Source organism: Achromobacter sp. MYb9 (assembly GCF_002975275.1).
Taxonomy (GTDB): domain Bacteria; phylum Pseudomonadota; class Gammaproteobacteria; order Burkholderiales; family Burkholderiaceae_B; genus Achromobacter.
This window is the reverse complement of sequence record NZ_PCOQ01000028.1, coordinates 1-56,174: the sequence shown is the minus strand read 5'-3', so window position 1 is coordinate 56,174 and position 56,174 is coordinate 1. Positions and strand designations below refer to the sequence as shown.

General features: G+C 62.1%; 54 protein-coding genes, 1 tRNA gene, 1 other RNA gene and 1 pseudogene (1 of these 57 running past the window's edge). 22 read left to right on the top strand and 35 right to left on the bottom strand.

The genetic code is table 11. From position 1 onward, the window contains the following. Positions 1–274 (bottom strand): annotated as a pseudogene (locus CQ050_RS27005) (LysR substrate-binding domain-containing protein) (its annotated part extends 113 nt beyond the left edge of the window); the annotation flags it as partial. A gap of 1,676 nt (positions 275–1,950) precedes the next feature. On the opposite strand from CQ050_RS27005, the gene CQ050_RS26995 reads away from it, so the two are divergent. After that, positions 1,951–2,205 (top strand): hypothetical protein, encoded by a 255-nt coding sequence (locus tag CQ050_RS26995; protein ID WP_146121069.1) that lies wholly within the window; start codon positions 1,951–1,953, stop codon positions 2,203–2,205. Positions 2,206–2,575: 370 nt separating this feature from the next. Next, positions 2,576–3,679 carry a hypothetical protein gene (locus CQ050_RS30765; protein WP_146121068.1) on the top strand — a complete coding sequence of 368 codons (1,104 nt, stop codon included), beginning with the start codon at positions 2,576–2,578 and terminating at the stop codon, positions 3,677–3,679. 914 nt (positions 3,680–4,593) lie between these two features. Here CQ050_RS30765 and CQ050_RS26990 read toward each other — a convergent pair. From CQ050_RS26990 to CQ050_RS26955, 8 genes are all read right to left on the bottom strand, one after another. Continuing rightward, positions 4,594–5,355 (bottom strand): hypothetical protein, encoded by a 762-nt coding sequence (locus CQ050_RS26990; RefSeq protein WP_146121067.1) that lies wholly within the window; start codon positions 5,353–5,355, stop codon positions 4,594–4,596. A 633-nt stretch (positions 5,356–5,988) separates the two neighbouring features. Then, a complete protein-coding gene (locus CQ050_RS26985) occupies positions 5,989–6,903 on the bottom strand; it encodes a Fic family protein (protein ID WP_105559909.1) in 915 nt (304 codons plus the stop codon). 37 nt (positions 6,904–6,940) lie between these two features. Continuing rightward, positions 6,941–7,150, bottom strand: a complete 210-nt coding sequence (locus CQ050_RS26980) for an antitoxin VbhA family protein (RefSeq protein WP_158266087.1) — start codon at positions 7,148–7,150, stop codon at positions 6,941–6,943. A 166-nt stretch (positions 7,151–7,316) separates the two neighbouring features. Next, the gene (locus CQ050_RS26975) at positions 7,317–7,664 is read right to left on the bottom strand and encodes an H-NS family nucleoid-associated regulatory protein (RefSeq protein ID WP_105559908.1); all 348 of its coding nucleotides are present in this window, start codon (positions 7,662–7,664) and stop codon (positions 7,317–7,319) included. 89 nt (positions 7,665–7,753) lie between these two features. Continuing rightward, entirely contained in the window at positions 7,754–8,062 is a 309-nt protein-coding gene (locus CQ050_RS26970; protein WP_146121066.1) for a hypothetical protein, read from the bottom strand. Positions 8,063–8,181: 119 nt separating this feature from the next. Further along, the gene (locus CQ050_RS26965; RefSeq protein ID WP_105559906.1) at positions 8,182–9,390 is read right to left on the bottom strand and encodes a ParB/RepB/Spo0J family partition protein; all 1,209 of its coding nucleotides are present in this window, start codon (positions 9,388–9,390) and stop codon (positions 8,182–8,184) included. Continuing rightward, positions 9,387–10,136 carry a ParA family protein gene (locus CQ050_RS26960; RefSeq protein ID WP_105559927.1) on the bottom strand — a complete coding sequence of 250 codons (750 nt, stop codon included), beginning with the start codon at positions 10,134–10,136 and terminating at the stop codon, positions 9,387–9,389. The genes CQ050_RS26965 and CQ050_RS26960 overlap by 4 nt, the downstream gene beginning before the upstream one ends. A 98-nt stretch (positions 10,137–10,234) precedes the next feature. Next, complete coding sequence (locus CQ050_RS26955; protein WP_105559905.1) at positions 10,235–10,495, bottom strand: hypothetical protein; 261 nt, start codon at positions 10,493–10,495, stop codon at positions 10,235–10,237. Positions 10,496–10,567: 72 nt separating this feature from the next. Here CQ050_RS26955 and CQ050_RS26950 point away from each other — a divergent pair, with 72 nt between their 5' ends. The 9 genes from CQ050_RS26950 to CQ050_RS31355 all read left to right on the top strand — a co-directional run bounded on the left by CQ050_RS26950 (position 10,568) and on the right by CQ050_RS31355 (position 15,937). Further along, the gene (locus CQ050_RS26950; RefSeq protein ID WP_105559904.1) at positions 10,568–10,993 is read left to right on the top strand and encodes a hypothetical protein; all 426 of its coding nucleotides are present in this window, start codon (positions 10,568–10,570) and stop codon (positions 10,991–10,993) included. Positions 10,994–11,750: 757 nt separating this feature from the next. After that, entirely contained in the window at positions 11,751–12,104 is a 354-nt protein-coding gene (locus tag CQ050_RS26945; protein WP_105559903.1) for a hypothetical protein, read from the top strand. A gap of 21 nt (positions 12,105–12,125) precedes the next feature. Further along, positions 12,126–12,506 (top strand): hypothetical protein, encoded by a 381-nt coding sequence (locus CQ050_RS26940; RefSeq protein WP_105559902.1) that lies wholly within the window; start codon positions 12,126–12,128, stop codon positions 12,504–12,506. Between the two features lie 37 nt (positions 12,507–12,543). Further along, positions 12,544–12,690, top strand: a complete 147-nt coding sequence (locus tag CQ050_RS30915) for a hypothetical protein (protein WP_158266086.1) — start codon at positions 12,544–12,546, stop codon at positions 12,688–12,690. An 86-nt stretch (positions 12,691–12,776) separates the two neighbouring features. Next, entirely contained in the window at positions 12,777–13,274 is a 498-nt protein-coding gene (locus CQ050_RS26935; RefSeq protein ID WP_146121065.1) for a hypothetical protein, read from the top strand. Positions 13,275–13,315: 41 nt separating this feature from the next. After that, on the top strand, positions 13,316–14,566 hold the full coding sequence (locus tag CQ050_RS26930; protein WP_233214320.1) for a DUF1173 family protein: 1,251 nt from the start codon (positions 13,316–13,318) through the stop codon (positions 14,564–14,566). Between the two features lie 692 nt (positions 14,567–15,258). After that, positions 15,259–15,414, top strand: coding sequence for a hypothetical protein (locus CQ050_RS30910; RefSeq protein WP_158266085.1), 156 nt, complete (start codon positions 15,259–15,261; stop codon positions 15,412–15,414). 12 nt (positions 15,415–15,426) lie between these two features. Further along, positions 15,427–15,651, top strand: a complete 225-nt coding sequence (locus CQ050_RS26920) for a hypothetical protein (RefSeq protein WP_105559898.1) — start codon at positions 15,427–15,429, stop codon at positions 15,649–15,651. A 67-nt stretch (positions 15,652–15,718) separates the two neighbouring features. Further along, positions 15,719–15,937 carry an AlpA family transcriptional regulator gene (locus tag CQ050_RS31355; protein ID WP_105559897.1) on the top strand — a complete coding sequence of 73 codons (219 nt, stop codon included), beginning with the start codon at positions 15,719–15,721 and terminating at the stop codon, positions 15,935–15,937. A gap of 120 nt (positions 15,938–16,057) precedes the next feature. Here the strand turns inward: CQ050_RS31355 and CQ050_RS26910 are convergent. The 6 genes from CQ050_RS26910 to ppk1 all read right to left on the bottom strand — a co-directional run bounded on the left by CQ050_RS26910 (position 16,058) and on the right by ppk1 (position 22,570). Next, positions 16,058–16,134, bottom strand: a tRNA-Pro gene (locus tag CQ050_RS26910). Between the two features lie 220 nt (positions 16,135–16,354). Continuing rightward, a complete protein-coding gene (gene pstB, locus CQ050_RS26905) occupies positions 16,355–17,131 on the bottom strand; it encodes a phosphate ABC transporter ATP-binding protein PstB (protein ID WP_105559896.1) in 777 nt (258 codons plus the stop codon). Positions 17,132–17,179: 48 nt separating this feature from the next. Then, positions 17,180–18,034: a phosphate ABC transporter permease PstA gene (gene pstA / locus CQ050_RS26900; RefSeq protein ID WP_105559895.1), complete on the bottom strand. Its 855-nt coding sequence runs from the start codon at positions 18,032–18,034 to the stop codon at positions 17,180–17,182. A 26-nt stretch (positions 18,035–18,060) separates the two neighbouring features. Beyond that, on the bottom strand, positions 18,061–19,077 hold the full coding sequence (pstC, locus tag CQ050_RS26895; protein ID WP_035212374.1) for a phosphate ABC transporter permease subunit PstC: 1,017 nt from the start codon (positions 19,075–19,077) through the stop codon (positions 18,061–18,063). Positions 19,078–19,235: 158 nt separating this feature from the next. Beyond that, positions 19,236–20,276, bottom strand: coding sequence for a phosphate ABC transporter substrate-binding protein PstS (pstS, locus tag CQ050_RS26890; RefSeq protein WP_105559894.1), 1,041 nt, complete (start codon positions 20,274–20,276; stop codon positions 19,236–19,238). A 218-nt stretch (positions 20,277–20,494) separates the two neighbouring features. Next, positions 20,495–22,570, bottom strand: a complete 2,076-nt coding sequence (gene ppk1, locus CQ050_RS26885) for a polyphosphate kinase 1 (RefSeq protein ID WP_105559893.1) — start codon at positions 22,568–22,570, stop codon at positions 20,495–20,497. 219 nt (positions 22,571–22,789) lie between these two features. On the opposite strand from ppk1, the gene ppx reads away from it, so the two are divergent. Next, positions 22,790–24,277, top strand: coding sequence for an exopolyphosphatase (ppx, locus tag CQ050_RS26880; RefSeq protein WP_105559892.1), 1,488 nt, complete (start codon positions 22,790–22,792; stop codon positions 24,275–24,277). A 185-nt stretch (positions 24,278–24,462) separates the two neighbouring features. Here ppx and CQ050_RS26875 read toward each other — a convergent pair whose 3' ends face one another. From CQ050_RS26875 to CQ050_RS26855, 5 genes are all read right to left on the bottom strand, one after another. Then, positions 24,463–25,269: a GNAT family N-acetyltransferase gene (locus CQ050_RS26875; RefSeq protein ID WP_105559891.1), complete on the bottom strand. Its 807-nt coding sequence runs from the start codon at positions 25,267–25,269 to the stop codon at positions 24,463–24,465. A gap of 214 nt (positions 25,270–25,483) precedes the next feature. Continuing rightward, positions 25,484–26,827: a phosphoglucosamine mutase gene (gene glmM / locus CQ050_RS26870; RefSeq protein ID WP_105559890.1), complete on the bottom strand. Its 1,344-nt coding sequence runs from the start codon at positions 26,825–26,827 to the stop codon at positions 25,484–25,486. Then, entirely contained in the window at positions 26,824–27,669 is an 846-nt protein-coding gene (gene folP / locus CQ050_RS26865) for a dihydropteroate synthase (protein WP_105559889.1), read from the bottom strand. The genes glmM and folP overlap by 4 nt, the downstream gene beginning before the upstream one ends. Before the next feature lie 18 nt (positions 27,670–27,687). Continuing rightward, positions 27,688–29,577, bottom strand: coding sequence for an ATP-dependent zinc metalloprotease FtsH (ftsH, locus tag CQ050_RS26860; protein WP_105559888.1), 1,890 nt, complete (start codon positions 29,575–29,577; stop codon positions 27,688–27,690). Positions 29,578–29,796: 219 nt separating this feature from the next. Beyond that, on the bottom strand, positions 29,797–30,429 hold the full coding sequence (locus CQ050_RS26855; protein ID WP_006222881.1) for an RlmE family RNA methyltransferase: 633 nt from the start codon (positions 30,427–30,429) through the stop codon (positions 29,797–29,799). A gap of 18 nt (positions 30,430–30,447) precedes the next feature. Between CQ050_RS26855 and CQ050_RS26850 the strand changes: the two genes are divergently transcribed. Continuing rightward, complete coding sequence (locus tag CQ050_RS26850; RefSeq protein ID WP_105559887.1) at positions 30,448–31,050, top strand: YhbY family RNA-binding protein; 603 nt, start codon at positions 30,448–30,450, stop codon at positions 31,048–31,050. A 129-nt stretch (positions 31,051–31,179) separates the two neighbouring features. Here CQ050_RS26850 and greA read toward each other — a convergent pair whose 3' ends face one another. Both greA and CQ050_RS26840 read right to left on the bottom strand, forming a co-directional pair. Beyond that, positions 31,180–31,656: a transcription elongation factor GreA gene (gene greA, locus CQ050_RS26845; protein ID WP_025139566.1), complete on the bottom strand. Its 477-nt coding sequence runs from the start codon at positions 31,654–31,656 to the stop codon at positions 31,180–31,182. 403 nt (positions 31,657–32,059) lie between these two features. Then, the gene (locus CQ050_RS26840) at positions 32,060–33,385 is read right to left on the bottom strand and encodes a solute carrier family 23 protein (RefSeq protein WP_105559886.1); all 1,326 of its coding nucleotides are present in this window, start codon (positions 33,383–33,385) and stop codon (positions 32,060–32,062) included. A gap of 138 nt (positions 33,386–33,523) precedes the next feature. On the opposite strand from CQ050_RS26840, the gene CQ050_RS26835 reads away from it, so the two are divergent. The 6 genes from CQ050_RS26835 (at position 33,524) to CQ050_RS26810 (ending at position 39,873) form a co-directional block, all read left to right on the top strand. Beyond that, positions 33,524–33,943, top strand: a complete 420-nt coding sequence (locus tag CQ050_RS26835; protein WP_105559885.1) for a FlxA-like family protein — start codon at positions 33,524–33,526, stop codon at positions 33,941–33,943. A gap of 139 nt (positions 33,944–34,082) precedes the next feature. After that, on the top strand, positions 34,083–35,408 hold the full coding sequence (locus CQ050_RS26830; protein ID WP_105559884.1) for an ABC transporter substrate-binding protein: 1,326 nt from the start codon (positions 34,083–34,085) through the stop codon (positions 35,406–35,408). Positions 35,409–35,488: 80 nt separating this feature from the next. Beyond that, a complete protein-coding gene (locus tag CQ050_RS26825) occupies positions 35,489–37,201 on the top strand; it encodes an iron ABC transporter permease (protein ID WP_105559883.1) in 1,713 nt (570 codons plus the stop codon). Next, entirely contained in the window at positions 37,198–38,283 is a 1,086-nt protein-coding gene (locus CQ050_RS26820; RefSeq protein ID WP_105559882.1) for an ABC transporter ATP-binding protein, read from the top strand. Before CQ050_RS26825 ends, CQ050_RS26820 begins: the two co-directional genes overlap by 4 nt. A gap of 10 nt (positions 38,284–38,293) precedes the next feature. Then, on the top strand, positions 38,294–39,202 hold the full coding sequence (locus CQ050_RS26815) for a LysR family transcriptional regulator (protein ID WP_105559881.1): 909 nt from the start codon (positions 38,294–38,296) through the stop codon (positions 39,200–39,202). 26 nt (positions 39,203–39,228) lie between these two features. Beyond that, positions 39,229–39,873, top strand: coding sequence for a histidine phosphatase family protein (locus CQ050_RS26810; protein WP_105559880.1), 645 nt, complete (start codon positions 39,229–39,231; stop codon positions 39,871–39,873). Positions 39,874–39,903: 30 nt separating this feature from the next. Here the strand turns inward: CQ050_RS26810 and CQ050_RS26805 are convergent, their stop codons facing one another. The 3 genes from CQ050_RS26805 to carA form a co-directional block, all read right to left on the bottom strand. After that, the gene (locus tag CQ050_RS26805; RefSeq protein WP_105559879.1) at positions 39,904–40,668 is read right to left on the bottom strand and encodes an SDR family oxidoreductase; all 765 of its coding nucleotides are present in this window, start codon (positions 40,666–40,668) and stop codon (positions 39,904–39,906) included. Positions 40,669–40,794: 126 nt separating this feature from the next. Continuing rightward, positions 40,795–44,037, bottom strand: coding sequence for a carbamoyl-phosphate synthase large subunit (gene carB / locus CQ050_RS26800; RefSeq protein WP_105559878.1), 3,243 nt, complete (start codon positions 44,035–44,037; stop codon positions 40,795–40,797). Positions 44,038–44,047: 10 nt separating this feature from the next. Beyond that, positions 44,048–45,202, bottom strand: coding sequence for a glutamine-hydrolyzing carbamoyl-phosphate synthase small subunit (carA, locus tag CQ050_RS26795; protein ID WP_199196942.1), 1,155 nt, complete (start codon positions 45,200–45,202; stop codon positions 44,048–44,050). Between the two features lie 228 nt (positions 45,203–45,430). Here carA and tal point away from each other — a divergent pair, with 228 nt between their 5' ends. Then, on the top strand, positions 45,431–46,384 hold the full coding sequence (tal, locus tag CQ050_RS26790; RefSeq protein WP_105559877.1) for a transaldolase: 954 nt from the start codon (positions 45,431–45,433) through the stop codon (positions 46,382–46,384). 59 nt (positions 46,385–46,443) lie between these two features. Here tal and CQ050_RS26785 read toward each other — a convergent pair whose 3' ends face one another. Continuing rightward, positions 46,444–46,971, bottom strand: a complete 528-nt coding sequence (locus CQ050_RS26785; RefSeq protein WP_105559876.1) for a carboxymuconolactone decarboxylase family protein — start codon at positions 46,969–46,971, stop codon at positions 46,444–46,446. Between the two features lie 316 nt (positions 46,972–47,287). Here CQ050_RS26785 and CQ050_RS26780 point away from each other — a divergent pair, with 316 nt between their 5' ends. Continuing rightward, positions 47,288–47,644, top strand: a complete 357-nt coding sequence (locus CQ050_RS26780) for a response regulator (RefSeq protein ID WP_233214322.1) — start codon at positions 47,288–47,290, stop codon at positions 47,642–47,644. Positions 47,645–47,658: 14 nt separating this feature from the next. Further along, on the top strand, positions 47,659–48,300 hold the full coding sequence (locus tag CQ050_RS26775; protein WP_105559874.1) for a hypothetical protein: 642 nt from the start codon (positions 47,659–47,661) through the stop codon (positions 48,298–48,300). Positions 48,301–48,346: 46 nt separating this feature from the next. Here CQ050_RS26775 and CQ050_RS26770 read toward each other — a convergent pair whose 3' ends face one another. The 9 genes from CQ050_RS26770 to CQ050_RS31205 form a co-directional block, all read right to left on the bottom strand. Beyond that, positions 48,347–49,141, bottom strand: coding sequence for an ABC transporter permease (locus tag CQ050_RS26770; protein ID WP_105559873.1), 795 nt, complete (start codon positions 49,139–49,141; stop codon positions 48,347–48,349). 3 nt (positions 49,142–49,144) lie between these two features. Next, positions 49,145–49,954 carry an ABC transporter ATP-binding protein gene (locus CQ050_RS26765; RefSeq protein WP_105559872.1) on the bottom strand — a complete coding sequence of 270 codons (810 nt, stop codon included), beginning with the start codon at positions 49,952–49,954 and terminating at the stop codon, positions 49,145–49,147. Next, a complete protein-coding gene (locus CQ050_RS26760) occupies positions 49,947–50,987 on the bottom strand; it encodes an ABC transporter substrate-binding protein (protein ID WP_105559871.1) in 1,041 nt (346 codons plus the stop codon). Before CQ050_RS26760 ends, CQ050_RS26765 begins: the two co-directional genes overlap by 8 nt. An 11-nt stretch (positions 50,988–50,998) precedes the next feature. Beyond that, positions 50,999–52,258, bottom strand: coding sequence for a CaiB/BaiF CoA-transferase family protein (locus tag CQ050_RS26755; protein WP_105559870.1), 1,260 nt, complete (start codon positions 52,256–52,258; stop codon positions 50,999–51,001). Positions 52,259–52,327: 69 nt separating this feature from the next. Continuing rightward, positions 52,328–52,936, bottom strand: coding sequence for a recombination mediator RecR (recR, locus tag CQ050_RS26750; protein WP_105559869.1), 609 nt, complete (start codon positions 52,934–52,936; stop codon positions 52,328–52,330). Between the two features lie 21 nt (positions 52,937–52,957). Beyond that, positions 52,958–53,284 (bottom strand): YbaB/EbfC family nucleoid-associated protein, encoded by a 327-nt coding sequence (locus tag CQ050_RS26745; RefSeq protein ID WP_006221090.1) that lies wholly within the window; start codon positions 53,282–53,284, stop codon positions 52,958–52,960. Between the two features lie 44 nt (positions 53,285–53,328). Beyond that, positions 53,329–55,515, bottom strand: coding sequence for a DNA polymerase III subunit gamma/tau (locus CQ050_RS26740; protein ID WP_105559868.1), 2,187 nt, complete (start codon positions 55,513–55,515; stop codon positions 53,329–53,331). A gap of 151 nt (positions 55,516–55,666) precedes the next feature. Continuing rightward, positions 55,667–55,764: signal recognition particle sRNA small type (ffs, locus tag CQ050_RS26735), an RNA gene on the bottom strand. Positions 55,765–55,979: 215 nt separating this feature from the next. Then, positions 55,980–56,174 (bottom strand): hypothetical protein (locus CQ050_RS31205; RefSeq protein WP_233214319.1); only part of this gene is annotated, 195 nt, incomplete at its 5' end.

Here is a 56,174-nt window from a genome sequence, read left to right as displayed (position 1 = left end):
GTGATCGGGCCGAGTTCAATGCCACCGATATCGATTCGCGCAGCGGGCGAACTACCACGCCCGGCCATCCCGACCCGCCAACCGAAAACTTATCCACGTTAGCGACGCCCGCACCGGCCCGCGCCAGCGCGCAGGCAAGCTCCGCGCGGACGATGTCAACCGACGCGTTCCAAGCAACCCCCGCCCGTTGGAAAGCGGCTGCGACCAGCCGTCCGGACGGGGTGTTCCGGCTGTACAACACCAACCGGCACGCGGCCAGCTCGGCCAGCCCTATGCCCGCCAGGGGCTCACGGTCAAGACGCAAGGTCCAGCGGAATTCGGCGCCTTCCTCTGCACCGAATTTGTGAGTTGGTTCGCGAAAGCCGCGGTGTAAATTCCGCCGGGAGCTCACGTCAAACGGGCAGATACCAGTGTTCACTCAGCCCTTACTGGCCACGCAATCCGGCCACCGCATCAATCCACGTCGCGCGGTCACGCTCGCCTCGGCCGTCAAGCGCACCGCCTTTCAACAATAGTTTTGTTCTGGCGTGCCAGAGCCGCCCGCCGCCGATCACGGCCAGATGAACCTTGCCACTTTCCAGCACTTCGTTCCAGACGCAAAAAAACCCGGAGGATGTGGGCGTGATGTCGACGCGCCTACTCAGTCGGCCATATGGCGGGTTCCCCTGTGCCGAAGCCTCCGTGTACGTCAACCAAGCTGAAACGCTCGAAGCGGGCCTCAATGGCGCCCATGAACGTCAGGTCGACATCGCTGACGATGTCGCTGAAACTCGAATCAACTCTGGCCGCAGGCTGGCCGATTTTTCAACCTTTCCCGTGATCCCAGAGGCCCCATACGTAAGAGCTTGCACTGACCCGCAACTATGCGGGCGACGAGTCCGACTACTTGCTCATCAACCCAGCTGACTGGCAAGCTGCTTTCGGCGAGCACGGCATGGAATATCCCAGTGCCATGCTCAACGCAATCAGAGGGCGGGCAGCCAGTTTCATGGCTCCCTCGCGCAGTCCATGGCCGAGCCAGAATGCCCGGCCTTCTTTCCCAGGACGTTTTTGCCGTGCCTTTCGGCGCCCGGGGTTTGACGGCGGGCATGGGTCTTGAAGGCTCCGAGATCTCCGCCATCACGCCTTAGACATTTTGAGAACAATCCCGGCTACGCCGGTATCAAGTCCACAAGTTTTCAGCCCGTTATGAATGCGGATTGTGCGGGTGGGTGAGATCGACGACCGGCCCCTTATGCCCCACGCGTCTGCGCCAATGTCTCATTTCTTCGCTGGCTTGTCTCACATGAAAGTTCTTTCAGTTCATTCCTGGGCGGCACGGTGCCCAAGCCTGATGGGGCAGACGAAACCGTGGCTATTCTCGCCGCCGGATTCTCTGATGGCACTTTCGTTCCTATCAGGCCCCTAGCCGAAGCGAACGGAAAGAGCTTCAGCCGGCACGCGAAACTTCAGGATTTCGCGGTGCGAGCAATATGGGCAACGTGGTGTCAGCCGGGCCGTCCAGGGCCAAACCGGGATTTCGTCTCGAAAGTGGTCATTCCCTTTACCTTCTCGAGGTCTCCCCGTCCTAAGCCGCATTTACCCGGCACAGTCGAGAACTGACAAAGCGCGGATGAGAGCTAATCTGAACTGGGTAGCTACACGGCGGCACAGTCTCCTCCACGCGCTGACCGCGTGGGGTCGGACGGGGCCGGTTGGAAGGAATATCCGCCTCGGACAAAGTCCGAAGGACAGCCCGGCCGCGCAGGCGATGGGAGTCGCCGCGCTGCATGGAATCGCCCCCACCACCAGAGCAAAGGCCCCTCACGGCGGCACTGTTCAGATATGCCATGGCACCAAACCTGCTGAGCCACCGACTGCAATCCCGTCATCTACTCGTCATGGGATATCTCAACAATGGCGTAAACCCGTCCTCAGAGCGACATGCCGGACCGAACGGAGCAGTACAACATGACCGAAATGAAGACCATCCTGGCCACCGAGTATGTGGATCTACTGAATGAACTGGTGGTAGAAGCCGCTCCAGCTTTGGCGGAATACCGAATCACGGCAGAGATATTCGGGGACAAGGATCAAGCGCGAACTCAGCTCTGCATACCACGCGCAGTATTGGAAGCTGCCGCATCGGCGGTATTCGAACTCCGACAGCGAGGAGTTTTCTGCTTTCCGGTGCTGGCTCCCCTCGATGGTCACTTGCTGACGTAGAGCACACAAAGCAAAGTCCGCCTCGGGCGGGGTGGCCGCTTTGGGTCGGAAGCCGACGTCCGAGATAGTCGGCTCCCGGCCAGTTACGGACGCACGTTCTAGGCTGCTAGATCGTCCACAAGGCGACTGCGGAGGAGGTCGAGATCAGAAATATGGATAAGAAACGAGGATTTTTGCTGGCATTCGGAATTAACCTCAGAATATTTGCGCGGTCTTACGCAAGACGAGCCGAGAAAAAATCGCTACAACGCTCAGCCTTACCCCGGAACAGCTTGATTTCTAAAGCAGGTCATGCAGCGACTAGCTGCCATGCTCCTGTTTATCACGTCACCTCACATTAACCAACGACATCGGTCGCAGAAAATTAAGTATGAATTTTTTCAAGCTGAATGAAATAGCCAAATCAGTTCAGATACTTGGCTCACAAAAGCGAGCCTTGCAAAATGGAGCACATAAGGCGCTGCGTGATTATGCACAAAAACTAACCCTACAAGGCGCAAACCTTAATGTTATTCCTGGCGGCGACAATTATCCATGGTTTATCTGGGAATACCAAAAACAGTTAATCGCGCAAGAATTTAGAAAAGAACTACTCCTTCCTAATCTGCGAGATGAAAACCTCAGTATGGCGATCTATTCCGATTATGGGGGAGAAAGTCACGATAGCAAGTACCTAACATATAGCTTTCTTATTTGCGCGTGGAATCAAACTGGACATTTCCATAAAGCCATGCAGCAAACTCGTGAGAAATTTAAACTCAATGATCCATTTAAAGAAATATCCTTCAAGGACTTTCGCTACGGCCCGATAAGTCGATCACTAGATAATTATCTAGCCAATCTTGGTAATTGCGTCAATGGTCTACTTCTCACTGTCGTAATTGAAAAATCCATTGGTTCGATTTTTGGAGATCAGACAAAAAGTACGCAGCAACTCCTTCAAAAGACACTAGAGGATTCAGGCCTTGGGTCTTGGAAGCCCGAAGTAGCAGAAAAAATAGTACGCATTGTGCACTTCCCAGCTTACTTAGTAGCCCTATTATCACGCCCGGGTCAAAACGTATTTTGGATGACTGATAACGATTCGATCGCACCAACTAAAGCACAGCACCTGAAGGTGCTTGAACTATTCGGAAATTCACTTGGACACTATTGCAAGCATGAGTTAGGGACCATTGGCGGTGGAGTTCCATTTAAAGAAAAAGATCCTCGACATCTTGACCTTCTTAGTGCCACTGACGTTGTCGCTGGTTCTGTGGAACATTACTTTACTCGGCACCATGGAAACGCAAGTGAACCACTAATCCGGGAGGAAGCGAACAAGGTACTCCGATGGCTGACTGGGCAAGGAATTGCCCTAAAAAAACACAATATGATCATCCGAAAGGAAGGCGCAGGAATAGTCAGTGGATCATTGAGTTTCAATCTAAAAGAAAAAGACCCCAAAGCCATATTTGTCCCGATCGTTGTTTAATGGCTTCAAGCTGATCCGCGACAAAGATTCTGGACGAATACAACTAGGCAGGATCGAAGGGCAGCTTCACATGCTGGATCGAATTTAGCCTCGAAGAGTTGGTAGCATTTGGGGCGAATCGTCGTTCAAGTTTGGCGTATTTTCTCGCAAGGACACCGAGGATAAGCTCTAAGACAGGTGCCGCCCCGGAAATCGTTAACTTTTGAAGCTTTAGCGGAGGCGCCAAAACTACTGCGCGGGGATAGCTAGCAGCTTTTTTCACGATGAGCGACCGCTTTCGGAGAAATCGATCGTCCTTCTTGGGTCGACAGGAGTCGGCTAGAAGTGCGGCCTATCGCCCGCCTCACCTGAGACCCGATTTGGCCGCGGACTTATCGGCGGACGGCGGCCGCAGCTTTGGCGACTTACCCGCTTGGCTTGGCTTCCACGGAACGACGAGCCAGTAGTACCTACAGGGCCTGTTTTGGCGGTATTTATCTCAAGGCCGCTTGATGGGGGCCGGTGGGTATGTCGGAGAAGCCTGGGTAGCCGGTGGGCATACCCTGTGGACAAGCGCGTGGTCAGGCGGAGCCTGTCCACCGTTTGTCCATCAGCGGTTGTCCATGGGCCGGGCGAAGCGTGCCGGGTGGTCGCGCAGCGATCATCCACATATCCACGGGTTCGGATAGACGTGTTTTGAGTATGGAGTTTGGCAGTTCAACCGAGCCCGATGTGCCGCCAGCTTGGCGCGTGGCGTGCAATTAGGACGCCATGAACACGTACAGGGATTCTCGTTAAGACGCACGACTCGACAGCGTGCGCCTATGGCGATGAACGGCCCTGACCTCGCGGTCAGGGCCTCCTTATTGACCACGAGTTGCGCCGAGCCACTATCGCAACAATCATGGCCGACATCGTCGTTTATGAGGCCAGCCTTAACTACGCGGCACCACAACAAAGGAGTTTGTTCCCCGGGCGCACAGACCAGCGCAAGCCTCCATTTTGGTTTGCACGACACCCGGGGCGGCTGGCCCGGTGCAGGCGACAAATCCGTCAACTTGGTGCCTGCCTTCGGTGATGTTGCCCTGCCAGAGCCAGTTGCAATTCAGCTGCAGAATCTCGGACTTCACGCTGCCTCTAGTGCCCGCCGGGTAATCGTGAAAGATGGCGTAGGACGCGGGCCAGAACAGCTCGCTCACAGCAATGGTATAGCCGCCGTTCGGAAAAACGCTGATGCTCGGTACCGCGAACATCTGTTGACCAAAGGACGAAGACGGAGATTTGGCCGAATCCTCAGGCTCAGGAGCTGGGTGCTCTTCCGGGATAAGCGAGGGCGCCTTTCTAATGCTGGGATCTGGGGCGATAGCATTGGGCATCTGCTCCCCTTTCTTCGGGATGTAAGCGCCACTAAAGCCGGCCTTTTGATCACCCGAGTACGCGCAGACCACTGCATCTTCAGCACCGGCGCTCAACGTCAGGTCGCCTTCGTTGGTGACATCGACGCCACCGCGTTCTGCGCACCAGCGGGCCCTCCGTTCGTTCGCGTCAGGCAACTGTTGTGATCGGAGAATCGTCCGTGACCCGTCAGAATTCATGATGGCATTTTCTTGTACCTTTTGAGCAAGGGCAGTGGAAGTCACACTCACCATTACGGCGGTTAAAACGAGTTTTATGCCAGATCCCACAGTAGCCTCCATTGACATTTCGATGCTAGAACGATGGATGTACGAAAACAGCGGGCTTTAACTGTTCGATCGGAAGGATATGCTGCTGGGATTACGCTTCAGTTACCAGTAAGGCGTAGTGGTATTGCTCTCTCCCTATTGGACAACAACGATTGGCTAGCCCCTCTGTTTTGAAGTGACTTCTTAAATCTGGGAATTCGTAGGGGCCGGTGGGTATGTGGGAGAAGCGCGGGAAGCCGGTGGGCATACTCTGTGGTCAAGCGCGTGGTCAGGCGGAGCCTGCCCACCGTTTGTCCATCAGCGGTTGTCCACGGGTCGAGCGCAGCGAGCCGGGTGGTCGCGAAGCGATCATCCACATATCCACGGGTTCGGATAAACGTGTTCTGAACTTGGTGTTTAGCGGCTAAACCGAACCGATTGAGCTACGTGCCTCTCACCTGGCGTGCAGCCGGGGGCCATGGCCACGTGCTAGCATTTCTGCTGAGACGCATGTCCCAGACAGCGTGCGCGTTTTTGCGCTGAACCGCCCTGACCTCGCGGTCAGGGCCTCCTTTTTGGTCAACGGAAACGTGCACTGGCCAGGGTGACAGCGGGTGAGTTTGCTGAAACGGACCGTAGAAATTTAGCGGCTAAACAGTTGCTGGCTCAACGACCCAGGTCGCGATCGCGTTGAAGTCGCATCGAGTAGGCTTCCTCGGCCTGTGGTTCAGAGCCCTCGACCAACCCAACACCACCATGTGGATAGCGGATTCCGATTACCTGCCCCGGGGTGGCCAGATCCACGTTGATGAGCGCGCGACGGCGGTGCAGGACCATCTCTCCATCCCGGCCCTTTTGCTCTTGAACCAGGTAGCGCTCAGTTGATCCAATGACCAGTCCCTCATAGCTGTGCCCTGGAGCAGCGAGTACGACATGCGCGCGCTCACCAGCTACCGCCTTCGCCAAGTCCAGAGCGAATTCTCGTTCCAGGTCGCGGAGATTGGCACGTATCAGCGACGCCATGCGTTGCGAGTCCCCTTGATAGGCTTCGATCGACGCCTGCGTCATTTCAACCCGCTCGACACCCTGCCAGTCAATGCCGTAGCCAGCATCATGCGCCAGTTGACCGATGAACTCGCGAATACTTCTGCCGTTGCCTTCCCGGAAGGGATGAAGCACATTCAACTCTCCCAAGTAATGGCCTGCACGCTCACTGAACGAATCGGGCTCGAGGCCTCTTAGCAGCCCTTCTCGAGAAAGTGGTCGGGTGATCTGCGGCGCATAGCCGGCGATCTGCTCGTGGCTGGCGAAACGAGTGGCGCCCTTGGAGATGTCGACCGTGCGAATCCTGCCCGCCCACTCATAGACGTCGCCGAACAACCGTTGATGGATCTGTTGAAGATGCGCCAGGTCAAACTCGCCGCGCACGGGCGATACGGCAAGCTCATAGGACCGTACCGCAGCAAAGGTCGCTTCCACCCGATCCAATTCGGCTTGGTCGCTGATGCCAAAACGGTTGCGTAAAACGCCCGAGTCGGGGTCAACGTAGGGGTCTTTTGCGTTAATTGGATACTTTGCCATGGCCGTAGCGAAATGGCCGCCCGTGAGGCGGCCGCTGCTATTTGGTGGCGGAGGGGGAACGAAATTCCCCGGCAGCTACCCGTGCGTGGAGAGTGTTGATCACTTCCAGAACGCTCAAGGTTCCGTCTGCTGCGCGCTGAAGATCCGCGATAGTCCGCGAATCTGGCTCCAGCCCTTCGAGACGCTGGCTGGCCACCGCATTGACGACTGCGCGATGGCGGTCCTTCAGGTCGTGAGCAGTCAGCATTTGGTGGTCTCCTGGCAAGCCTTCATTTTACCAAGTATCGGCCCTTCACAGTTGGTCTGGTTCATGCTTCGCCATCATCAACAGACCATATCCGGCGATTCAGCACGACAGTCACGAAATTCTGCGGGGCATCCCGGAAAACATAGAGGCCACCGGCCAGCAGGCGTTAGATGAGGAACTGTTCGCGCGATGCTCCATCCTTTTCTGCTGCCGTTAGCCAACGCGGTACACGTCCACGTCCGGTCCAGGTATCACCAGATTCAGGATGACGGTACTTCGGCGCCACTGGGCGACGAGATTGGGTTCGCTCAACGGCCTTCTTTCGCTTGGAGCGGGCTGACTTCGCTGCGCCATATGCAGCCTGGATATCTGCGGGGGAAATCTGAAATTCGTGCATCTGCGCGACGATCTTTTGTACGGCAGACGCTCGACCATTGATGCGAAGGGCTTCGGCGCGTCGCTGCAGAGCTTGAATTTGTGCGGTGAGCTTAGCGAGGGATTTCGTGGATTGCATAGCGACTTCCTTGAACAATTTGGACTGGTTAGGAGAGCAGATGAGGGGCGACTTCGTGCCGCGTAGCGGATCACGACGTTCATGGGTGTTCAGAACGATTCAGAGTCCCTGAATTGGCGTGCGTTGACCAGATCCCCTGGACTCGCCTGGCTCAGCTTCACAAACACGTGCTCCGCCGTCATAGTCTGAAGGCATTCTATAAAACGTCCTTCGTCGCATCCTTGCACCCGCAACGTCATGCACACGGCTTCGATCTCTTTGGCGTCGGAGACCATCCGCTTCGTTGCGATGGAAATCTCATCCTCGGAATGATCCGCTGGCATCTGCATTACGACGACTGTCCGCATCGCTTCCTGGAGCCGCTGCCGCGTTGTTTGGATCTTGAAGGAGTAGTACATCTTCTTCTCTGCATCCCTACTGCAGTCTTGCTCGGTCCGAAGCTCCATTAGCTGCGAGCGACCGCCTTCTTTGTGAGTGCTCATACTGATCGTGGCTGCCTTTCGATGGTGTTTAGCTGCTAAACGACGGGTCTGGATTCGGACAGCTGGGGACGCCAGAGCGCCACCAGAGTCTCGAATTGCCCGCGGATCTCGGTGCCGAGAATGTCGGGATAGGCCCGTGTTTGCCTGATCACAGCGATGACGCTAAGCATGTCGTCGGCGACCTCGGGATCCACGCTCCAAAAGTCTGTCAGGTCGAAACCGCCGCAGTTGGTCGCATTCCACCAAGCGAGCAAAAAGCTAGCCACCCGGCAGCTTTGACCAGTGTCTCTCAATGCGATTTGGATGAGTCGAGCGAGGGCATCAGCACCCTTCTTTCGCAGCGCGGGGTTCGCGGCGTCCTTCCGATCCTGCGCCAGCCGATCCCGATGGCGTTGAAACTCGGCTTTCACCTCGTCGGGGACTTCACGCTGAAAGCGGGTGCCGCTCGAGTCTGCAAGGGAAGCAAGCGCCACGACTTGCTCTTCCGTCCGACCCTCCCGAAGATCTTCGACAAGTTCCTCGGCCTGCGTAGCGCCCTTGGGCTCGGCCGGTTGGTCCTTCGGCTTGGAGCCTTGCCGAATGGCTTTTACGGCGGCGCGCGTGGGCTTCTGTTCCGGCGCGTTGAGGAGATCTTCAACGGCTTGCGGGTCTTCCCGATACGCAATCACGAGTTCTTTGACAATAGTGACGTCGGTGATCTGCCCATTCGCGACCGCCTCCGCGACCGGCTCTGGAAGGTTGAGCATTGCGACGTGCATGCTGACCCATGCCTTGGACTTGCCCATCTTGAGTGCGACATTCGACTGGGTCATACCTCCCGCAAGCTTGCCACCGATGAAGTCCGCCATTTCACGCCCGGTCAGTCCCTCGTGATGGAGGTTCTCCATCACCTGATCGAAGTCGTCGAAATCAGGATCCTCGTATGCGGGAATCTCGTCGAGACCGACCTCGCACGTGCCCAGATAGCGGCGGTGTCCATGATTAATTATGAAGTCGCCCGGGATGGTCGGGTGAGGGCGCAATGAAATGGGGCACAGCACGCCCCTTTTCCCTGCCGAAACTCTTTCCCGAATAGTCGAGGCCATCTCCGCAATACTCTCCGGCCTCAGGCCCGGATTGCCGGCGCGACGAACATTCCGCGCATCGAGATGGATTCTGGCCACGTCGTACATCTTGTAGCCCTCCGCCTGCTTCGGGTCGTCCAGCATCGATGCCAAGTCACCCAGCCCTTTCAGATCCATCATGCCTTCACTCCCATCTTGGTGCGGATGTACTGGCCCAGGGCGCGCATTTCGGCGCCGGCAGCACGCGCCGAAGTCTTCTTGCTTTTCCAGACGGGTTCGCCGCTAGCCAGCGCCTCTGCGACACTGCTGCGCAGACCGATGGTGACGGGAGCAAGCAGCTTCTCGTGGGCGGCGCGCACTTCTTCCAGATGTCGCACCTGGCGCGGATTTCGCCGATCCACCATGCTAGGAAGAAGCCCAAGAAATTGCAGTTTAGGATTGCGCTGCCGCGCATTGAGTATTACGCGCATCATCTTCTTGATCCCCTCGATGCTGTACTCCTCCATCTCCACGGGCGATATCACCGCATCGGCAACGTGCAGGGCAGCAGCCAAGGCGATACTTACCCCCGGTGCAGTGTCGATCACGCAGAGGTCATAACCTTTTTCAGCGAAGGCCGACAGGTTTACCCGGAAATTTCTCAGCGCGGTCTCGAGCGGCATGTAGATCAAGTTCGCCAGCAGCTGATCCGCGGCTATCAAGGAAATGTTCGAATCGTGTGTCGGCACCACAGGCGTACTGTCGAGAAAGAGTGCGCTTGCCGGGACTTCCAAGCGGAACCGAGCCAGGGTTTTGGAGAGGTCACCGGTATCCAAGTCGATGACCAACACCCTAGCCCCGGCTTCCGCTGCTTCGAACGAGGTATTAACAGCGGTGGTGGTCTTGCCAACGCCGCCTTTTTGCTGTGCGACTGCGAAAATTTTCATATGCATTTGCATTCCCTCTTGTGTTGTGAGGTACGGTGCAGAGCAGCCAACGAAAATCCCCTGTTTAGCTGCTAAACACCAGCAGAGTTCCGTGCCACCTAGACTTTCTTGGCGGGCAGGTCGGACGACTGACTGGAGTCAGAGGTTTGAAAATGTTGATCGCCAGTGCCGTCTATCCTGACGAAGTAGTCGTCCAGAGCCTGCACTGTCTGCACTCCGGGATTCTTCACCTCGCCATAGCGAATCTTCCGAAGATTGCTAAGAGACACGTGTGTAGCGTCCGCAACCGTCTGCAGTTCGGTGTATGGGACGGCGCGGAGACGGGCCAGCACTCGGTCGAAAAATTGAAGTTCGCTCATAGATTTGGATTCTAACCCATATTTGGGTTATTTCAACCCACATATCTGCGCGCCTGCGCGGCATAGTGCGGTATGGCAAAAAAAGCTACAGAAATCGTCGGGGCGAACGTGGACCAGCTGATGCGCAGCGCTGGTTTGTCGAACGCTGCACTGGAGAAAAAAACGAATGGCCGCTTAACGCGGTCGACGGTGGACCGTGTCCGCCGCGCTGAGGGTAGTGCGGGAGTTGAAAGCGTTGCGGAAATCGCACGGGCTTTCGGGCTAGATTTGTGGCAACTGTTTGTAGAAGGGCTGGACCCAGCGCGATTGCCATCTCTCGGTCAAGATGATGGAGAGGTGACGTCAGCGCTTTCCGAAGAGGAACAGGCGCTGATTCTCACCTTTCGCAGTCTCAACCCAGCGTTCCAACAGCTCGTTCTGAACGACATAGACCGCTATGCGGAAGCGGAACGCCAGACAGTGCTTAAAAAAGGGGAATCCTCCAAGCGCCGCGCATAGATCCCCGCAATGGCGGATCGAACACACGACTGGGGCCACTGTCTACTATTTGGATATAGGTAGAAACGGCTACTTGCGCAAAAAATTTAGCCCCCACGTATCAAAATATAAAAACAATATCATTTTGTTCCATAGAAATCCGACTGGGCTTGCGACTCCCTGATAAACCCATATTTGGGTTGACAACGTTTATTTACGGGTTATCATCTTCACACACACCCAAATTTGGGTTGCGCTCTTTAACAACTGAACCTTTAGTTCGTCCTGCATCTGCGCTCGCGCTGGTGCCAGAAGGGGAGTCGGCCGCAACATTGAGAGGCCCCAGGGACAAAAACAAGCGGCAAGAATCAATGCGCCAGACGAGGCCCGTGAAGCTCGTTAGCAACAGCGCTGACGTACCAATCCGGCCAGGTGCTGAGCCTGGCGGGCGCATTGATCTCGTGCGGGGACGGAACCATTTCGAAGTCTCCCTAGTGAAACGGACGAACCGCCAACGCGGGGCTCCAACTTTCACGCGAGCGCCTAAGTAGGACATGCCCCACGTGGCGAATAACGTGTTGGGCGAACACCGGGCAGGGTCTCAACTTGCCTGCGCCGTGCAAGTCGGCAGGAAGCCGCCAACGTTGTGGTATCTCGGCGGCGGCATCCGAATCGGCGTTCATCAGAATTTTCCCAGTGTTTAGCTGCTAAACACTATGAAAGGCGAGCGCTCCGATCCGGATGGAAAATTTCTCCATTTCCTGGAGGTCTACAACAAATGGACGTTCTTCAGAGGAAGCACGATTTCAACATCAAGTATCACTTGTGCAGTCAGGCTGACGGAAATCGCGCCACTAACGTGCGATGGGCGACGGCTTGGGCGATAAGCGCCGCAGTGCACTTTTTTGCGTTTGTAGTCCTGACCATTTTCGGCACAGCCATGTGGCACGCGCATGGCCATGATGTACCGATCGTCCAAGCGTACCAGGAGGCCTTCTTGGCCATCCTGCTGGATGCCCCACTTCAGATCGCCCTTGCGTTGATGTCGACGGTCGCAGGATTGCGCGGCGGGAAGAAAGCTGTCTACGCACGCGCCTCGGAACTCTCAAAGCTGCGGAGTCCGCTGATATGAACGGTCGACCCTGGAGGGCACATGGATAGATTTATCGGTGGCCTCGCCACCGGTCTTTACATACAAATTTGCCTATTGATCGGCATATTCGTGGTGACAGTGGGCATTGGTTCCTTTGCCATAACCGCCTTGCACGGCCAGGAAATCTACGCCTGGGTGATGCAGCAGCCGGCGCTGGCCCCGCTCACCGGCGCAATCGTCCTGTTGGCCGGATTGAAGATAGACCCAACAGGCGCTAGCACAGAGGCACTGTTCATTAACAACGGCATCCTTGGGATGTTGGCGCTCTCTTCGGCTGCTGTCTCGATATCCGTCTACATATCCATGCTGACAAGGGGCATTTCCATGCTGACGAGAGGCATCTTGGTCTGCCGCAAATGGTACCGCTCGCGCGCGACATGAGTGCGCCAAGCGGACCTCCTTTCACTCAGGAAACACAATGAAAAAGCACATGATTATCTGGGGAATCGCAATCGCGATCTTCGCCGTCGGCTACGCGCTGTACGAGCTTTACTCCTCCGCCAAAGAAGATTGCTACAAGCAGCCCTACGTAAGCAGCACATTTTGCGCGGTCGAGCGGAAGTAGCAGAAGGGGTCAGCCAATCTTTGTCTTGGTCGGCTACGTCTCCCCTCCATCGGGAAAGGCTGGTCGTCTGAAAAATGGAGTACATCTTGAACAAGAAACAGCCCACTCTTCGAAATCCAAACAGCACGTTAATGGCTTCGTCCGCGATAAAGGTCGCAATGGGGCTGGTCTCGATCGTCGTGGTGCTGGCGACGGTTGGAAAGCTAATTCAAGAATGGGCAACTGTGCTGTGGCTGGTGTCCCTAGGCGGACGGTTCTGGGGAGCTGTCTGCGTGGGACTAATCTGCGTCGCATGCGCTAGTTGGGCCGGGTTGGTCAGCTATGGCATGAGGGAAAGGGAGGCCCCGATAGCGCCTGGCGCATCAGAGCGTAAGGCAGCGTTCTTGCTCTGTCTTGACGTCACGCTGATTGCGGGTCTGGTGATTTTCCTTGTCGCTAACGTCGCCCTGTACGTTTCGTACGGCTCTTTCAGCGGACTGGACATCTATCAACAGATCGCTGTGGCCGTTATGCACGGTTCCATCGTCATGGGGATTCTCGGCTTGATCGTGCACGGGGTGATCGACATGATGGGGGGCCACTGATGGATCGAAAGATATACGCCGTGGAGGTCACGCTAGCCGGAATGACCCGACCGTACTCGTCGGAGTTTCAAACGGCTGATCAGTTCAAGGACGGCTGGAAACGCGTACTGTTGATGGCACATGGCAAGGCAGACGTACGTTGCACGTGTTCCGGCGCAGGTGAAAAACGCCTCTCGATCCACAGCCGCGCCAATTCGGACCGCTTCCACCTCGCCCGCTTCCCGGAGACAGGATCGGAGCACAGCGAAGACTGCGTTTACTACGGTGTAGATCCGACCATGTCCGGTCTTGGTTCCTACCGACGCGGCGTGGTTCAGGAACTCGACGACGGCGCGGTCAAGATTAAGCTGAAGGTCGGGCTTCAACAGCGTGCGACAGCAGCCCCAGAAGAAGGAGACGCCTCTTCGGCCCCCGCGCCGTCGATGCCCGCGACGCGCCCGCGAACCGGCCAAGCCAGCATGACACTGCTCGGTCTCCTGCACTTTCTTTGGACGCAGGCTGGGCTGCACGCATGGTCGCCAGGCATGGAAGGAAAGCGCAATCTAGGTGTGGTGCATTACCACTTGATGCGCTCAGCAATGACCACCTACGCGGGACGTGTTCGACTGGCCCAAAACCTTGTGATCGCCACGCCCACAGCGGCCGGACACCAAGCTGGTCACAATAAAGCCAAAGCCTTGGACGCGGTCACCCAACGACGGCGCTTGGTTGTAGTGGCACCGCTCGCGCAGCATCAAGAAGGAATGGACGGCAGCGCCACACTGCCCATCGCGGGATTTCACGGCATCCCGTATCTAAACCTTGATGAAAACGTCTGGGACCCCTTAGAACGCCGCTTTGCGCGAGAGATCGACTCTTGGCGGGCAGGAAATGCCGTCATCGCCATCGTACAGACGGATCCGCCCAAGTCCTCCGGAGGCAGCATGCGCGCACAGGTCGTCGATATCGCCCTCATGCAAACCACGCGTGACTGGATCCCGGTCGATTCGGGCTTCGAGGCTCTGGTTGCGGACAAGCTCGTCGCGGAAAAGCGTCGGTTCGAGAAGCCGCTCCGATTTGATGCCGGCGAGGACGCGGCGTTTCCGGACTTTTGGTTGCGCGACAGGCACACGCCAGCACCGCTGGAGGTGTGGGGCATGAATGCGCCCGAGTACTTGGCGCGCAAAGCTGAAAAGGGCCAGCACTACGACGAGACATACGGAAAGGATGGCTGGTGGGCATGGAACGCCTCAATCGGGGATCCCGTCCCAGAATTTCCCCCGCCGATCAACCTACTACGGGAAGGGCAATGATGCAGCACACAACAGTTCTCGGTCTTTGCTTTCTCGTAGGCGTGTCGATTGCGGAATAGTGAACGCCGGCATTCGTGGTTCGTCCAGAGGCGGCTTCGTATTTTTCGCAGCCCTGATTACCACGGTTCTGATGGGAATTCTTCTAAATTCGGGCTCATTCCCCGAGTCGAGTCAGATCGGGATGGAACGCCTCTTTGCAGGCTTCTCTGTCTTGACCGCTGCGTTGATGCCGGTCTTCTCCATTGCTACCGCGGGCCGAAGGGGGGTTGTGCGCGACCTCGGTGTTTGCGCCATCTTCGCGGTGACGACCTACTTCCTTCTGTGGCTGTAGCCGGTCCAGGCACCTGGCACGTACGGCTGGCCTGGCCCCGGCCCAGGACTCGTATGTCTATCGCTCCGTCCCCGCGCAATGGATAAGCAATGACCCCGACCGCTCCCTACTGAACTTCTCTTGGAGCCGATGAGCGTGCTCACTTTTACTATCTTGTTTCCGCTTTTGTTATCGGCCATGGCCTTACAGAATCGCGCCATGCGCGCGCAGACCAGGCGGGAAATGCTGATATGCACCGTACTCTGTATCGGTATTGGGCTCACGGCAGTGGGGGTGATTTATTACTCCTGCGCCTCTGGACAACCTGAATGCAGTCCCGTCTTCTCTCGCATGCTTGGGCTATCCAAATGAGGGCAGCGGAATGACCGGTATTTATGGAGTTTTCGCCCTGGTGTTCGTCGGCACAGTGGGATACGCACTCGTGACGAAAACGCGGGCAGCCTGGATCCTGGTGCTGAGCGAAGCCATTATCGGGTTCGGCTATTTCGCCTACTCCGTTCTTCTGTCCAAGCTCTGAAGGAGCAAGCTAATGAAAAAACTCGTTGCCTCGCTCGAAACCCACGCCGCCGAGCTGGCTTCCCTTGCTTCGTATGCAACCTGCATCCTGTCTACGGTCTTAGCGGCCTATACCGTGATCAAGGGCGACGCGGCATTGGGCGGGATCGCATTCGCAATCATTGCTTTGGTGTTCAAACTGGAAGTCGGACTTTTGGCGTTAAAGAGCGACCGTCGCGCCGGTGAACATCACACCTAACAATTCCGAGCCGAGTGGCGGGAGCGTTGAACGCTCCAATCGACATGAGGCACTCGAGGACTCTTGGATGCACAGCCTACAAAACACCCCTACTGCCCCGAGCGCAACACCTACACCTACCGGTGACAGGCTCTATCGATTGACTGACGTCGAGAGAGTCGTTTCCCTCAAGAAGAGCAAAATTTACGCGCTGATCAAGCTTGAACAGTTCCCCCGCCAAAGAAAGATTGACGGCGCGTCGCGTTGGGTCGCATCGGAGATCGACCGCTGGGTCGCTGAGCGCTAGCCGTCGTCCGGAAGGCGACGCACATCAACACGCAATCGGCAGGGTACATATAGGTGTACCCTTGGTGCCGGAGAAATGGACAAGGGCTTACGCGATGAACACGTAAGCCCTTGATTTTATTGGTCGGGGCGGTGGGATTCGAACTCACGACCCTCTGCTCCCAAAGCAGATGCGCTACCAGGCTGCGCTACGCCCCGAAGGGTGGCAACTATACCAGAATCCCGCCCGGCCCGGGAATCACCCCGCCTAGGACGCCATTCGCCCTCCCCCTTCCGGCCATCCCCTGATTGGCACCCATATAGTTCAAGCCTAAATTAATTATGGCTTCTGGCGAATGACCGATCCCGGTCAGCCCAATGCAAAACGGCGCGCCAGTCAGGCGCGCCGTTTTGCATCAAGGGACGATCCGGTATGCGATCAGCCGAAACGGCCCGTGATGTAGTCCTCGGTTTCCTTGCGCGACGGCTTCACGAAAATCTGGTCGGTCTGGCCAAATTCCATCAGCTCGCCCAGGTACATGTAGGCGGTGTAATCCGAGCAACGGGCGGCCTGCTGCATGTTGTGCGTCACGATCACGACCGTGTAGTCGTTCTTCAGTTCGGCGATCAGCTCTTCGATCTTGGCGGTGGAAATGGGGTCCAGCGCCGAGCACGGTTCGTCCAGCAGCAGCACTTCGGGCTTGATCGCCACGCCGCGCGCGATGCACAGGCGCTGTTGCTGGCCGCCCGACAGGCTGTTGCCACTTTGGTGCAGCTTGTCCTTCACTTCGTTCCACAGCGCAGCCTTGCTCAGCGCCCACTCCACGCGTTCGTCCATCTCGCCCTTGGACAGGCGTTCAAACAGACGCACGCCGAAGGAGATGTTGTCGTAGATGCTCATCGGGAACGGCGTGGGCTTCTGGAACACCATGCCGACCTTGGCGCGGATCAGCGAAATATCGGTCTTGGTGGTCAGCAGGTTTTCGCCGTCCAGCATGATTTCGCCCTCGGCGCGCTGGCCGGGGTACAGCTCGAACATGCGGTTGAACGTGCGCAGAAGTGTCGACTTGCCGCAGCCCGACGGGCCGATGAAGGCCGTGACCTTCTTCTCCTGGATCGACATGTTCACATTGCGGATCGCATGGAACTTGCCGTAGTAGAAGTTCAGGTTCTTGACCTCGATCTTGTTCTTGACGGCGGTAGCGGTGTTTTCCATTTCTCTTCCCTTGGCTCCGGCGCGCCATGCGCGCCGGCACAGCGATCTTTACTTGCGGAACATGTTGCGGGCAATGATGTTGATGCCCAGCACCAGCAACGTAATCAGCGTGGCCCCGGCCCAGGCCAGGTCATTCCAGTCCTTGAAGGGGCTGGCGGCGTATTGGTAGATCACGACCGGCAGGTTGGCCATCGGCGCATTCATGTTGAACGACATGAACTGGTTGGACAGCGCGGTGAACAGCAGCGGCGCGGTCTCGCCCGAGATCCGGGCAATGGCCAACAGCACGCCGGTGATGATGCCGGTCTTGGCGGCGCGATAGCACACCAGCGTGATCATGCGCCACTTGGGGCAACCCAGCGCCGCCGCGGCTTCGCGCAGGCTGTTGGGCACCAGCAGCAGCATGTTGTCGGTCGTGCGCACCACCACCGGAATCACCAGGATCGACAGCGCAAGCGCGCCGGCCCAGCCGGAGTAGTGCCCCACCTGCGCCACATACACGGCATAGATGAACAGGCCGATGATGATCGACGGCGCCGACAGCAGCACGTCGTTCAGGAAGCGCGTCGCGGGCGCCAGCCAGCCGCGCTGCCCGTATTCGGCCAGGTAGGTGCCGGCCAGGATGCCCACCGGCGTGCCGATCAGCGTGCCCACGCCCGCCATCACCACGCTGCCGAAGATCGCGTTGATCAGGCCGCCGGTTTGCCCGGGCGGCGGGGTGATCTCGGTGAACAGCGTGTACGACAGCGCGGGTGCGCCCTTGGTCAGCAGCGTCAGAATGATCCAGAACAGCCAGAACAGGCCGAACCCCAGCGTTCCGAGGGACACCGCAAGCATGATGCGGTTGACCACGCGGCGCCGGCGGTAGATGCCATTCTGCATATTGAGTACGGATACAGCCATGATCTTTTCCTTGTGCTCGCGGCGGGTCAGGTTTTCTTGCCTTCGCCGGCGGACAGGCGAACCAGCAGGACCTTGGCCAGGGCCAGCACGATCGTCGTGATCAGGAACAGGATCAGGCCCAGTTCCAGCAACGCCGACTTCTGGATGCCGCCCGCTTCATTGAATTCGTTGGCCAGGGCCGACGCGATCGAGTTGCCCGGAGAGAACAGCGAGCCCGACCATTTGAAGGCGTTGCCAATCACGAACGTCACGGCCATCGTCTCGCCCAGCGCGCGCCCCAGGCCCAGCATGATGCCGCCGATGACGCCCGACTTGGTGAACGGCAGTACCACGCGCCACATCACTTCCCACGTCGTGCTGCCCAGGCCGTAGGCCGATTCCTTCAGCATCGCGGGCACCAGTTCAAACACGTCGCGCATCACCGCGGCGATGAACGGGATGATCATGATGGACAGGATCAGGCCGGCCGTGAAGATGCCGATGCCGAACGGCGGACCGGCGAAGATGCCGCCAATGACGGGCACGCTGCCCAGGGTGGCGATCAGGAACGGCTGCACGTACTGCTGGAACACCGGCACGAAAACGAACAGGCCCCACATCCCGTAGATGATCGACGGGATCGCCGCCAGCATTTCCACTGCAGTGCCCAACGGGCGGCGCAGCCAGGTCGGCGACAGTTCGGTCAGGAAGATGGCGATGCCGAACGACACCGGCACCGCGATGATCAGCGCGATGGCCGAGGTCAGCAGCGTGCCGATGATCGGCACCACGGCGCCATAGTTCTGGTTGACGGGGTCCCAATCGTTCAGCCACAGGAACGACAGGCCGTACTTGGCCAGCGATTCACGGCTGCCGTAAATCAGGGATACGAGAATCGCCGCCAACAGAATGAACACCAGGAAGGCGAACAGGCGGGTCAGATTCTTGAAAAGCGCATCCATCAGCGCATTTTTATTTTGCTTCATAGGCGAAGGCGTGCCGGTAGTCACGGAGTCCGCCACGCTGGGCGAAAGCGGCACACTATTATCCATTACCGCGCTCATGGATGGACTTTCCTTAGGTAACCTGGGGGAACAACGGGAGGTCTTGCGGCAGACCGCCCCTTATCTTCTGCTGGCAGAAAACCAGGGGCGGCTGCTTGACGGGTTGCGCGCGTTGGGGAGCCGCTTGCTTAGCGGGCTCCTTCCCGCGCTTTACCCATTTACTTCCAGACGGCCTTGCCGTCGGCAGCCTTCACTTCGCCCCAAGCAGCGCGAATTTCCTTGGTAACGGCTTCCGGCAGCGGCACGTAGTCCATCGTTTCAGCCGACTTGGCGCCGTTCTTGAACGCCCAGTCGAAGAACTCCAGCACGGCCTTGCCCTGAGCCGGCTTGTCTTGCGACTTGTGGATCAGGATGAAGGTTGCGGCGGTGACGGGCCACGAATCGTCGCCCGGCTCGTCGGTCAGGACCACGCCCATGCCCGGCGCGCTCTTCCAGTCGGCGTTGGCGGCCGCGGCAGCGAATGCCTTCTGCTCCGGCTGGACGAACTTGCCAGCCTTGTTTTGCAGCTGCGTCCAGGCCAGCTTGTTCTGCTTGGCGTAGGCGTATTCCACGTAGCCGATCGAGTTCTTCAGCTGGCCGACGTAGGCGGCGACGCCTTCGTTGCCCTTGCCGCCCTGGCCGGTGGGCCACTTGACGGCCTTGCCTTCACCGACTTGCGACTTCCAGTCAGCCGACACCTTGGACAGGTAGTTGGTCCAGCCGAAGGTGGTGCCCGAGCCGTCCGAACGGTGCACGACGATGATGTCGGCCGAGGGCAGCTTGACGTCGGGGTTCAGCGCCTTGATGGCGCTGTCGTCCCACTTCTTGATCTTGCCCAGGAAGATGTCGGCCAGCACGGGGCCCGACAGCTTCAGCTTGCCCGGCGCAACGCCGTCGACGTTCACAACCGCCACGGTGCCGCCGATCACGGCCGGGAATTGCAGCAGGCCGTTCTTTTCGAGGTCAGCTGCCTTCATGGGATCGTCCGAGGCGCCGAAATCGACGGTCTTGGCGATGATCTGCTGCTGGCCGCCGCCGGAACCGATCGACTGGTAGTTGACCGCGTTGTTGGTGGCAGCCTTGTAGTCGGACGCCCACTTGGCGTAGATCGGGTACGGGAACGATGCGCCGGCGCCGGTAACATCGGCAGCCTGGACGGCAAACACGGCGGCGCTCAGCGCGACGCCCAGGGAAACTTGCTTGAAGACACGTTTGAACATCAGGGTTCCTTCTGTGCTCGTTGGAGGAGTCTGGTCAGGCTTTTTCGGTGCCTGTCTTTCAGCGACCCTCGCATCTTAGAAGCCCAACGTGACAGGATAGTGACAGTCACATACGCTTCATACGACACCGTTTTCATCCCCAAAAACACCGCGGCCGCCCTGGAAACCGGGGCGGCCGCGATATTCAGGGACAATTCCCTGTGTGACAAGACAAGGCGTTACACGCCCAGTTTCTGCATCAGGTACAGGTGCAGGTTGAAGGGCTCGCGACGGCTCTTGACCCTGGCGTAATCGCCATCAGGCTGCTGTTGCCATGCCAATTGGTTATCACGAAGCGCGTAAGTGAACGCCTCGTCGATGACGCGCTTCTTCAAGGTCTTGTCGTAGATCGGGAACGCGATTTCCACACGGCGGAAGAAATTGCGGTCCATCCAGTCCGCCGACGACAGGTAAACCGTTTCCTCGCCGTCCGCGTAGAAATAGAACACCCGCGAATGCTCCAGGAAGCGTCCCACGATGGAACGCACCCGGATGTTCTCGGACAGCCCGGGCACGCCCGCGCGCAACGCGCACACGCCGCGCACGATCAGGTCGATCTTCACGCCGGCCTGGCTGGCCTTATAGAGTTCTTCGATGACCTGCTCTTCCAGCAGCGAGTTCATCTTGGCCATGATGCGGGCACGCTTGCCGGCCTTGGCCGCCCGGGCCTCGGCGCGGATCAACGCCACCATGCCGTCATGCATGGTGAAAGGCGACTGCATCAACGCCTTGAGCGAGCGGCGCGCCCCCAGCCCGGTCAGCTGCGCGAAGACCTTGTCCATGTCCTCGCACAGTTTCGGGTCCGCGGTCAGCAGCCCGAAGTCGGTGTACAGCCTGGCCGTGCGGGGGTGGTAGTTGCCCGTGCCCAGGTGGGCATAGCGGCGCAGACGGCCGTTCTCGCGGCGTAGCACCACCGCCATCTTGGCATGCGTCTTGTGCGCGACGACCCCATACACCACATGCGCCCCCACCTCTTCGAGCTTGGACGCCCAGTTGATGTTGGTCTGCTCGTCAAAGCGCGCCATCAGTTCCACCACCACCGTGACTTCCTTGCCGGCACGCGCGGCCGCCAGCAGGATCTTCATCAGCTCGGAATCCTCGCCGGTGCGGTAGATGGTCTGCTTGATGGCCATCACGTCGGGGTCCAGCGCGGCAGCCGTCAGGAAATCGATGACGGGCTGGAATGACTGGTACGGGTGGTGCAGCAGCCGGTCCTGCTCGGCCACGGCCTCGAACAGCTCGGACGGTTTGTCGCCCACGCGGTCAAACGGCGCCGGCACCGGGGCACGGTAATCCGGAAACAGCAGGTCGGGACGCAGGTCCGAATTGCACAGCTGCATCAGGCGCGACAGGTTCACCGGCCCTGGCACGCGGTAGGTGTCCTGGGCGGTCAGCGAAAACTCGCGTTGCAGAAAGGTTTCCAGCTCGACGGGCGTCAGCTTGTCGATTTCCAGCCGCACGGCAGCGCCAAAATTGCGTTGCGACAACTCGCCCTGCAGCGCATGGCGCAGATTGGTGACTTCTTCCTCATCCACGAACAGGTCGCTATTACGCGTGACCCGCCACTGGTAGCAGCCCAGCATCTCCAGCCCCGGGAACAGTTCGCCCACGAAGGCCCGCAGCAAGGACGTCAGCAGGATGAAGCCTTCGGGGTGGCCGGAGAGCGCGGGCGGCATCTTGATCAGGCGCGGCAGCGCGCGCGGCGCCTGCACCACGGCGATCGACGCCTGACGGCCAAACGCATCCGCGCCCGCCAGCGACACGATGAAATTCAGGCTCTTGTTGTAGACCCGGGGAAACGGGTGCGCCGGGTCAAGCCCGATCGGGGTCAGCAGCGGCATCACGTCGCGGTTGAACACGTCGCGCGCCCACTGCTGCTGCTCGGCGTTCCATTCGGACGCGTGATGCAGCGTGATGCCTTCGGCCTGCATGGCCGGCAGGATCTCGTCGTTCAGCAGGTTGTACTGGCGCGCCACCAGGGCGTGCACGGCTTGCTGGACGTTTTCGAACGCCTGGTCAGGCGTCATGCCGTCCGGGCCGACCAAATTGGGAGACTGGCGCTGCTGCTCTTTCAGGCTGGAGATCCGGATTTCGAAGAATTCGTCCAGATTGGAACTGACGATACACACGTAGCGCAGCCGTTCCAGCAAAGGCGTCTTCGGATTTTCCGCCATCGCCAGCACACGGTCGTTGAATTTGAGCAGCGACAACTCACGATTCATGAGCAAGGGCTCGCCAGGCGGGCGTGTGGGCATACCGGATTCCATACGTAGGGGGAGCGTGGAGTTTTACTGCAAATAAGTGACGGTTCTATGACACAGCGGCAATTCCGTAGCGTACGCCAAATTCGGGACATATAGCGCACAGGCCTTTTCTCGCAAGCCCATGTTCCATAAGCGAAAACCCGTAGCTCAGGGCACTGTCACATGGGGTCTCTATAATCAGGCCACCTCAAAGCCTATATTACGAGCCGCATGGATCAACTTCTGGCCGCGGTGGACCTCGGGTCCAACAGCTTCCGCCTCTCCATCGGACGCATCGTTCAACAGGACGGTACGCCCCAGATCTACCAGATCGATCGTCTCAAGGAAACCGTCCGGCTTGCCGCCGGCCTTGACGCCGAGAAACGCCTTGGCGACGACGCCATCGAGCGCGCCATCGCCGTCCTGGAGCGCTTTGGCGACCGCCTGCGCAGCTTCCACCCCAATCGCGTTCGCGCGGTCGCCACCAATACTTTCCGGGTTGCCCGCAACACGCGGGACTTCCTGCCGCGCGCCGAAGCCGCCCTGGGCTTCCCCATCGAGGTCATTGCCGGCCGCGAAGAGGCCCGCCTGATCTTCTCGGGCGTGGTCCACACCCTGCCCCCGTCGCCCAACAAGCGGCTGGTCATCGATATCGGCGGCGGCTCCACCGAAGTCATTATTGGCAAAGGCCACGAACCCGGCCTGATGTCGTCGCTGTACATGGGTTGCGTCAGCTACAGCCGCCAGTTCTTCTCGGACGGCGTGGTGGATGCGCACCAGATGAAGCAGGCCGAACTGGCCGCGCGGCGCGAGATCGAAGTCATCGCCAAGCAGTACCGCAAGATGGGCTGGAAAGAGGCCTATGGCTCTTCCGGCACCGCCAAGGCGCTGTTCGCGATCCTGACGGAAAGCCGCTTTTCCGACCGCGGCATTACCCGCGCGGGCCTGGCCAAGCTGAAAGACCGCATCGTGCGTTCCGGCCGGGTCATCCCGTCCGAACTGCCCGGCATCAAGATCGAACGGTCCGATGTGTTGCCCGGCGGACTGGCCATCATGACCGCGCTGTTCGATGAACTCGGCATCGAGGTCATGCACACCGGGGACGGCGCGCTGCGCCTGGGCGTGTTGTACGACCTCCTGGGGCGTGACGACGAGCATGACAAGCGCGATGAATCGGTGCGCCAGTTCATGAAGCGCTACCACGTCGATCTGAACCAGGCCCGTCGCGTGCGCCACGCCGCGCTGACGCTGTTCGACGCCATGTTCCCCGAGGGCCCGGAACGCGCCGAGCTACGCCCGGCCCTGGGCTGGGCGGCCGACCTGCACGAAGTGGGCCTGTCGATCGCGCACAACGCGTATCACAAGCACACCGCGTACGTGCTGGAAAACGCCGACATGCCGGGCTTTTCGCGCGCCGATCAGCAGTTGCTGGCATTGCTGGCGCTGGGTCATCAGGGCAAGCTGACCAAGCTGGAACCGCTGATCCGCACGCGTCCCCAATGGAAGGCCATCCTTAGCCTGCGGCTGGCCGTCCTGCTGTTCCGCCGCCGCGGCGAGATCGAACCGCTGCCGCTGACCGCTTCGGTCCGCGACAACTCCATCGTCGTGCGCGTCAACCGCGAATGGCTGGCCCAGCACCCGTTAAGCGACTTCACGCTGCGCGCGGAAGAAGCGGAATGGAACAAGGTCGGTTTTTCGTTCGAAGTGCTGGAATTCTGATCCCGGCGCGCTGAACCGGCGCGCACAGGAAAACGGGCGATGGCCGCAAAGCCATCGCCCGTTTTTTTATTAGAACGGCGACAAATCCGTCTCGCGATGAAGCCGTTTTAGCTCCATGCGCAAGGGCCGCGTGGCCCGCCGTATCAGTCTGATCTTCATACGGCGGATCAGGCGGCGCATGATGATCAGCGCTGGCCGTTGAGGGCCGCGGGTTGATCCAGACCGAAGTGACGGCGGTAACGCTCGTCCATGCGTTCCATTTTCAGCAACACCGGGAAGTCCGCGGCGTTGAAATCCGGGTCCCAGGCGGGTTCGCCGCATACTTTGGCGCCCAGCTTCAGGTAACCCTTGATCAGCGGCGGCACGCGGGCAGGCAACGTGCTGTTCAGCTTTTCCACCGGATACCGGTGCAGGGGCACCACGCGCGGTTCGTTCTCAAGCGGCAGGTGCTTGGATATCGTGCGCCAGACTTCCGCGGCGGTGACGCCGTCGTCGCGCAGGCTGACGCTTGCGCAGCCCAGCACGTATTCGTAACCGCCGCGCCGCAGGTATTCGGCCAGGCCGGACCACAGCAGCATGATGACCGCGCCGTTACGGTAGTCGGCGTGCGTACACGAACGGCCGACTTCGACCAGGTTGTCGCGGATCGCGCCCAGGCCGGACAGATCGAATTCGGATTGCGAGTAGTACCCGCCCGCCTCCCGCGCCTTTTCAGGCGTCAGGATCCGGTACGTGCCGACAATGCGGCCCGTATCCATTTCGCGGACCATCAGGTGTTCGCAGAAGGGATCGAAACGATCATGTTCGATACCGTCTTGGGCGTCCGGAAACACGACCCCCATATCCTCAGTGAAGACGTCGTAACGCAGACGCTGAATCTGCTCGATTTCTTCAGCCGTGCGCGCCAGTCCGACCGCCAGCACCTTCGGGGTGATGCCCGTGAACGGTTCGGCGGGATTACGGCTTGGGTTGATGCGTGCTAGTTCCAGCATTGCGCGAAGCTCCTAGAGAGTCCAGTCAGTGTGGACGCCCTGTATGTCAAAGACTTGACCAATATGTTACGTGACTATGAAGTTTAGTTCGGGGAAGATGGGTCAACTTTAGGCAAATCTCGACAAAACTTTACAATTGAACGCCGGGGCGCGAATACACAAAAGCCACCCCCGCTAACGGTGGGTGGCTTTCGTCCCGGTCGACTTGTCGGGCCTATTGCAGGCTGGCGGCAAGCTTCTCGGCGCAGGAAACGGCAAGGGATTCATCCTCGGCTTCCACCATCAACCGAAGCTTCGGTTCAGTGCCCGAAGCGCGGATCAGGATACGGCCGCGGCCGCCCAGTTCGGCCTCGACCGCCTTGCGCGCGGCCGTCAGGCCGGCATGGGTTTTCCAGTCCTGGCCAGGCGCCAGCGGCACGTTGATCATCTTCTGCGGATACATACGCAGATCGCCCACCCACTCGGCCATCGACGCGTTGTTGCGGCGCAGCGCGGTCAATACCTGCAGGGCCGCGATAATGCCGTCGCCGGTGGAATGGCAATCCAGGCACAGCAGGTGGCCGGAGCTTTCGCCGCCGTACAGCCAGCCGCGCGATTGCATCTGCTCCAGCACGTAGCGGTCGCCCACGTTGGCGCGCTCAAAGCCCACGCCCAGGCGTTCCATTTCGCGCTCGAAGCCGAAGTTGGTCATCAGCGTGCCGACCACGCCATCCACCTTGTTGCGCTGCATGCGTTCGCGAACGATGGCGTACAGCAGCTCGTCGCCGTTGTAGATGCGGCCTTCGCCGTCCACCACCTGCAGGCGGTCGGCATCGCCGTCCAGCGCGATGCCCAACTGCGCGCCGCGGGCCTTCACTTCCTTGGCCAGCATCTCGGGGTGCAAGGCACCCACGCCCTTGTTGATGTTGAAGCCATCCGGATGTACGCCGATGGCATGCACTTCGGCGCCCAATTCCCGGAACACGTGGGGAGCGATGTTGTAAGCGGCGCCGTGGGCCGCATCCACCACGATCGTCATGCCGTTCAGGTCGAGATCGTTGGGGAACGTGCTCTTGCAGAATTCGATGTACCGGCCCTGCGCATCGGACATACGGCGCGCGCGCCCCAGGCCCTCGGAGGCGACGCAGCCCAGGGGCTCGTCCAGGGCGGCTTCGATATCAGCCTCGATCTCGTCGGGCAGCTTCATGCCTTGAGCCGAGAAGAACTTGATGCCGTTGTCCTGGTACGGATTGTGCGAAGCGCTGATGACAATGCCCGCCACCAGGCGCAGCGCCCGGGTCAGGTAGGCCACGGCGGGCGTCGGGATGGGGCCGGCCAGCAGCACATCGATGCCTGCGGCGGACAAGCCCGCTTCCAGGGCGGATTCCAGCATGTAGCCCGAAATACGGGTGTCCTTGCCGATCACGACCTGCGGACGCGTCCCGCCGCGCACGGCGTGCTCGCGCGCCAGCACACGGCCAGCCGCATAGCCCAGGCGCAGAGCGAATTCGGCGTTGATCACCGGACCGCCGACTTCTCCGCGCACTCCATCCGTACCAAAATACTTGCGTCGAATCATGAACTGATTGCTCCTTGTTCGGCCGCGTGCCATACCTTAAGGGCATCCACGGTGGCGGCCACATCGTGCACGCGCACGATGGAGGCCCCCCGGGACACACAGGCAAGGGCAGCGGCAATGCTGCCGGCCAGCCTGTCGCCGACCGGCCGGCCAGTGGCCTGGCCGATCATGGTCTTGCGCGACAGGCCGATCAGCAATGGATAACCCGTGCTGCGCAGGCTGGACAGCCGGCGCAATAATTGAAAATTCTGGTCCGCGGTTTTGCCGAAACCGAACCCCGGGTCCAGCACGATACGGCGGGGATCAACCCACGCCGCGCGCAGCTTTTGCGCCCGCGCGCCCAGGAACAGGCCGATCTCTCCGATCAAATCGGTGTACTCCGGGGGGCTGGCCTGCATCGTGCGGGGCTCGCCCTTCATGTGCATCACGCATAGCCCGCAACGCGATTGCGACACGGCCTCGATGGCGCCGGGCTGCCTGAATCCGTAGATGTCGTTGATCATGTCGGCGCCCGCATCCAGCGTGGCGCGCATGACTTCCGGCTTGAAGGTATCGATGGACAAGGGCACGCCGCAGTCGCGCAGCGCTTCGATCACGGGCAACAACCGGCTCAATTCGTCGGCTACCGACACCGGCTGCGCGCCGGGGCGCGTGGACTCGCCGCCCAGGTCCAGGATCTGGGCGCCCTCTTCGATGAGTTGGCGCGCATGCGCCACCGCGGAGTCCGTATCGTCGTGCTGGCCGCCGTCGGAAAAGGAATCCGGCGTGACATTGACGATACCCATGACAAGCGGGCGCTCGAGATCAAACTCGAAGCGCCCGCAAAGGAAGTTATTTGCCATAACTCAGGACAAAAAACCTCAGACTGCTGCAGCCGTGCTGCCGCCAGCCGCCAGACCGGTGCTGGGAGGCGTGTCGGTCGAATCGGACGGGCCTTGCGGCGTTTTCGGGGGGCGCGGAGGACGGCCCTCGATGATGTCGTTGATCTGGTCGGCGTCGATGGTTTCCCATTCGAGCAGCGCGGACGTCATCACTTCGACCTTGTCGCGATTGTCTTCCAGGATCTTGCGCGCGACTTGGTATTGCTCGTCGATGATGCGGCGGATCTCGGTGTCCACCTTTTGCATGGTGGCTTCGGACATGTGCGTCGTCTTGGTGACGCTGCGGCCCAGGAACACTTCGCCTTCGTTCTCGGCGTAGACCATGGGTCCCAGCTCGTCGGTCATGCCGTAGCGCGTAACGATATCGCGGGCGATGGCGGTGGCGCGTTCGAAGTCGTTCGAGGCGCCCGTCGTCATCTGGTCCATGAAGAGTTCTTCGGCGATGCGGCCGCCGAACAGCACGGCGATGGTGGACAGCAAGCGGCCCTTGTCCATGCTGTAGCGGTCGGTTTCAGGCAACTGCATCGTCACGCCCAGCGCACGGCCACGCGGGATGATGGTGACCTTGTGAACCGGATCGGTCTTGGGCAGCAGACGTGCAACGATCGCGTGGCCGGACTCGTGGTACGCGGTGTTCTTGCGTTCCTCTTCGGGCATGACGATCGAGCGGCGCTCGGCGCCCATGATGATCTTGTCCTTGGCCTTTTCGAAGTCGGACATATCCACCGTGCGGCCATTGCGGCGCGCGGCGAACAGGGCGGCTTCGTTGACCAGGTTGGCCAGGTCGGCGCCCGAAAAACCGGGGCAGCCGCGCGCCAGGATGGTCGCGTCGACGTTAGGCGACAGCGGAACCTTGCGCATGTGGACCTTCAGGATCTGCTCGCGGCCACGGATATCGGGCAGCGGCACAACCACTTGGCGGTCGAAACGGCCCGGACGCAGCAGCGCCGGATCCAGCACGTCGGGACGGTTGGTTGCGGCGATCACGATGACGCCCTGGCCGGATTCAAAGCCGTCCATTTCAACCAGCATCTGGTTCAGGGTCTGTTCGCGCTCATCATTGCCGCCACCCAGGCCGGCGCCGCGCTGACGGCCCACCGCATCGATTTCGTCGATGAAGATGATGCAAGGCGCATGCTTCTTGGCGTTTTCGAACATGTCGCGGACACGGGCCGCGCCCACGCCGACGAACATTTCAACGAAGTCCGAACCCGAGATGCTGAAGAACGGCACCTTGGCTTCGCCGGCGATGGCCTTGGCCAGCAGCGTCTTGCCGGTACCGGGCGAACCGACCATCAGCACGCCGCGCGGGATACGACCGCCCAGCTTCTGGAACTTGCTGGGGTCGCGCAGGAAGTCGACCAGTTCCTGGACGTCTTCCTTGGCTTCGTCGCAACCGGCGACGTCCGCGAAGGTGATCTGGTTGGTGTTTTCGTCAAGCATGCGGGCGCGCGATTTGCCGAAGCTGAACGCACCGCCCCTGCCGCCGCCCTGCATCTGTCGCATGAAGAACACCCAGACGCCGATCAACAGCAGCATGGGGAACCACGACACGAAGATGCTCATCAGCAGCGATTGCTCTTCGCGCGGCTTGCCCGACACCTGCACGCCGTACTTCAGCAGATCGGAGACCATCCAGAGGTCGCCCGGCGAAGTCAACGTATAGGCGCGGCCCGCGTCCGGGGTGACGTACAGCACGTCGCCCTGAACGTCGACCTTGCGGATACGTCCCGCCTTGGCGTCGTCCATGAACTGCGTGTAGGTCACGCCGTCCTGGGTCTGAGCGCGTCCGTCGAACTGTTTGAAGACGGTAAATAGCACAAGGGCTATCACCATCCAGACAGCGACTTTGGAAAATGAATTATTCAAGGTCGATCTCCTGCTTTCGATTCCGACCGGCGACCGCGCACCCGCATATGGCACAGTCACAAGTATGTCAATAGCCCATTCTACCCTGTTGGACCCGATTGCGTCCTGGGATCCCTGGGGCCCGTGTATTTACGTCTGATTCGTGATTTTTTAGGTCGTTGTCTCGCCAAGCAGGTAGCGTTTTTTTGGGGTTCCGGAGAAACATACCCCGGCCCGGGGTTACTTCAGATCGCGGGCAACCAGAAAGGTTTCAGAGGACTTGGCCCTTGATGCCTTCGGCTTGCGCTCGACCACCCGCTTGAAGTGCTGCTTGAAGCTTTGCACGATCTGCGAAAAACCGCTGCCGTGGAAAGCCTTGACGATCAGCACGCCGTCGGGCTTGAGGTGAGCGCGGGAAAATTCCATCGCCAGGTCGCACACATGCTGGATGCGCGCGGCGTCGGCAATCCCCACGCCTGACAAGTTGGGGGCCATGTCTGAAATAACAAGGTCCACGGCGTGCGATCCGACCATGTCTTCCAATTGTTTCAGAACTTCATCTTCGCGGAAGTCGCCCTGGATGAATTCGACGCCCGCGATGGGCTCCATGGGAAGCATGTCCAGCGCAATAATACGTCCGTCCACGATGCCGCCCGGCCCCGTCAGGCGCTCTCGCACCACTTGGGACCAGCTGCCGGGCGACGAACCCAGATCGACGACCAGGTCTCCCCGGCGGAGCAACTTTTCGTTGTCCAGAAGCTCGATCAGCTTGAAAGCGCCCCGGGCCCGATAGCCCTTCTGTTGCGCCAGCTTCACATAGGGATCGTTGATGTGCTGGTGAATCCAGTCTTTAGAGAATTTATTCTTGGCCATTACCGTACAATTCCACGCATGCCTATATTAGAACTTACCTCTCGTGAGCGCAGCGACCTTCGGTCCGCCGCCCACCCCCTGCGCCCCGTCGTCCTGATTGGCGACAACGGCCTGACCGAAGCCGTGCTCAAGGAAATCGACCTGGCACTGTCTTCGCACGGCCTGATCAAGGTACGCGCCGGTGGCGACGACCGCGAGGCCCGCGACACCATGTTGTCGACGATTTGCGACACTCTGTCTTGCGCCCCGGTGCATCACCTGGGCAAGACCCTGATTCTTTTCCGCCCGCTGGCCGGCAACGTCAAGCCCGCCGCACTGGCCGCCAGAGAGCCCGAAGCCCCGGCCAAGCGCCGCGCCTCGGAACCGTACACGCCCAAGAAGCTGGCCGCCGAAGGCAAGACACTTGGCAAGCGTCCGCGCCGCAGCGAGTCCGAAGAGCCCAAGCCGGCCAAAACCCGCTTCGTGCCGCAGGACCAGCTGAATAAGAACGGCAAGCCCATGCGTCCCAGCAACAAACGCGCCACCGACAGCAGCCACGGCATTCCTCGCCGCGCCGGCAGTGCGCTCAGCCTTCGGGCCGGGGCACGCAGCGGCACCAGCCGCAAGACGACGAAAAGGTAAGGCCGGGCACAAAAACGGGCGCTTTACGCGCCCGGTCCACCATAGCGATCCGCGAATGTACCGCGGAATCCAGACGAACGCAGCGTTCGGTTTATGGTGTTTTGACAGCTAACTGCTTGGGTTGATGCGTTAGATGTAACGCACGCCCAGAACTTCATACTCGCGAACGCCAGCCGGGGCCTTGACCTCGACGACATCGCCTTCGCTCTTGCCGATCAGCGCGCGCGCCACCGGGCTGGACACGGAAATCAGGTTCGACTTGATGTCGGCTTCAACGTCGCCGACGATTTGGTACGTCACGCGGTCGCCCGAGTCCAGGTCCTCGATGTCGACGGTAGCGCCAAACACGGCGCGGCCTTCGGCTTCCAGGGAAGACGGGTCGATCAGATGGGCATTGGAAAGCGTACCTTCGAGTTCGGCAATCCGGCCCTCGATGAAACCTTGGCGCTCGCGAGCGGCATCGTATTCGGCATTTTCCGACAGATCACCCTGCGCACGCGCTTCGGCGATCGCGTTAATCACGGCAGGACGTTCCACGGTTTTCAGCCGCTGGAGCTCTTCTTGCAAGCGCTCGGCCCCGCGCACGGTCAAAGGAATGGCAGACATGTCGTTTCCCAAACAAAAGTAGAAAAACGCCCCGACGGAGCGTTCTCGGTGAAGGTCGTTACCCGGGCGCGCGCATGCGGCTGGGTGCCTTTTGGGCAGAGCCTGCGGCGCGGACGACCAAAACAAAACCCCGGCTCGGGTCGGAACCGGGGCAATCAAGGTCATATTGTGGTCAAAGTCCACGGGAATTGCAAGCCACGGCAGAAAACGTGCTTTTCGGCGCATTTCACCGCTATAACCCGCTAAAACAGGCGGTTTCCCTAAAGATCCCTTTGCTTATCCAGCAACGGCGCCTGACGCGCACGCCAGGCCGTTGCGTAAAAGATACTTGCTGATAGTTTTTTGTATTCCCGAGGCTCGTCGCCGCCGTGGTCTTCCCGCGCGGGGCATCGCCCCGCCGGGATCAGACCGCCGCCGCGGGCTTCTTGCGGCGCAGCAAGGCGTACAGGATGATCGCGCCGAAGGTGGCGGTGCCGATGCCGCCCAACATGAAGTCGCCCAGCTTGATGGTGAAGTCGCCCGCGCCAAGCACCAGCGTGACCGCCGCCACGATCAGATTGCGGTTGTCGCTGAAATCCACCTGGTTGACGACCCAGATGCGTGCGCCGGCGATGGCGATCAGGCCGAACACCACGACTGACATGCCGCCCAGGACGGGCGCGGGGATGGTCTGGATCAACGCGCCGAACTTGGGCGAAAAGCCCAGCACCACGGCGATCAGCGCCGCCACCACGAACACCAGCGTGGAATAGATGCGGGTGACGGCCATCACGCCGATGTTTTCGGCGTAGGTCGTGACGCCGGTGCCGCCCACGGCGCCCGAGACCATCGTGGCCACGCCGTCGCCCACGAACGCGCGGCCCAGATAGCGGTCCAGGTCTTGGCCCGTCATGGCGCTGACCGCCTTCACGTGTCCGAGGTTTTCGGCCACCAGGATGATGGCGACCGGCACGATCAGGCCCATCGCCTCGGCCTTGAAGACCGGCGCGGCGAAATGCGGCAGGCCGATCCAGGCGGCAGCCGCCACGCCGGAGAAGTCGATGGGCTTGCCCATGCCCATGCCGTTGGCCAGCACCGCGTACACCACGCAAGCCAGGATCAGGCCGACCAGGATCAGCAGGCGCTGGACCATGCCCTTCGTGTAAACGGCGATGCCGCCCACGCAGACGATGGTCACCAGCGCCATGAAGGCGTCGAACCCGGATGTGCCCATGGCGCCCTTGGCGGCGATGGGCGCCAGATTCAGGCCGATCACGGCCACGACCGCGCCGGTCACGACCGGCGGCATCAACGCGTCGATCCAATTGGCGCCGCCTCCGGCGCGCGCGTTGACGATCCACACGATGACGCCAATCAACGTATAGGCCAGGCCGCAGGCGATGATGGCGCCCAGGGCGACGCCGATATTGGCGTTGGCGCCGCCGCCGGCGTAGCCGGTAACCGCGATCACCCCGCCGATGAAGGCAAAGCTGGAACCCAGGTAGCTGGGCACCCGGCCGCCGACGAACAGAAAGAAGATCAGGGTGCCGATGCCGGACATCAGGATGGCGACATTAGGGTCGAAACCCATCAGCAGCGGCGCCAGCACGGTGGAACCGAACATGGCCACCACGTGCTGCGCGCCCATGGCGATGTTCTTGGGCCACGACAACCGTTCATCGGGCGCGATGATGACGCCCGGCTCGGCGTCGTCCGCCAGGCGCCAGCGCGGAAAATAGGAATTGGACATGGGTTTCCCAAAATAGGTGTTGGGTATGAGCGGGCGCCAGTGTAAATGGGGCCGCGAAGGGGCGGCAACGTTTAAGTTCGCCGCCAGAATGCCGTATTAGTGGAAACCCCGAAATCCAACCTGGCAGCAGGAGCAAACATGGCGACCACGCCCATCAATGGCATCTCTCGGAACAACCCGCTGGCCGACCTGTGGGCCGAACGGATCCAGGCCAACAAGGAGGCCAAGCCGGCCGACGGCGAAGCCAGTACGCTCAGCCCGGACGGCAAGATCCGCCTCGGCAGCGCGGGGGGCCTGAAGGTCGGCAGCGCCAGCGCCAGCGAAGAAACGGACAACGACGATGAATACACCCGCCAGATCAAGGCGCTGCAGAAGCAATTGAAGCGGGTCATGGACCAGATCGCCAAGGTCAAGGCCAGCGGGATGTCCGACGAAATGAAGGCGCAGCAGCTCCTGGCGCTGAACGCCCAAGCCGTGCAGATCCAAGGGCAGATCGCCCAGGTGATGTCGCAGCAGGCCCGCGCCGCGAAGAGCAGCGGCATCTCCACGACCGCATAGCATCGGGCCGCGGGCGCCGGGGTCGAAGCCCCCGCATCAAGGCGCCCGCACTGATGGCGCGTATCAAAATTTCTGATTGGACGCGTAGCAGGGCAAACATTACTGTCTCCGAACAAATCTAAAACCACGGAGACAAACCATGCATGCAATGCGCACAGCCCTTGCAGGCGCGCTGTTGGCCGCCTGCGCGGCGCCCGCCCTGGCCGGCACCGTCACGGTGATCACGTCGTTCCCCAAAGACCTGACTCAGGCTTACAAGAGCGCCTTCGAGAAGGCCAACCCGGGCATCACGCTGGAAATCCTGAACAAGAATACGGTGTCGGGCATCGCCTACGTGCGTGAAACCCCGGCGGGCCAACGTCCCGAAGTGTTCTGGGCCAGCGCGCCCGACGCGTTCGAGGTGCTGGGCCGCGACAAGCTGCTGGCCAAGTCATCGGACGTGGCGAACAAAGACGTGCCGGACAAGATCGGCAACTACCCCATCAATGACCCGGGGGGCATGTACCTGGGGCAGGCGCTGGCGGGCTACGGCATCGTCTACAACACGCGCTATATCGCGGCGCACAAGATCCCCGCGCCGGTGGAATGGAAGGACCTGCTGTCGCCGAAGTGGTTCGGCCACGTCGGCATCACATCGCCGTCGCGCTCGGGCACGATGCACCTGACGGTCGAAACCATCCTGCAGGGCGAAGGCTGGGATGAAGGCTGGAGCACCTTGCTGCGCATGTCCGGCAACAGCAGCGCCGTCACCGAGCGCTCGTTCGGCGTGCCGGACGGGGTCAACAACGGCCAGTTCGGCGCCGGTCCGGTCATCGATTTCTTCGGCCTGTCCAGCAAGTATTCCAAGTTCCCGGTGGAGTTCGTCTACCCCTCCGAAACCGCCATCGTGCCGGCCAACATCGCGTTGATCGCGGGCGCGAAGAACACCGAGGAAGGCAAGAAGTTCATCGCCTTCACGCTCAGCCAGGCGGGCCAGGAGCTTCTGCTTGAGCCGAAGATCTCGCGGCTGCCCGTGCTGCCGTATTCGGCGCTGGCCGGCAAGATCCCGGCGGGCTACCCGGACCCGGCCGAGATCGCAAAGCGCAGCAAGGTGCAGTTCAACGCCGACCTGTCGCAGACGCGCTACTACGTCGTGCAATCGCTGTACGACCAGACCGTCACGTTCCGGCTGAAGGAACTGCAGGCCGCCACCAAGGCCATTTACGACGCCGAGGCCAAGCTGGGCGACAAAGCCAAGAGCGGCCGCGCCGCCGAGCTGCTGGCCCAGGCGCGCAAACTGACCTGGGCCCCGCTGGTGGACGGCAAGCAAGCCGCCGACCCCGCCTTCCTGGCGATCTTCGCGGGCAACAAAAAGGACGCCGCCGTGAACCAGCAGATCACCCAGCTGGAAGGCGAATGGAACGGCAAGTCCAAGGCCAACTACGAAGAAGCCGTCAAGCTGGCTAAACAGGCCGCGGCGCTGTAACCCGCACCACGCGCGTGGGACGGACGGGACCGTTCCTGTCCGCCCCGCCGCGGTCCCTGGCAACGATTTCGGGAATCTCGATGAATTCTTCGGGCCACTCACGCCTGCCCGCCGGCCCCGTATTGACGGCGCTGCTGGTATTCGGCTTTTTGCTGCTTTTCCTGGCCGTGCCCGTGGGCACGGTGTTCTACAGTGCCTTCGTGAACGCTGACGGCAGCCTCACGATGGGCCACTTCGGCGCGTTCTTCAACCAGCCGCTGATGAAGGAAGCGTTCTTCAACAGCCTGTACGTGGCGGGCTGGTCGGCACTGCTGGCGTCCTTGATCGCCGTGCCCCTGGCCTACTTCACGGTGCGCTTCGAGTTCCGGGGCGCGCTGATCATCCAGACGCTGGGCGTGCTGCCGCTGATCATGCCGCCCTTCGTGGGCGCGGTCGCGATGCAGTTGATCTTCGGCCGCTCGGGCAGCGTCAACCTGTTGCTGAACGACTGGTTCGGATTCACGATCCCGTTCATGGAAGGCTTGAACGGCGTCATTTTCGTGGAAGCGCTGCACTACTTCCCGTTCATCCTGATGAACCTGGTGGTGGCGCTGCGCAACATCGACGGCGCCATGGAAGAAGCGGCCTTCAACCTGGGATCGCGCGGGTTCCGGCTGTTCCGCCGCGTGATCTTCCCGCTGGCGCTGCCGGGTTACGTGGCCGGCACGTCGCTGGTGTTCGTGAAGGTGTTCGATGACCTGGGCACGCCGCTGGTGCTGGGCACGACGAACATGCTGGCCCCGCAAGCCTATCTGCGCATCACCCAGGTAGGGCTGGAAGATCCGCTGGGCTACGTGATCAGCGTGATCATGATCGCGTTCTCGATCCTGGCGCTGTGGCTGTCCGCGCGCGTCCTCAAGGGCCGCGACTATTCCACGCTGCAAAAGGGCGGCAACAGCATCCAGAAGCGCAAACTGGGGCCGATGGAAAGCGTGCTGGCTTACGGATGGATCATCCTGGTGCTGCTGCTGGTGCTGTCGCCGCACATGGGCGTGCTCCTGCTGTCGCTTGCCAGCGTCTGGAGCTTCGCGCCACTGCCCGACGGCTACACGCTGGCCCATTACTCGGCGGTGTTCTCCGAATCGCAGGGCATGATTGCGAACACCCTGCTCTATTGCGGCCTGGCCGCGGGCGTGGATGTGATCCTGGGCACCGCCATTGCCTACCTGATGCTGCGTACCCGACTGCCGGCGCGCCAATGGCTGGATTTCATGGCCTCTGCGGCGCTGGCGATCCCCGGCATCGTGCTGGCCATCGGCTTCCTGCGCACATTCCGCGGCATCGAACTGCCCGGCACCGGCACCTTGCTGACCTCGTCGTGGATCATCATCATGATTGCGTACTCGGTCCGGCGGCTGCCCTACGCGCTGCGTTCCTGCGTGGCGTCGCTGCAGCAGATCAACGTCTCGCTGGAAGAAGCGGCGCAGTCGCTGGGCGCCACCCGCATGAGCACGATACGGCGCGTGGTGGTGCCGTTGATGGCAGGCGGCATGCTGGCGGGCTTCGTGACAAGCTTCGTGACCGCGGCGGTGGAGCTGTCGGCCACCATCATGCTCGTCACGAAAGACAGCCAGGCGCCCATGAGCTACGGCATCTATCTGTATATGCAAAGCGCGGCCGGCCGGGGCCCGGGCGCCGCGCTGGGCGTGCTGGCGGTGGCCGCGGTGGCCATCGGCACGTATGTATCGCACTTGCTGGTGGAGCGCGCGCAATCGCGCCAGCGTCCGGCACGCAATGAAGGGGAATCCGCATGAAGAAGGTCAGTGTCGAATGCCGCAACATCCGCCTGTCTTACGGCAAGACGGAAGTGCTGAAGGATGTGAACATCAACATCGAGCCTGGCGAGTTCTTTGCCTTGCTGGGGCCGTCGGGGTCGGGCAAGTCCACGCTGCTGCGGTTGATCGCCGGCTTCAACCGACATAGCGCGGGACAACTGCTGGTGGACGGCAAGGACATCAGCGGCACGCCCCCCTGGGACCGCAACATCGGCATGGTGTTCCAGAACTACGCGCTGTGGCCGCACATGACCGTGTGGGACAACGTGGCTTTCGGCCTGGTGGAGCGCAAACTGCCAAAGGCGGAGATTCGCGCCAAGGTGGAGGCGGCGCTGGAACTCGTGGGCTTGTCGCAGTACGGCAAGCGCCGTCCCAATCAGTTGTCGGGCGGCCAACAGCAACGTGTTGCGCTGGCCCGCACCATCGTCATCGAGCCCCAGGTTCTGCTGCTGGACGAACCACTGTCCAACCTGGACAAGAAGCTGCGCGTGCAGATGCGCCAGGACTTGCTGAGCCTGCAGCGCCGGCTGGGCATCACCACCATCTTCGTCACCCACGACCAGGAAGAAGCCATGACCACGGCCGACCGTATGGCGGTGCTGGACCACGGCGTGGTGCAGCAGATCGGCGCGCCCAGCACCCTGTTCGACTATCCGGTGAACCGTTTCGTGGCCAATTTCGTGGGCACGATGAATGTGCTGGAAGGCGACGTGCGCGAACGCACCAGCGGCAGCGTGGTGCTGGCGGTGGAGGGCATCGGCGACCTGCATTTGCCGCTGACCGCCGAAGCGCCGGCGGCGCCGCGGCTGGCAGCCAGCTTCCGGCCCCACACGGTGCAGATCGAAATGGCCGACGGCCTGGGCGACGCGCGCTATGTCTGGCTGCCGGGCATTGTCGAAAGCAGCGAATTCCTGGGCGAGTTCACGCGCTACCAGGTGCTGATCGGCGAACAGCGCCTGACGGCAGATCAATCGCATCTGGCGGGGCTGTCCCCCTTCCCCGCCGGCGCGCCGGTGTCGATCGGATTGGAACCCAGTCAGATCCGGCTGCTGGCGGCCTAAACTTGCGGCCATGGAAATCTATCAGATCCGCGCCTTCGTCACGGTCGCCCGGCTGGGCAACCTGACGAAGGCGGCCGAAGCGCTATCGCTGACCCAGCCTGCCGTCACCGCGCAGATCAAGGCGCTGGAACAGACCCTGGGCGTGGCGCTGTTCGACCGCAGCGGCGGCCGGCTGGCGCTGGCCAAGGCAGGCGAAGTGCTGTTGCCCACGGCGGAATCGCTGCTGGTGCTGGGCGCGCAGCTCCGGTCTGAAGCACAGCAGCTGCAAGGCAGCCTGCACGGCGTGGTTGAACTGGGCGTGCCCAGCGAAAAGCCGGATTTCCTGCGTCTGGGCGAATTGGCCTCGGCCGTGAATCAGCGGCTGCCGCTGGTGGAACTGAAGACCCAGACGCTGCCCGCCGCCACGCTGGCCGAACAGGTCAGCACCGGCCGCCTGCCGGCCGCGCTGACCATTGCCGCCAATCCGCCGCGCGGCGTGCTGTGGCTGCCCCTGCGCAGCGTGCGCTATCGCATCGCCCTGCCGAAAGAGCATGCCGCGGTGCTCAAGCGCGGCGGCTGGCGGGAGGTGGCGCAACTGCCCTGGCTGGACGGCCCCTCCGGCTGCCATACCCACCTGCTGCTTCGCGACATGTTTGAACGCCACGGCCTGTCGCCGCGCATCGTCATGCAACACGATGACCAGGCCAACCAGGACGCGTTGGTGCGCGCGGGCGCAGGCTGCGCGCTGCTGCGCGAGGAAACCGCGCTGGCGGGCGCGGCGTCCAACGATTTCATCGTTTGGGGCCAGGCCCGCGTGGACGCCATGCTAGGCTTTATCCTGCCGTATGAGCGTGCTAGCGAGCCCGCGCTGGTCGCGTTAAGCTCGATCATTCAAACCATCTGGAAGCCGCGCGCGGCCATCGCGCCGGCCCAGCTCTAAGCCTTACTCCCCACATCACGACCTCAATGACTGAAATCTGGTTCATCCGCCATGGCGAAACCGACTGGAACCGCCAGCGCCGCCTGCAAGGCTGGAAAGACATCCCCCTGAATGAATTCGGCGTCAACCAGGCCGGTTTGCTGGCGGCGCGCCTGCGCGAAGAAGCCCGCCACACGCCCATCCACGCCATCTACAGCAGCGACCTGCAACGCGCCCACGCCACCGCCGTGCCCGTATCCGAACAACTGGGCTTGCGTGTGCGCGTGGAACCCGGCATTCGAGAGCGCGGCTTCGGCGTGCTGGAAGGCCTGGACCACGAGCACATCGACACGCAGGCCCCCGAGGCCGCTGCCGCCTGGAAAAGCCGCGACCCGCTGCGCCCGCTGAATGGCGGCGAAACGCTGGGCCAGTTCCAGTCGCGCGTGATCTCCACGGTCGACGATATCGCCAGCCGCCACGAAGGCGAACGCATCCTGCTGTTCACGCACGGCGGTGTGCTGGACATCATCTGGCGCCATGCGTCGGGCGTGCCGCTGAATGCGCCGCGCGACGCGGCGCTGCTCAACGTCAGCATCAACCGCGTCGGCGTGCAGGGACGCAAGTGGGAAGTGCTGGATTGGGGCGACGTGGGCCATGTGGCCGACGAAGTCGGCGACGACGTGGTGCCGTAGACGGCAGGCACGGGCTGCGCGAAGCGGAACCTACTCCGCTTTGCGCGGTTTGCGCGGTGCATCGCGCGCCAGCTTGTCATACACGGCGTTGGGCAACAGCCGCATCAGCTTGGCCACCACGCCCATCTGCCACGGAATTACCGTATACGACGTGCCGCGCCCGATCGCGGCCTGCGCGCGCCGAGCAAAGGCATCCGCCTCCATCAGGAAGGGCATCGAGTACGGATTCTTCGCCGTCATCGCGGTCTTGATGTAGCCGGGCGCGATCGTCACGACCCGAATGCCGTCCGCCGCCAATTCCAGCCGCAAGCTTTCGCAATAAGTCACCACGGCGGATTTGGACGCGCTATAGGCGCCCGCCCCCGGCAGGCCGCGTACGCCTGCCACGCTGGCGATACCCACCAGCCGTCCGCAACCCGCCGCGCGCATGGCGCCCACGAACGGTTCGAAGGTGGCGACCGTGGCCAGCAGGTTGGTGTCGACAATGGCTTTGAACACGTCGTAGTCTTCGCCGTGCTCGGTCAGCGTGCCCGCGCTGATGCCGGCGCTGGCGATGACCACGTCTACCCTGCCCTGGCAGAAAGCGATGAAATCGGATGCGGCCGCATGCAGCGCCGCGCGGTCGCGCACATCGACCGCGTAGCAGCGGTGTTCGCCGGGCAGGCTGTCGGCCAGCTCGCGCAATGCGTCTTCGCGCCGGCCCAAAAGGCCAAGCGTGGCGCCGGAGGCGGCGTACTGCTGCGCCAGGGCGCGGCCCAGGCCGCTGCTGGCGCCCGTAATGAAGACTCGATTCATGAATCGCCGTGAGCAGAGATAAAAAAGCAGGGATGAAAAAGGGCGACCCTCTTTTACAAGGGCCGCCCCGGCATCCTACATCAAGCGCACGCGGCTGGCTTGCGCCGCGCGCCCTCTTTCAGTGCTTCAGTCTTTCAACAACGACGCGTGCAGATCCTGCAACGGATACACCTGCAGGCCAAGGCCTTGGCGCAGGTACTGCATGCCCTCGACCGCGGCGCGGGCGCCAGCGATGGTGGTGAAGAACGTGACGCGGGCCGCCAGCGACTGCGTACGGATGGTGCGCGAATCGACGATGGCGTTGCGACGCTCTTCGACCGTGTTGATGACCAGCGCAATTTCGCCGTTCTTCACCATGTCGACGATATGCGGACGGCCTTCGGTGACCTTGTTGACCACTTGCACCGGAATGCCGGCGGCTTCGATCTCGGCAGCCGTGCCGCGCGTGGCGACCAGCTTGAAGCCCAAGGCATGCAGGCCACGCGCCACTTCGACGGCGCGGGGCTTGTCCTGGTTCTTCACGCTGATGAACACCGTGCCGGATTCCGGCAGACGCACGCCAGCGGCCAGTTGCGACTTCACGAAGGCTTCGCCGAAGCTCATGCCCACGCCCATCACTTCACCCGTCGACTTCATTTCGGGGCCCAGGATGGTGTCCACGCCCGGGAACTTCACGAACGGGAACACGGCTTCCTTGACCGAGAAGTAAGGCGGCACGACTTCCTTCGTGATGCCTTGCGCGGCCAGCGTCTGGCCGGCCATGGCGCGCGCGGCGATCTTGGCCAGTTGCAGGCCGGTGGCCTTGGACACGTAGGGCACCGTGCGCGATGCGCGCGGATTCACTTCCAGCACGTAGACGTCACCACCCTGGATGGCGAACTGCACGTTCATCAGGCCGCTGACGTTCAAGGCCTTGGCCATCATCGTGGTCTGGCGCTTGATCTCGGCGATGACTTCCGCCGACAGCGAGTACGGCGGCAGGCTGCAAGCCGAGTCGCCCGAGTGCACGCCGGCCTGCTCGATGTGTTCCATGACGCCGCCGATGAAGACGGTTTCGCCGTCGGCCAGGCAGTCCACGTCGACTTCGGTGGCGTTGTTCAGGAAGCGGTCCAGCAGCACGGGCGAGTCATTGCTGACCTTCACGGCCTCGCGCATGTAGCGTTCAAGGTCTTGCTGCTCGTGCACGATTTCCATGGCGCGGCCGCCCAGCACGTAGCTGGGGCGGACGACCAGCGGGTAGCCGATTTCGGTGGCGTGGGCCAGGGCCTCGCCTTCGGTGCGCGCGGTGCGGTTGGGCGGCTGGCGCAGGCCAAGCTTGTTCAACAGCTTCTGGAAGCGTTCGCGGTCTTCGGCGACATCGATGGATTCCGGGCTGGTGCCGATGATGGGCACGCCGTTGGCTTCCAGGGCGCGCGCCAGCTTCAACGGCGTCTGGCCGCCGTACTGGACGATCATGCCGACCGGGTTTTCCTTGTGGACGATTTCCAGCACGTCTTCCAAGGTCAGCGGTTCGAAGTACAGGCGGTCCGACGTGTCGTAGTCGGTGGACACGGTTTCCGGGTTGCAGTTGACCATGATGGTCTCGTACCCATCTTCGCGCAACGCCAGCGCGGCATGCACGCAGCAATAGTCGAATTCGATGCCCTGGCCGATCCGGTTCGGGCCGCCGCCCAGCACCACGATCTTCTTGCGATCAGTGGGCGCGGCTTCGCACTCTTCCTCGTACGTGGAGTACATGTAGGCGGTGCGGGTGGCGAATTCAGCGGCGCAGGTGTCTACGCGCTTGTAGACCGGGCGCACGTTCAACTGGTGACGCAGCTTGCGGACTTCGGATTCAGCCGAATCCAGCAGGAAAGCCAGGCGGCGATCGGAGAAACCGCGGCGCTTCAGTTCCCACAGGGTGGCGTAGTCCAGGTCGGCCAGCGTCTTTTGTTCCAGCGCCAGTTCGATGTCGACGATTTCCTTGATCTGCGACAGGAACCAGGGGTCGATGTGCGTGATGTTGTGCACTTCGTCCAGCGTGAAACCTTGCGCGAAGGCATCGCCCACGTACCAGATGCGTTCCGGACCGGGCTCGCCCAGTTCGACTTGCAGCTTTTCGCGGTCGGTGGTTTTCTGGTTCAGGCCGTCGACGCCGACTTCCAGGCCACGCAGCGCCTTCTGGAACGATTCCTGGAAGGTGCGGCCGATGGCCATGACTTCACCGACGGACTTCATCTGGGTGGTCAGGCGCGCGTCGGCGGTGGGGAATTTCTCGAACGCGAAACGCGGCACCTTGGTGACGACGTAGTCGATCGACGGCTCGAACGAGGCCGGCGTGGCGCCGCCCGTGATTTCGTTCTTGAGCTCGTCCAGCGTATAGCCCACGGCCAGGCGCGCGGCGACCTTGGCGATGGGGAAGCCGGTGGCCTTGGAGGCCAGCGCCGACGAACGCGACACGCGCGGGTTCATTTCGATGACGATCATGCGGCCGTCGCGCGGGTTGACCGCGAACTGCACGTTCGAACCGCCCGTATCCACGCCGATCTCGCGCAATACCGCGATCGATGCGTTACGCATGATCTGGTATTCCTTGTCGGTCAGCGTCTGGGCCGGCGCCACGGTGATCGAGTCGCCGGTGTGCACGCCCATCGGGTCCAGGTTTTCGATCGAGCAGACGATGATGCAGTTGTCCGCCTTGTCGCGGACCACTTCCATCTCGAATTCCTTCCAGCCCAGCAGCGACTCTTCGATCAGCAGTTCGCTGGTCGGCGACGCTTCCAGGCCACGGCGGCAGATGGTTTCGAATTCTTCGGCGTTGTAGGCAATGCCGCCGCCCGAACCGCCCATCGTGAAGCTGGGACGGATCACGGCCGGGAAGCCCGAGGTGCCGACTTCAGCCGCGATGCGGCGCTGCACTTCCCAGGCTTCGTCCATGCTGTGGGCTACGCCCGACTTGGCCGATTCCAGCCCGATGTCGGTCATGGCCTGCTTGAACTTCTGGCGGTCTTCGGCCTTTTCGATGGCGTGCTCGTTGGCGCCGATCAGTTCCACGTTGTGCTTTGCCAGCACGCCGTGGTGGGCCAGGTCCAGCGCGCAGTTCAGCGCGGTCTGGCCGCCCATGGTCGGCAGCAGCGCATCGGGCTTTTCACGCTCGATGATCTTTTCAACGGCTTGCCAGGTGATGGGCTCGATGTAGGTGACGTCGGCCGTTTCCGGGTCCGTCATGATCGTGGCCGGGTTGCTGTTCACCAGGATGGTGCGGTAACCCTCGGCCTTGAGCGCCTTGCACGCCTGCGCGCCGGAATAGTCGAATTCGCAGGCCTGCCCGATGATGATGGGGCCGGCGCCGATGATGAGTATGCTTTTTAGGTCTGTACGCTTGGGCATGATGCAATCTTTACTTTTGGCCGGACATCAGGACGATGAACTTGTCGAACAGTTCAAGGATGTCGTGCGGACCCGGGCTGGCTTCGGGGTGACCCTGGAAGCAGAAGGCCGGGCGGTCGGTGAGTTCGAAGCCCTGCAACGTGCCGTCGAACAGCGACACGTGCGTCACGCGCGCATTGGCCGGCAGGCTGGCCGCGTCGACCGCGAAGCCGTGGTTCTGGCTCGTGATGAACACGCGCTTGGACTGGAGGTCCTGCACGGGATGGTTCGCGCCGTGGTGGCCGGTCTTCATCTTGAGCGTCTTGCCGCCGACGGCCAGGCCCATGATCTGATGGCCCAGGCAGATGCCGAACACCGGCAGCTTCTTGTCCAGGAACGTGCGCGTGGCGGCGATGGCGTAGTCGCAAGGCTCGGGGTCGCCCGGGCCGTTGGACAGGAACACACCGTCGGGATTCAGCTTCAGGACGTCTTCGGCGCTGGTTTGCGCCGGCACCAGCGTCAGGCGGCAGCCGCGGTCGGCCAGCAGGCGCAGGATGTTGCTCTTGATGCCGAAGTCATACGCGACGACGTGGAACTTGGACTGGTCGGGCTTGGAGAAGCCTTGGCCCAGTTGCCAGGTGCCATCGGTCCACTCGCTGCTGGTCTTGACCGAGACGACCTTGGCCAGATCCTGGCCGGCCATGCCGGCAAAGCCGCGGGCCAGTTCTACGGCGCGCTCGGTGTCGGTGCCAACGAAGATGCAGGCGCCCTGGGCGCCTTTTTCACGCAGGATGCGCGTGAGCTTGCGGGTGTCGATGCCGGAAATGGCGACGATGCCTTGCGCGGCCAGATAGTCGGGCAAGGATTGCGTGGAACGGAAGTTCGACACGCGAGCGGGACAGTCGCGGACCACCAATCCGGCGGCATAGACGCGATTGGCTTCGACGTCTTCGGCATTGACGCCGGTGTTGCCAATGTGCGGATAGGTCAGCGTGACGATCTGACCGCTATAGCTGGGATCGGTGAGAATTTCCTGGTACCCGGTCATCGCGGTGTTGAACACCACTTCGGCAACGGTATGGCCAGGCGCACCGATCGACACGCCTCGAAAAATGGTACCGTCCGCCAGAGCCAGAATTGCAGGAGGGAAGCGGTTGATCCCCTCGGGAAAAAGTTGCGGCAGCACAGTAAACCCCGGTTTTAGAATCGATAATCAAACCTTCGGATTATACCTTGACCCGGCGCTTTTCTCGGAGAACCGCGCCAAATAAGGCCGATATCGGTGATTCCCGCCCTTTTCGAGCCACCACGCCGCGTTCTCGGGCCACGCGCCGTTTGGCGGACAGCAAGGCGCCAGCGGCAGTGATACGCTAGGGACACCTTCAACCCTTGCCGTCGTGAGCCGTATTTGTCCATGTCCAGCCAACTTGACGCCCTGCGCAATCACACCACCGTTGTCGCCGACACCGGGGATTTCGAAGCGATGAAGGCGTTGCGTCCCACGGACGCCACCACCAATCCGTCCCTTATTCTTAAGGCCGTTCAGCAGGACGCCTACCGTCCGCTGCTGGAAAAAACGGCGCGCGACCATGGCGGCGCCTCGACGCCCGACCTCGTCGACCGCCTGCTGGTCGCTTTTGGCCGAGCCATCCTGAACATCGTGCCGGGCCGCGTCTCGACCGAAGTGGACGCGCGCCTGTCGTTCGACACCCGCGCCACCATCGAACGCGCCCGCGGCCTGATCGCCCTGTACGAGGCCGCCGGCGTGCCGCGCGAGCGCGTGCTGATCAAGATCGCCTCGACCTGGGAAGGCATCCAGGCCGCCCGCGCCCTGCAATCCGAAGGCGTGCGCTGCAACCTGACTTTGCTGTTTTCGCTGCCCCAGGCCGTGGCCTGCGCCGACGCGAACGTGCAACTGATCTCTCCTTTTGTCGGCCGCATCTACGACTGGCACAAGAAGAACGCCGGCGCCTCCTGGGTAGAAGCCGACAACGCCGGCGGCCGCGACCCCGGCGTGCTGTCGGTCAGCCGCATCTACCGCTATTACAAGCAGCATGGCATCGCCACCGAGATCATGGGCGCAAGCTTCCGCAATGCGGGACAGATCCTGGCGCTATCGGGCTGCGACCTGCTGACCATCAGCCCCGACCTGCTGAACCAGCTGGCCGGCACCGAAGGCGACGCCCCCGCGCAATTGCGCGCCGACGACACGGGCGAACCCATCGCACGTATCGGCTCGGACGAGATCAGCTTCCGCACCCTGCTCAACGACGACGCCATGGCGACCGAAAAGCTGTCCGAGGGCATCCGCCTGTTCGTGGCGGACGCGGTCAAGCTGGACGCGCTGATCGAGGCGCAACGCCGCTAAGCCTGGCCCCTACGCCGGCAGGCGCGCGCCTTGCCCGTGCGCGCCCGGTTCGCGACGGCCTAACGGTCGTCGTGCGAATGCACTTGCAGCGCTTCCAGGAAGCGCGACACCATGTTGTACGCCGCCACCGTCGCGGTCAGTTCGACGATGAGCTTATCCGACGCCATCGCCGCCCGCGCGGCCTGGAACACGGATTCGGGCACCTGCACCCGGCGGGTCATCGCGTCGGTGTAGGCCAGCACCGCCTTTTCCCGCTCGCTGAACAGCGCCGAACTTTCCCAGGCGTCCAATGCGTCCAGCTGTGCCTGGGAAACCCCTTCTTTCAGCGCGATCGGCGCGTGTTGGTCGGCCTCGTAAGGGGCGCCGTTGATCGCCGCCACCCGCATGATGACCAGCTCGCGAAGGTCGCCGGGCAGCGTGCTTAGCTGACGGATCGACGTCAGGTAGTTCAACCAGCCGCCCGCGACCGCGGGGCTATGCAACAGCATCTGGTACAGGTGCAGGACGCTGCCGCGCTCGGCGACGATGCGATCGACCAGGGGCCGGGCGTCGGGATGAGTCAGATCGGCGTAGGGAAGACGGGCCATGGAAACTCCATATCGGTGACAGGACTGCAAATGCACACATTCGCACAATATATTTGACATAATGACAGCACATCGCGCGTCCCCGGTATATAGCCAGCATGAATGCGCCCCCGTCCGTTCCCCCGCCGCGGTTGCGTTCGTGTCATCGCAACGGCCCGGAAACGGGCCTGTACCTCACCCGCCAGGTCGTGGCCCGACACGACGGCGAGATTTCCGGTGGATTGCCGCGACGGCCTGGCCCTTTTCACGGCGACGCTGCCGCGCGGCCAGCACGATACGCCCGCCCTTGATATCTGGAGGTACCCTTTTGAACGACGTGCGCGCGATTCGCGTCCTGCTGGTTGACGATAACGAAATGGGCTCGGAGCTGTTGGCCGAGTTCCTGGCGCTTTCCGGACTGGAAACGCGCTGTGCCGCCACCGGCGAAGCCGCCTTGGAACTCGCCGACAGTTTCGCTCCCGAGGCCGTGCTGGTGGATATCCTGCTGCCCGACATGGACGGCTACGAACTTGCCACCAGGCTGCGCGCGCGCGGCAAGCCGGCCCGTATTTATGCCTTGAGCGGGCTGGCGCGCCAGGAACGGCGCGACGCCCCGGAAGGCGTGTTCAACGGCTGGATCGAAAAGCCCGCCGACCCCGACGCGCTGCTGGCCATCTTGCGCCAGGCGCACTAAACGTGACCCTTCCCATGTCCGCCTCCCTGCAAGCGCTGGCTGCCCACGGCGTACGTCTGAAAGTGCTGGCGCAGGTTTTCTCCGTGCTGCGCCACGAGGTGGTCGGCCCGCTGTCCAACGCCACGCTGGCGGCCGCGATGCTACGCCAGACACCCGAAGGCGCCAGCCCCGACGCCTTGCAGCAGCGCTGCCAGCGCCTGGCAGGCGACTTGACGGGCATGCTTGAAGACAGCGTCGCGGTCGTGCGCGACCTGGACCAATGGTTGGCGGACCACGGTGCGATAGCGCCGGCCGATGCGCTGCTGAGCGAGTGCCGCAAACTGATGTTCTCGCACTTGCTGCTGTCCCGCCGCAGCGTCACCTGGTCCGAAACGGTCGCTGCCGTCCAGTTGCCGACGTTCGCCTCGCGCTATTTGCTGCTGGCCTGGCTGCTTTGCCTGCTGCAGGCGCTTCCCGCCGACTCGGATCTTGCGCTGGATTTTTCCCAGGCGGATGCATGGCATGCCCGATTTTCCGCCGCACCGGATTTTTCCGGTGTGCAGCCCGCGACTTTCGACCCGCAGGAAGTCGAACTGCTGGCGGACGCGTCAGGCTGGCGCCTGGTGCGCCAGGCGGATTGCTGGTCGCTGCATCTGCCCGTGCTTCCCGACGAATAAGGCAGGCGGCAACGGCTGGCCAGCCGCCGTTGGCCGCCCGTCCGGGCTACAGCTTTTCGGTCTCGCCCGATTTGGGCTGCCACTTCATCAGGCGCTTTTCACCGACGCCGACGATGTAGTCGAGCACCAGCGCGAATGCCGTCAATACGACGATGCCCGCGAACACCGTGTTCACGTCGAACGTACCTTCCGCCTGCAGGATCAGGTAGCCCACGCCGCTTGCCGACCCCAGGTATTCCCCGACCACGGCACCCACGAAGGCAAGACCCACGGACGTATGCAGGCTGGAAAACACCCAGCTGGTGGCCGACGGCAGATAGACGTGGCGCAGCAATTGGCGTTTGCGTGCGCCCAGCATGCGCGCGTTGTCCAGCAAAGTCGGACTGACTTCGCGCACGCCCTGGTAGACGTTGAAGAACACGATGAAGAACACCAGCGTGACGGCCAGCGCCACCTTGGACCAGATACCCAACCCGAACCACATGCCGAAGATCGGCGCCAGGATGACGCGCGGCATCGAGTTGGCGGCCTTGATGTAGGGGTCGAGGATGGCGCTTGCACGCGGCGACAGCCCCAGCCACAAGCCGAAGCCCAGGCCGGCGATGGTGCCGATGAAAAACGCCAGCACGGTTTCGGTCAGGGTCACCCACAGGTGCGTGTAGATGTCCGCGTTGGTAATGAACCAGGCCCAGATGCGGCCCCAGACCTTCAGCGGCTCGCCAAAGAAGAACGCGACCTTGGAATCTCGCGATGCGAAATGCCAGACGCCCAGGATGACGACCAGCAGCAGCAGTTGCCAAAAGCGCAGGCTGGCGGAACCGGATTTGAATGACTTCGACATACCTCAGGCTCGCTTCTGTTGGGCATAGCCCTTGAGAACTTCTTCGCGCAGCACGGCCCAGATGGCCGTATGCAGCTCGACGAAACGCGGATGGGCGCGCACCTCGGCGACGTCGCGCGGGCGCGGCAGATCGATGGTGAATTCACCGATCGGGTGCGTGCCCGGCCCGGCCGACAGCACGATCACGCGGTCGCTCATCGCGATGGCTTCGTCCAGGTCGTGCGTGATGAACAGCACGGCCTTGCGCTTGGCCATCCACAATTCCAGCACCTCGTTTTCCATCAGCTGGCGCGTCTGGATGTCCAAGGCCGAGAATGGCTCATCCATCAGGATGATGTCGGGATCGCGGATCAGCGTCTGGGCCAGCATCGCGCGCTTGCGCATGCCGCCCGACATCTGGTGCGGATAGCGGCTCTCAAAGCCGCCCAGCCCCACGCGGCGCATCCACTCCCGGCCGCGCTCCAGCGCTTCCGGACGCGGCACGCCGGCGAAGTCCAGCCCGGCGACCACGTTGTCCAGCGCGCTGCGCCAGGGCAAGAGGGCTTCGCCCTGGAACATGTAGCCCGCGCGCGCGTTGATGCCCGACAGGGGTTGGCCGAAGACCTTCACCTGGCCCGACGATGGCGCCAGCAAGCCGGCGCCAACGTTGAGCAAGGTGGATTTCCCGCAACCGGTCGGCCCCACCACCGACACGAACTCCCCGGGCGCGATGGCCAGGGTCGTGTCGCTGACGGCGGTGTAGCGCTGTGACCGGTCGTCACGCGAAACAAAGGTGCAACTGATATTTTCCAGCGATAGTGCGGCTTCAGCCATTGGCGTACTTCTCGTTGGCGCGGCGCGCGAAATCGTTGGTCCAGACCTTGGAGGCGTCGATCTTCCCGCCGTCGAAATCCGCCTGATAGGCGGCCAGCGCCTTCAGCGCGGTGGCCGCGCCGTCTTCGGGGATCATGCCGTTGGGCGACAGGCCTTCCAGGCTCTTTGCGATGGCGGCCTTGTAGACCGCAGGATCGCCCAGCAGGTAAGTTTCCGGCACGATCTTGGCGATCTCGTCGGGACCGGCCTTCTGAATCCACTTGTCGGCGCGAACCAGCGCATTGGTCAGGGCCTGCGTCGTGTTCGGGTTGGCGTCGATGAACGCCTGCGGCGCGTACAGGCAGCCGGCCGGCATGTTGCCGCCGAAAATATCCTGGGTGTCCTTGAGGGTGCGCGTGTCGACGATGATCTGGATATCGCCCGGCATCTGCAGCATCGACACCACGGGGTCGGTATTGGAGATGGCGTCGATCTGGCCACTGCGCAAGGCCGTCACGGCGCCTGCGCCGGCGCCCACGCCGATGATGGACACGTCGGATGCCTTCAAGCCGTGCTTGGCCAGGAAGAAGCTGACCACCATGTTGGTGGACGAGCCCGGCGCGGTCACGCCGATCTTCTTGCCCTTGAGGTCGGCCGGGCCCTTGTAGTTGGGCAGGTTCTTCTTGGACACGCCCACGCCGATCATCGGCGCACGGCCTTGCAGCACGAAGGCGCGGTACGCCTGGCCCTTGGATTGCATGGACAGCGTGTGCTCGAACGCGCCCGAGACGACGTCGGCGCTGCCCCCCACGACGGCCTGCAACGCCTTGGAGCCGCCTGCGAAGTCGGCGATGCTGACATCCAGGCCTTCGTCCTTGAAGTAACCGCGGGCTTCCGCGATGGACAAGGGCAGATAGTAGATCAGGGGCTTGCCGCCCACGGCGATCTGGACCTTGGTCTTCTCAAGCTTCTGTGCGCGCACGATCGCGGGCGCCATGCCCATGACGCCGGCGGCGCCGGCCATCTTGAGCAAGTCACGGCGGGTAACTGACATGTGGTTGTCTCCTAATTGTCGGGTTTACCGATAGCGCCGGTCTTCGCCAGCTCGTCAATAGCCGCTGAATCATACCCCAGCGATTTCAGGACTTCCTCGGTATGTTCCCCTAATGCCGGGCCTACCCAGCGCGTCTGGCCGGGGGTCTCCGACAGCTTGGGAACCACCGCGGGCAGCTTGACCGGCGTACCGTCGGCGAAGTGATGCTGCTCGATCATTTGGCGCGCCAGGAACTGGGGATCGCTGAACATGTCGGCCACGCTGTAGATCTTGCCGACGGGCACATCCGCGCCCTTCAGCACGCCCAGCGCCTCGTCGATGCCGCGGGCACCGCACCATTGCTGAATGGCGCCGTCGATCTCGTCGACCCGGCGCGCGCGGCCATCGTTACGCACCAGATCGGGGTCTTCGGCCAGATCGTCCCGACCGATGGCGCGCATCAGCCGATGGAAGATCGCGTCGCCGTTGCCGGCGATGACGATGTTCTGGCCGTCACGCGTGGTGTACGTGTTGGACGGCACGATGCCGGGCAGCGCGCCGCCCGTGCGTTCGCGCACCACGCCGGCTACGTCGTATTCGGGAACAAGGCTTTCCATCATGTTGAAGACGGCCTCGTACAAGGCCACATCCACCATCTGCCCCTGCCCGGCCTGGCAGGCATCGCCCGACTTGCCGTTCCAGCGGCCGCCCGTGGCGTCGCGGTGGCGCAGCGCCATCATTGCGCCGATCACGCCGTGCAGCGCGGCGATGGAGTCGCCGATGGAAATGCCGACCCGCAACGGTGGCCGGTCGGGGTGGCCCGACACATAGCGCAGCCCGCCCATGGATTCACCGATGGCGCCAAAGCCCGGCTGGTCTTTCATGGGGCCCGTCTGGCCGTAGCCCGACAGCCGCACCATGATCAGCGCGGGATTGATGGCACGCAGTTGCTCAAACCCCAGGCCCCATTTCTCGAGCACGCCCGGGCGGTAGTTTTCGACCACGACATCGGCGTCCAGCGCCAGCTTGCGGGCGATCTCCTGGGCGCGCGGGTCTTTCAGGTTCAGGGCGATGGATTGCTTGTTGCGTGCCTGCACCGTCCACCAGAGCGAATTGCCCTCATGCAGATGGCGCCAGCTGCGGATGGGATCTCCGCCACCCGTGCCGTCTGGCCCGTGCGGCGTCTCCACCTTGATGACATCGGCGCCGAATTCGCCGAAGATGCGCGCGGCGAACGGGCCGGCGATAAGCGTGCCGAGTTCCAGGACCTTGAGTCCGGTCAGCGCTGACATGGTTTGTCTTCCTCACGATTTTTTGCCGCGCCGGTACGTTGCCGGCTGGCTGTTGTGGTGCCGCGAGCCTCAGGTAGTCTTGCGCTCCATCAAGGCCCAGGCGATTGTGCCGGCATCCACGTATTCCAGTTCACTGCCTGCCGGCACGCCGCGCGCCAGGCGCGTCACGCGCAGGCCGCGTTCACCCAGTGCTTCGCCCAGGAAGTGGGCGGTGGTCTCGCCTTCGGCGGTGAAGTTGGTGGCCAGGATGACTTCCTGCACCTCGCCGTCCGTCGCCCGCTTGATCACGCGGTCGAAGTCCAGCTCGCGGGGGCCAATGCCTTCCAGCGGCGCCACGCGGCCCATCAGCACGTAGTACAGGCCACGGTAGCCGTGGCTGGACTCGATCATGTTCTGGTCGGCCGGCGTTTCCACGATGCACAGCAGCGAGCGGTCGCGCTTGGGATTGGCGCAGGTGCCACAGACCTCTTCTTCCGAAAAGCTGTTGCACCGGGCGCAGTGCTTGAGATCCCGGACGGCGCCGGCCAATGCCTGCCCCAGCATGTCCGCGCCTTGCGGGTCATGCTGCAGCAGGTGGTACGCCATGCGTCTGGCCGACCGGATGCCTACGCCGGGCAGGCGCCGCAGCGCCTCGATCAGCGACACCAGCGGTTCGGGTTCAGGCAGTAAGGGATCCATTGCGGCCTAGGATCGCGCCGATCAGAACGGCAGCTTCATGCCCGGGGGCAGCGGCATGCCGGCGGTAACGCCCGCCATCTTTTCCTGGGACGTGGTTTCAGCCTTGCGCAGCGCGTCGTTGAACGCAGCGGCAACCAGGTCTTCCAACATGTCCTTGTCGTCGCCCAGCAGCGACGGATCGATCACGACGCGCTTGACGTCGTGGCGGCAGGTCATGGTGACCTTGACCAGGCCGCCGCCAGAGGCGCCTTCGACCAGGATCTCGGCCAGCGCGTCTTGCGCCTTCTTCATGTTTTCCTGCATCTGCTGCGCCTGGCGCATCAGGCCGGCCAGTTGTCCTTTCATCATGATGGATGTTCCTTGAACGAGGGGAATGAGAGATTGCCGCCGCCTCAGGCAGCGGCCGGGGGATCAACGTGGCGGATGGAGCCAGGTACGACCTGGCCCCCAAAATCGGCCAACAGTGCTTGCACAAAAGGATCGACGGCCACGGCGTCTTCGGCGGCCTGCTGGCGCGCGGCGCGTTCGGCCTGCGCCACGGCATGCGCCGTGGCGTCGCCGGTGACGCCGACTTCCACATCCAGCCGGACGCTCTGGCCGAAATGTTCGCACAGGACGGTTTGCAGGCGAACCCGGCTTTCGCTTTCAGCCAGCGTCCTGACGGCGACGCGCAGGACGATCGCGTCGCCCTGCACGCCGGCCCATTCGCTTTGGCGCGCCAGTTCCGCCGCCAGGCCGGTGACGGGCAAGCTCGCGGCCAGTTCGGGCCAGCCCGTGGGCGTCATGTCCGTCATGCGGGCACGCGATTGGCGTTTGCGGGCTGGCGCCGGCCCATCGCGCCTTGCCGGCGCGGCCGGTGCCGGGGCAGCGGACGGCGCGCTGGCCAGGGTTTCAAATTCGTCATCGTCCGGATCGGACGTAAAGCCGCCATCCGGGACAAAACCGCCTTCGGCTTCGAAGGGGATTTCTTCGTCAACCCAGGAAGGCGGGCCGCCATCGGCTTCGGCTGGCGCGCTGGCCAGCACGGCCGCGACGGCGGGGGCGACGGCCAACGCCGCGGAACCCGTGGACTTGGCCGTAGGGGCGGCCTCGGGCGCCGCCGGCGCGTCGGCCGGCAGGTCTTCCCAGGGCGGTACGTTGTCGCCGGCGGTGGCCGGAGACGCGGAGACGGGTTCGGGTTCGGGTTCGGGTTCGGGTTCGGGGGCGCGATCAGTGGCCACCGGCGCGGGAGCCGGGGCCGCGGTCGGGGCGGCAGCTTCGACCGGCGCGACGGGCGCAACCGGTTCAGGCACCACTGCTGGCGCGGTGGCGACGGCGGCCGACGCGACTGCGACGGACGGGGCCGCTGCAGGCGCGGGCGCCGGCGCCGGTGCGGCAACCGCCACGGGCGCGGCCACGGCGGCCGGGGTTGCCGCCGGCTCGGCGACGGCAACGGCGGGGTCGGCCGTTTGTCGGGCGGGCGCGGCAGGCGCTTCCAATGCGGTTTGCGGACCGGCGTCGCCGTTCAATGCCAGCATGCGCAAGCACGCCATGATGAAGCCTGCGTACTCGTCGGGCGCCAGCGTCAGTTCGCTGCGGCTGTGCACCGCCACCGAATAGAACAACTGCACCGCATCCGGATGCAGGCTCAGCGCCAGCCGCGCGATGTCGGCAGCCAGCGGATCTTCGGCCGGCGTGACGCCGGTGACCCGCTGTTCGATCGCCACGCGGGACAGCAGCACGGCCAGATCGGCCAGCGCACCCGCGTAGGACAGACCGCGAATCGCCAGCTCGTCGGCAACCGCCAGCACGCCCTTGGCATCGCCGGCGGACAAGGCATCCAGCAGGCGCACCAGATGGCGTTGATCGATCGTACCGAGCATGCCGCGCACGGCGTCCTCGGTCATGTTGCCCGCGCTATAGGCGATGGCCTGGTCGGTCAGGGAGAGCGCGTCGCGCATCGAGCCCTGGGCGGCCTGGCCGATCAGGCGCAATGCCGGCACTTCGAAAGCGACTTCTTCCTGGCCCAGCACCGCCTGCAAATGCCCGACGATGGAGTCGGCCGGCATCTGCTTCAGGTTGAACTGGAGACAGCGCGACAGCACCGTGACCGGGATTTTCTGCGGATCGGTCGTGGCCAGGATGAATTTGACATGGGGCGGCGGCTCTTCCAGCGTCTTCAACATGGCGTTGAAGGCGTGGCCCGTCAGCATGTGCACTTCGTCGATCATGTAGACCTTGAAGCGCCCGGCGCCCGGCGAATACACCGCCTGCTCCAGCAGCTGCGTCATTTCCTCGACGCCTCGGTTCGAGGCCGCGTCCAGTTCCAGGTAGTCGACAAAGCGCCCGGCATCGATTTCCGTGCACGCGCGGCAGACGCCGCACGGCTTGGAGGTGATGCCGGTTTCACAGTTGAGCGATTTGGCCAGGATCCGGGACAGGGTGGTCTTGCCCACGCCCCGCGTGCCGGTGAACAGCCAGGCATGGTGCAGGCGTTGGGTGTCGAGCGCATGAGTCAATGCGCGCACCACGTGATCCTGTCCCACGAGGGTATCGAACGATCGCGGCCGCCACTTGCGGGCCAGTACCAGATAAGTCATGGCTGGATTGTAGAGCCTGTTTCGCGTGCTGGCTGAAATGCAAAGGGGACGGGCTTATTCCCGTGGAACGAATCCCTGGAAAATAACCCCGTCCCCCTTGAAAGCGAAGGGCCATGAAATGAAATCATGACCCTTTGCTTTGAAGAATCCGGTTGGCGAGCCTTACTCCGGCACTGACCCTAAACGACTATGGCTGCTTCGTTCCCGACCTGACCAGGTTCACCGTCGAACCATGCGGAGGGGCCCGCCAACCGGAATTCTAGCAGAGCTGCGCTTCGCTTGCTTGCAGCCTTCCGGTTGGCGGGCCCCTGAGGGGCGGTATGTTGCCCCCTCCCCGGCCCTCCCCCCGAGGGGGAGGGGGAGATGGCTTTGCTTCGCTTGCCATTTTTGGCTCGCTTCGCTTTGCCTTGCTTGCTCGCTTGCTTGCTTTGCTTTGCCTTGCTTATTGCGTGGGCGCCTTTTTTTTATTTTAGGTCGATCCAGGCTTTGGCTCTTGGGAAGTATAGGGCGGCTCTGGCTGTGCGGCCGTCTAGCGCGGTGACCTGGGTGCAGTAGCGCAGCAGTTGTTCGCCGTGGCGTTGGCGCATGCGGGTGGCGAAAGCGGCGGGGGGTTCGCCACCCGCATGCGCCAACGCCACGGCGAACAACTGCTGCGCTAC

What these genes read in the sequence shown, in the direction of transcription:
- ppk1 (WP_105559893.1), bottom strand. Translation starts at nt 22,570, where the DNA reads ATGCCCACACGCCCGCCTGGCGAGCCCTTGCTCATGAATCGTGAGTTG.
- CQ050_RS26875 (WP_105559891.1), bottom strand. Translation starts at nt 25,269, where the DNA reads ATGCTGGAACTAGCACGCATCAACCCAAGCCGTAATCCCGCCGAACCG.
- CQ050_RS26950 (WP_105559904.1), top strand. Translation starts at nt 10,568, where the DNA reads ATGGCAAAAAAAGCTACAGAAATCGTCGGGGCGAACGTGGACCAGCTG.
- CQ050_RS26920 (WP_105559898.1), top strand. Translation starts at nt 15,427, where the DNA reads ATGAAAAAACTCGTTGCCTCGCTCGAAACCCACGCCGCCGAGCTGGCT.
- CQ050_RS31355 (WP_105559897.1), top strand. Translation starts at nt 15,719, where the DNA reads ATGCACAGCCTACAAAACACCCCTACTGCCCCGAGCGCAACACCTACA.
- CQ050_RS26775 (WP_105559874.1), top strand. Translation starts at nt 47,659, where the DNA reads ATGTCCGCCTCCCTGCAAGCGCTGGCTGCCCACGGCGTACGTCTGAAA.
- CQ050_RS26830 (WP_105559884.1), top strand. Translation starts at nt 34,083, where the DNA reads ATGCATGCAATGCGCACAGCCCTTGCAGGCGCGCTGTTGGCCGCCTGC.
- CQ050_RS26745 (WP_006221090.1), bottom strand. Translation starts at nt 53,284, where the DNA reads ATGATGAAAGGACAACTGGCCGGCCTGATGCGCCAGGCGCAGCAGATG.
- CQ050_RS26965 (WP_105559906.1), bottom strand. Translation starts at nt 9,390, where the DNA reads ATGATGGATCTGAAAGGGCTGGGTGACTTGGCATCGATGCTGGACGAC.
- CQ050_RS26785 (WP_105559876.1), bottom strand. Translation starts at nt 46,971, where the DNA reads ATGGCCCGTCTTCCCTACGCCGATCTGACTCATCCCGACGCCCGGCCC.
- CQ050_RS26995 (WP_146121069.1), top strand. Translation starts at nt 1,951, where the DNA reads ATGACCGAAATGAAGACCATCCTGGCCACCGAGTATGTGGATCTACTG.
- CQ050_RS30910 (WP_158266085.1), top strand. Translation starts at nt 15,259, where the DNA reads ATGACCGGTATTTATGGAGTTTTCGCCCTGGTGTTCGTCGGCACAGTG.
- glmM (WP_105559890.1), bottom strand. Translation starts at nt 26,827, where the DNA reads ATGATTCGACGCAAGTATTTTGGTACGGATGGAGTGCGCGGAGAAGTC.
- CQ050_RS26940 (WP_105559902.1), top strand. Translation starts at nt 12,126, where the DNA reads ATGGATAGATTTATCGGTGGCCTCGCCACCGGTCTTTACATACAAATT.
- pstA (WP_105559895.1), bottom strand. Translation starts at nt 18,034, where the DNA reads ATGGCTGTATCCGTACTCAATATGCAGAATGGCATCTACCGCCGGCGC.
- CQ050_RS26770 (WP_105559873.1), bottom strand. Translation starts at nt 49,141, where the DNA reads ATGTCGAAGTCATTCAAATCCGGTTCCGCCAGCCTGCGCTTTTGGCAA.
- greA (WP_025139566.1), bottom strand. Translation starts at nt 31,656, where the DNA reads ATGTCTGCCATTCCTTTGACCGTGCGCGGGGCCGAGCGCTTGCAAGAA.
- pstC (WP_035212374.1), bottom strand. Translation starts at nt 19,077, where the DNA reads ATGAGCGCGGTAATGGATAATAGTGTGCCGCTTTCGCCCAGCGTGGCG.
- CQ050_RS26810 (WP_105559880.1), top strand. Translation starts at nt 39,229, where the DNA reads ATGACTGAAATCTGGTTCATCCGCCATGGCGAAACCGACTGGAACCGC.
- CQ050_RS26760 (WP_105559871.1), bottom strand. Translation starts at nt 50,987, where the DNA reads ATGTCAGTTACCCGCCGTGACTTGCTCAAGATGGCCGGCGCCGCCGGC.
- CQ050_RS26990 (WP_146121067.1), bottom strand. Translation starts at nt 5,355, where the DNA reads ATGGAGGCTACTGTGGGATCTGGCATAAAACTCGTTTTAACCGCCGTA.
- pstS (WP_105559894.1), bottom strand. Translation starts at nt 20,276, where the DNA reads ATGTTCAAACGTGTCTTCAAGCAAGTTTCCCTGGGCGTCGCGCTGAGC.
- CQ050_RS26825 (WP_105559883.1), top strand. Translation starts at nt 35,489, where the DNA reads ATGAATTCTTCGGGCCACTCACGCCTGCCCGCCGGCCCCGTATTGACG.
- carB (WP_105559878.1), bottom strand. Translation starts at nt 44,037, where the DNA reads ATGCCCAAGCGTACAGACCTAAAAAGCATACTCATCATCGGCGCCGGC.
- CQ050_RS26985 (WP_105559909.1), bottom strand. Translation starts at nt 6,903, where the DNA reads ATGGCAAAGTATCCAATTAACGCAAAAGACCCCTACGTTGACCCCGAC.
- CQ050_RS26840 (WP_105559886.1), bottom strand. Translation starts at nt 33,385, where the DNA reads ATGTCCAATTCCTATTTTCCGCGCTGGCGCCTGGCGGACGACGCCGAG.
- CQ050_RS26855 (WP_006222881.1), bottom strand. Translation starts at nt 30,429, where the DNA reads ATGGCCAAGAATAAATTCTCTAAAGACTGGATTCACCAGCACATCAAC.
- CQ050_RS26945 (WP_105559903.1), top strand. Translation starts at nt 11,751, where the DNA reads ATGGACGTTCTTCAGAGGAAGCACGATTTCAACATCAAGTATCACTTG.
- folP (WP_105559889.1), bottom strand. Translation starts at nt 27,669, where the DNA reads ATGGCAAATAACTTCCTTTGCGGGCGCTTCGAGTTTGATCTCGAGCGC.
- CQ050_RS26740 (WP_105559868.1), bottom strand. Translation starts at nt 55,515, where the DNA reads ATGACTTATCTGGTACTGGCCCGCAAGTGGCGGCCGCGATCGTTCGAT.
- CQ050_RS26930 (WP_233214320.1), top strand. Translation starts at nt 13,316, where the DNA reads ATGACCCGACCGTACTCGTCGGAGTTTCAAACGGCTGATCAGTTCAAG.
- CQ050_RS26955 (WP_105559905.1), bottom strand. Translation starts at nt 10,495, where the DNA reads ATGAGCGAACTTCAATTTTTCGACCGAGTGCTGGCCCGTCTCCGCGCC.
- tal (WP_105559877.1), top strand. Translation starts at nt 45,431, where the DNA reads ATGTCCAGCCAACTTGACGCCCTGCGCAATCACACCACCGTTGTCGCC.
- recR (WP_105559869.1), bottom strand. Translation starts at nt 52,936, where the DNA reads ATGGATCCCTTACTGCCTGAACCCGAACCGCTGGTGTCGCTGATCGAG.
- CQ050_RS26805 (WP_105559879.1), bottom strand. Translation starts at nt 40,668, where the DNA reads ATGAATCGAGTCTTCATTACGGGCGCCAGCAGCGGCCTGGGCCGCGCC.
- CQ050_RS26815 (WP_105559881.1), top strand. Translation starts at nt 38,294, where the DNA reads ATGGAAATCTATCAGATCCGCGCCTTCGTCACGGTCGCCCGGCTGGGC.
- CQ050_RS26975 (WP_105559908.1), bottom strand. Translation starts at nt 7,664, where the DNA reads ATGCAATCCACGAAATCCCTCGCTAAGCTCACCGCACAAATTCAAGCT.
- CQ050_RS26970 (WP_146121066.1), bottom strand. Translation starts at nt 8,062, where the DNA reads ATGTACTACTCCTTCAAGATCCAAACAACGCGGCAGCGGCTCCAGGAA.
- CQ050_RS26820 (WP_105559882.1), top strand. Translation starts at nt 37,198, where the DNA reads ATGAAGAAGGTCAGTGTCGAATGCCGCAACATCCGCCTGTCTTACGGC.
- CQ050_RS26765 (WP_105559872.1), bottom strand. Translation starts at nt 49,954, where the DNA reads ATGGCTGAAGCCGCACTATCGCTGGAAAATATCAGTTGCACCTTTGTT.
- ppx (WP_105559892.1), top strand. Translation starts at nt 22,790, where the DNA reads ATGGATCAACTTCTGGCCGCGGTGGACCTCGGGTCCAACAGCTTCCGC.
- pstB (WP_105559896.1), bottom strand. Translation starts at nt 17,131, where the DNA reads ATGGAAAACACCGCTACCGCCGTCAAGAACAAGATCGAGGTCAAGAAC.
- CQ050_RS26850 (WP_105559887.1), top strand. Translation starts at nt 30,448, where the DNA reads ATGCCTATATTAGAACTTACCTCTCGTGAGCGCAGCGACCTTCGGTCC.
- CQ050_RS26835 (WP_105559885.1), top strand. Translation starts at nt 33,524, where the DNA reads ATGGCGACCACGCCCATCAATGGCATCTCTCGGAACAACCCGCTGGCC.
- CQ050_RS26980 (WP_158266087.1), bottom strand. Translation starts at nt 7,150, where the DNA reads ATGCTGACTGCTCACGACCTGAAGGACCGCCATCGCGCAGTCGTCAAT.
- CQ050_RS26960 (WP_105559927.1), bottom strand. Translation starts at nt 10,136, where the DNA reads ATGAAAATTTTCGCAGTCGCACAGCAAAAAGGCGGCGTTGGCAAGACC.
- CQ050_RS30915 (WP_158266086.1), top strand. Translation starts at nt 12,544, where the DNA reads ATGAAAAAGCACATGATTATCTGGGGAATCGCAATCGCGATCTTCGCC.
- CQ050_RS26755 (WP_105559870.1), bottom strand. Translation starts at nt 52,258, where the DNA reads ATGTCAGCGCTGACCGGACTCAAGGTCCTGGAACTCGGCACGCTTATC.
- CQ050_RS30765 (WP_146121068.1), top strand. Translation starts at nt 2,576, where the DNA reads ATGAATTTTTTCAAGCTGAATGAAATAGCCAAATCAGTTCAGATACTT.